The organism is uncultured Kocuria sp., from assembly GCF_947500125.1.
Classification (GTDB): Bacteria; Actinomycetota; Actinomycetes; order Actinomycetales; family Micrococcaceae; genus Kocuria.
Genome location: NZ_CANMRA010000003.1, coordinates 115,343 through 170,270, shown reverse-complemented (window position 1 = coordinate 170,270; position 54,928 = coordinate 115,343). Strand labels below are relative to the sequence as shown.

At 73.7% G+C, this 54,928-nt stretch carries 55 protein-coding genes and 1 pseudogene (2 of these 56 cut by a window edge); 27 read left to right on the top strand and 29 right to left on the bottom strand.

Annotated features, from left to right (window positions below):
* Positions 1-623, bottom strand: partial view of an ABC transporter permease gene (locus Q0817_RS03295; protein WP_298584322.1) — the 5' portion only. The gene continues 139 nt to the left of window position 1, outside the view; 623 of the gene's 762 nt are visible here — the first part of the coding sequence; the start codon lies at positions 621-623; the stop codon falls past the left edge of the window.
* 69 nt (positions 624-692) lie between these two features.
* Positions 693-1,622 carry an ABC transporter ATP-binding protein gene (locus Q0817_RS03290; protein WP_298584317.1) on the bottom strand — a complete coding sequence of 310 codons (930 nt, stop codon included), beginning with the start codon at positions 1,620-1,622 and terminating at the stop codon, positions 693-695.
* A gap of 127 nt (positions 1,623-1,749) precedes the next feature.
* Between Q0817_RS03290 and ychF the strand changes: the two genes are divergently transcribed.
* Entirely contained in the window at positions 1,750-2,835 is a 1,086-nt protein-coding gene (gene ychF, locus Q0817_RS03285) for a redox-regulated ATPase YchF (protein ID WP_298584309.1), read from the top strand.
* 345 nt (positions 2,836-3,180) lie between these two features.
* On the opposite strand, the gene Q0817_RS03280 is transcribed toward ychF, so the two are convergent.
* From Q0817_RS03280 to Q0817_RS03265, 4 genes are all read right to left on the bottom strand, one after another.
* Entirely contained in the window at positions 3,181-3,849 is a 669-nt protein-coding gene (locus Q0817_RS03280; RefSeq protein ID WP_298584289.1) for an Ltp family lipoprotein, read from the bottom strand.
* Between the two features lie 267 nt (positions 3,850-4,116).
* Positions 4,117-4,557, bottom strand: coding sequence for an alternative ribosome rescue aminoacyl-tRNA hydrolase ArfB (gene arfB, locus Q0817_RS03275; protein WP_298584283.1), 441 nt, complete (start codon positions 4,555-4,557; stop codon positions 4,117-4,119).
* Between the two features lie 140 nt (positions 4,558-4,697).
* Positions 4,698-5,126 (bottom strand): hypothetical protein, encoded by a 429-nt coding sequence (locus Q0817_RS03270; protein WP_298584275.1) that lies wholly within the window; start codon positions 5,124-5,126, stop codon positions 4,698-4,700.
* A gap of 194 nt (positions 5,127-5,320) precedes the next feature.
* Positions 5,321-5,614, bottom strand: a complete 294-nt coding sequence (locus Q0817_RS03265; RefSeq protein WP_298584265.1) for a hypothetical protein — start codon at positions 5,612-5,614, stop codon at positions 5,321-5,323.
* Between the two features lie 81 nt (positions 5,615-5,695).
* On the opposite strand from Q0817_RS03265, the gene Q0817_RS03260 reads away from it, so the two are divergent.
* Complete coding sequence (locus Q0817_RS03260) at positions 5,696-6,091, top strand: MmcQ/YjbR family DNA-binding protein (RefSeq protein ID WP_298584257.1); 396 nt, start codon at positions 5,696-5,698, stop codon at positions 6,089-6,091.
* A 30-nt stretch (positions 6,092-6,121) separates the two neighbouring features.
* On the opposite strand, the gene Q0817_RS03255 is transcribed toward Q0817_RS03260, so the two are convergent.
* The gene (locus Q0817_RS03255; RefSeq protein ID WP_298584248.1) at positions 6,122-6,565 is read right to left on the bottom strand and encodes a lipopolysaccharide assembly LapA domain-containing protein; all 444 of its coding nucleotides are present in this window, start codon (positions 6,563-6,565) and stop codon (positions 6,122-6,124) included.
* A gap of 103 nt (positions 6,566-6,668) precedes the next feature.
* Positions 6,669-7,337, bottom strand: coding sequence for an alpha/beta family hydrolase (locus tag Q0817_RS03250; RefSeq protein ID WP_298584240.1), 669 nt, complete (start codon positions 7,335-7,337; stop codon positions 6,669-6,671).
* Between the two features lie 168 nt (positions 7,338-7,505).
* Here Q0817_RS03250 and Q0817_RS03245 point away from each other — a divergent pair, with 168 nt between their 5' ends.
* Positions 7,506-8,111 (top strand): mismatch-specific DNA-glycosylase, encoded by a 606-nt coding sequence (locus tag Q0817_RS03245; RefSeq protein ID WP_298584232.1) that lies wholly within the window; start codon positions 7,506-7,508, stop codon positions 8,109-8,111.
* Between the two features lie 81 nt (positions 8,112-8,192).
* Here Q0817_RS03245 and zupT read toward each other — a convergent pair whose 3' ends face one another.
* Positions 8,193-8,978 (bottom strand): zinc transporter ZupT, encoded by a 786-nt coding sequence (gene zupT, locus Q0817_RS03240; RefSeq protein ID WP_298584214.1) that lies wholly within the window; start codon positions 8,976-8,978, stop codon positions 8,193-8,195.
* A 90-nt stretch (positions 8,979-9,068) separates the two neighbouring features.
* Between zupT and Q0817_RS03235 the strand changes: the two genes are divergently transcribed.
* Positions 9,069-9,956: an aminoglycoside phosphotransferase family protein gene (locus tag Q0817_RS03235; RefSeq protein WP_298584204.1), complete on the top strand. Its 888-nt coding sequence runs from the start codon at positions 9,069-9,071 to the stop codon at positions 9,954-9,956.
* 61 nt (positions 9,957-10,017) lie between these two features.
* On the opposite strand, the gene Q0817_RS03230 is transcribed toward Q0817_RS03235, so the two are convergent.
* Positions 10,018-10,770 carry a YoaK family protein gene (locus Q0817_RS03230; RefSeq protein ID WP_298584195.1) on the bottom strand — a complete coding sequence of 251 codons (753 nt, stop codon included), beginning with the start codon at positions 10,768-10,770 and terminating at the stop codon, positions 10,018-10,020.
* A 100-nt stretch (positions 10,771-10,870) separates the two neighbouring features.
* Here Q0817_RS03230 and Q0817_RS03225 point away from each other — a divergent pair, with 100 nt between their 5' ends.
* Positions 10,871-13,666, top strand: a complete 2,796-nt coding sequence (locus tag Q0817_RS03225; RefSeq protein WP_298584186.1) for a cation-translocating P-type ATPase — start codon at positions 10,871-10,873, stop codon at positions 13,664-13,666.
* A gap of 28 nt (positions 13,667-13,694) precedes the next feature.
* On the opposite strand, the gene Q0817_RS03220 is transcribed toward Q0817_RS03225, so the two are convergent.
* Positions 13,695-15,278, bottom strand: coding sequence for a cation:proton antiporter (locus tag Q0817_RS03220; protein ID WP_298584155.1), 1,584 nt, complete (start codon positions 15,276-15,278; stop codon positions 13,695-13,697).
* 163 nt (positions 15,279-15,441) lie between these two features.
* On the opposite strand from Q0817_RS03220, the gene Q0817_RS03215 reads away from it, so the two are divergent.
* The 6 genes from Q0817_RS03215 (at position 15,442) to Q0817_RS03190 (ending at position 22,690) form a co-directional block, all read left to right on the top strand.
* Positions 15,442-16,833, top strand: a complete 1,392-nt coding sequence (locus Q0817_RS03215) for an MFS transporter (protein ID WP_298584116.1) — start codon at positions 15,442-15,444, stop codon at positions 16,831-16,833.
* Positions 16,830-17,936 carry a winged helix DNA-binding domain-containing protein gene (locus Q0817_RS03210; RefSeq protein WP_298584087.1) on the top strand — a complete coding sequence of 369 codons (1,107 nt, stop codon included), beginning with the start codon at positions 16,830-16,832 and terminating at the stop codon, positions 17,934-17,936. The genes Q0817_RS03215 and Q0817_RS03210 overlap by 4 nt, the downstream gene beginning before the upstream one ends.
* A 75-nt stretch (positions 17,937-18,011) precedes the next feature.
* On the top strand, positions 18,012-18,710 hold the full coding sequence (locus Q0817_RS03205; protein ID WP_298584076.1) for a maleylpyruvate isomerase family mycothiol-dependent enzyme: 699 nt from the start codon (positions 18,012-18,014) through the stop codon (positions 18,708-18,710).
* The gene (locus Q0817_RS03200) at positions 18,707-19,129 is read left to right on the top strand and encodes a glutaredoxin domain-containing protein (protein ID WP_298584069.1); all 423 of its coding nucleotides are present in this window, start codon (positions 18,707-18,709) and stop codon (positions 19,127-19,129) included. Before Q0817_RS03205 ends, Q0817_RS03200 begins: the two co-directional genes overlap by 4 nt.
* A 248-nt stretch (positions 19,130-19,377) precedes the next feature.
* On the top strand, positions 19,378-21,291 hold the full coding sequence (typA, locus tag Q0817_RS03195; protein ID WP_298584059.1) for a translational GTPase TypA: 1,914 nt from the start codon (positions 19,378-19,380) through the stop codon (positions 21,289-21,291).
* Positions 21,292-21,328: 37 nt separating this feature from the next.
* Positions 21,329-22,690 (top strand): PIG-L family deacetylase, encoded by a 1,362-nt coding sequence (locus tag Q0817_RS03190; protein WP_298584030.1) that lies wholly within the window; start codon positions 21,329-21,331, stop codon positions 22,688-22,690.
* Positions 22,691-22,813: 123 nt separating this feature from the next.
* Here Q0817_RS03190 and Q0817_RS03185 read toward each other — a convergent pair whose 3' ends face one another.
* Positions 22,814-23,104 carry a hypothetical protein gene (locus Q0817_RS03185; RefSeq protein ID WP_298584010.1) on the bottom strand — a complete coding sequence of 97 codons (291 nt, stop codon included), beginning with the start codon at positions 23,102-23,104 and terminating at the stop codon, positions 22,814-22,816.
* Positions 23,105-23,174: 70 nt separating this feature from the next.
* On the opposite strand from Q0817_RS03185, the gene fdxA reads away from it, so the two are divergent.
* The 4 genes from fdxA to Q0817_RS03165 all read left to right on the top strand — a co-directional run bounded on the left by fdxA (position 23,175) and on the right by Q0817_RS03165 (position 26,584).
* Complete coding sequence (fdxA, locus tag Q0817_RS03180) at positions 23,175-23,507, top strand: ferredoxin (RefSeq protein ID WP_058872613.1); 333 nt, start codon at positions 23,175-23,177, stop codon at positions 23,505-23,507.
* Entirely contained in the window at positions 23,504-24,649 is a 1,146-nt protein-coding gene (dapC, locus tag Q0817_RS03175) for a succinyldiaminopimelate transaminase (protein WP_298583997.1), read from the top strand. Before fdxA ends, dapC begins: the two co-directional genes overlap by 4 nt.
* Positions 24,650-24,814: 165 nt before the next feature.
* Positions 24,815-26,113: a citrate synthase gene (locus tag Q0817_RS03170; RefSeq protein WP_298583979.1), complete on the top strand. Its 1,299-nt coding sequence runs from the start codon at positions 24,815-24,817 to the stop codon at positions 26,111-26,113.
* A gap of 105 nt (positions 26,114-26,218) precedes the next feature.
* Positions 26,219-26,584, top strand: a complete 366-nt coding sequence (locus Q0817_RS03165; RefSeq protein WP_298583963.1) for a hypothetical protein — start codon at positions 26,219-26,221, stop codon at positions 26,582-26,584.
* Positions 26,585-26,600: 16 nt separating this feature from the next.
* On the opposite strand, the gene galE is transcribed toward Q0817_RS03165, so the two are convergent.
* From galE to dapD, 3 genes are all read right to left on the bottom strand, one after another.
* Complete coding sequence (gene galE / locus Q0817_RS03160; RefSeq protein ID WP_298583956.1) at positions 26,601-27,623, bottom strand: UDP-glucose 4-epimerase GalE; 1,023 nt, start codon at positions 27,621-27,623, stop codon at positions 26,601-26,603.
* Positions 27,624-27,658: 35 nt separating this feature from the next.
* On the bottom strand, positions 27,659-28,582 hold the full coding sequence (locus tag Q0817_RS03155; protein WP_298583951.1) for a hypothetical protein: 924 nt from the start codon (positions 28,580-28,582) through the stop codon (positions 27,659-27,661).
* Positions 28,583-28,748: 166 nt separating this feature from the next.
* Positions 28,749-29,714 (bottom strand): 2,3,4,5-tetrahydropyridine-2,6-dicarboxylate N-succinyltransferase, encoded by a 966-nt coding sequence (dapD, locus tag Q0817_RS03150; protein WP_298583945.1) that lies wholly within the window; start codon positions 29,712-29,714, stop codon positions 28,749-28,751.
* 51 nt (positions 29,715-29,765) lie between these two features.
* On the opposite strand from dapD, the gene dapE reads away from it, so the two are divergent.
* Positions 29,766-30,875 carry a succinyl-diaminopimelate desuccinylase gene (dapE, locus tag Q0817_RS03145; protein ID WP_298583938.1) on the top strand — a complete coding sequence of 370 codons (1,110 nt, stop codon included), beginning with the start codon at positions 29,766-29,768 and terminating at the stop codon, positions 30,873-30,875.
* Between the two features lie 6 nt (positions 30,876-30,881).
* On the opposite strand, the gene Q0817_RS03140 is transcribed toward dapE, so the two are convergent.
* The 4 genes from Q0817_RS03140 to Q0817_RS03125 all read right to left on the bottom strand — a co-directional run bounded on the left by Q0817_RS03140 (position 30,882) and on the right by Q0817_RS03125 (position 34,208).
* Complete coding sequence (locus Q0817_RS03140) at positions 30,882-31,754, bottom strand: amino acid ABC transporter permease (RefSeq protein WP_298583932.1); 873 nt, start codon at positions 31,752-31,754, stop codon at positions 30,882-30,884.
* Positions 31,754-32,440, bottom strand: coding sequence for an amino acid ABC transporter permease (locus tag Q0817_RS03135; protein ID WP_298583917.1), 687 nt, complete (start codon positions 32,438-32,440; stop codon positions 31,754-31,756). Before Q0817_RS03135 ends, Q0817_RS03140 begins: the two co-directional genes overlap by 1 nt.
* A gap of 130 nt (positions 32,441-32,570) precedes the next feature.
* Positions 32,571-33,425: a glutamate ABC transporter substrate-binding protein gene (locus Q0817_RS03130; protein ID WP_298583899.1), complete on the bottom strand. Its 855-nt coding sequence runs from the start codon at positions 33,423-33,425 to the stop codon at positions 32,571-32,573.
* A gap of 54 nt (positions 33,426-33,479) precedes the next feature.
* The gene (locus Q0817_RS03125) at positions 33,480-34,208 is read right to left on the bottom strand and encodes an amino acid ABC transporter ATP-binding protein (RefSeq protein ID WP_298584488.1); all 729 of its coding nucleotides are present in this window, start codon (positions 34,206-34,208) and stop codon (positions 33,480-33,482) included.
* A gap of 208 nt (positions 34,209-34,416) precedes the next feature.
* Between Q0817_RS03125 and Q0817_RS03120 the strand changes: the two genes are divergently transcribed.
* The 3 genes from Q0817_RS03120 to Q0817_RS03110 all read left to right on the top strand — a co-directional run bounded on the left by Q0817_RS03120 (position 34,417) and on the right by Q0817_RS03110 (position 36,186).
* The gene (locus Q0817_RS03120) at positions 34,417-34,725 is read left to right on the top strand and encodes a DivIVA domain-containing protein (RefSeq protein WP_298583896.1); all 309 of its coding nucleotides are present in this window, start codon (positions 34,417-34,419) and stop codon (positions 34,723-34,725) included.
* Entirely contained in the window at positions 34,722-35,906 is a 1,185-nt protein-coding gene (locus Q0817_RS03115) for a hypothetical protein (RefSeq protein WP_298583890.1), read from the top strand. The genes Q0817_RS03120 and Q0817_RS03115 overlap by 4 nt, the downstream gene beginning before the upstream one ends.
* A gap of 112 nt (positions 35,907-36,018) precedes the next feature.
* On the top strand, positions 36,019-36,186 hold the full coding sequence (locus tag Q0817_RS03110; protein ID WP_075872508.1) for a DUF3117 domain-containing protein: 168 nt from the start codon (positions 36,019-36,021) through the stop codon (positions 36,184-36,186).
* A gap of 8 nt (positions 36,187-36,194) precedes the next feature.
* Here the strand turns inward: Q0817_RS03110 and Q0817_RS03105 are convergent.
* A pseudogene (locus Q0817_RS03105) lies at positions 36,195-36,821 on the bottom strand (class I SAM-dependent methyltransferase); the annotation flags it as partial.
* A 200-nt stretch (positions 36,822-37,021) separates the two neighbouring features.
* Between Q0817_RS03105 and Q0817_RS03100 the strand changes: the two are divergent.
* Entirely contained in the window at positions 37,022-37,693 is a 672-nt protein-coding gene (locus Q0817_RS03100) for a hypothetical protein (RefSeq protein WP_298583878.1), read from the top strand.
* Positions 37,694-37,730: 37 nt separating this feature from the next.
* Entirely contained in the window at positions 37,731-38,084 is a 354-nt protein-coding gene (locus Q0817_RS03095; protein WP_298583871.1) for a Sec-independent protein translocase TatB, read from the top strand.
* 42 nt (positions 38,085-38,126) lie between these two features.
* Here Q0817_RS03095 and Q0817_RS03090 read toward each other — a convergent pair whose 3' ends face one another.
* Genes Q0817_RS03090 through Q0817_RS03080 form a run of 3 tightly spaced genes read right to left on the bottom strand, consistent with a single transcriptional unit; the run spans position 38,127 to position 41,230 of the window.
* Positions 38,127-39,314 (bottom strand): Mrp/NBP35 family ATP-binding protein, encoded by a 1,188-nt coding sequence (locus tag Q0817_RS03090; RefSeq protein ID WP_298583867.1) that lies wholly within the window; start codon positions 39,312-39,314, stop codon positions 38,127-38,129.
* A complete protein-coding gene (locus tag Q0817_RS03085; protein ID WP_298583861.1) occupies positions 39,307-39,936 on the bottom strand; it encodes a DUF1003 domain-containing protein in 630 nt (209 codons plus the stop codon). Before Q0817_RS03085 ends, Q0817_RS03090 begins: the two co-directional genes overlap by 8 nt.
* Positions 39,929-41,230 (bottom strand): magnesium transporter MgtE N-terminal domain-containing protein, encoded by a 1,302-nt coding sequence (locus Q0817_RS03080; RefSeq protein WP_298583855.1) that lies wholly within the window; start codon positions 41,228-41,230, stop codon positions 39,929-39,931. The genes Q0817_RS03085 and Q0817_RS03080 overlap by 8 nt, the downstream gene beginning before the upstream one ends.
* A 109-nt stretch (positions 41,231-41,339) precedes the next feature.
* On the opposite strand from Q0817_RS03080, the gene Q0817_RS03075 reads away from it, so the two are divergent.
* Positions 41,340-42,254: a general stress protein gene (locus Q0817_RS03075; protein ID WP_298583841.1), complete on the top strand. Its 915-nt coding sequence runs from the start codon at positions 41,340-41,342 to the stop codon at positions 42,252-42,254.
* A gap of 18 nt (positions 42,255-42,272) precedes the next feature.
* Here the strand turns inward: Q0817_RS03075 and Q0817_RS03070 are convergent, their stop codons facing one another.
* Complete coding sequence (locus tag Q0817_RS03070; protein WP_298583836.1) at positions 42,273-43,847, bottom strand: aminopeptidase P family protein; 1,575 nt, start codon at positions 43,845-43,847, stop codon at positions 42,273-42,275.
* 81 nt (positions 43,848-43,928) lie between these two features.
* Between Q0817_RS03070 and Q0817_RS03065 the strand changes: the two genes are divergently transcribed.
* From Q0817_RS03065 to Q0817_RS03055, 3 genes are all read left to right on the top strand, one after another.
* The gene (locus tag Q0817_RS03065) at positions 43,929-44,780 is read left to right on the top strand and encodes a PHP domain-containing protein (protein ID WP_298583829.1); all 852 of its coding nucleotides are present in this window, start codon (positions 43,929-43,931) and stop codon (positions 44,778-44,780) included.
* Between the two features lie 303 nt (positions 44,781-45,083).
* Entirely contained in the window at positions 45,084-46,775 is a 1,692-nt protein-coding gene (locus Q0817_RS03060) for a sodium:solute symporter family protein (RefSeq protein WP_298583823.1), read from the top strand.
* A gap of 26 nt (positions 46,776-46,801) precedes the next feature.
* On the top strand, positions 46,802-46,933 hold the full coding sequence (locus tag Q0817_RS03055) for a putative transporter small subunit (RefSeq protein WP_298583816.1): 132 nt from the start codon (positions 46,802-46,804) through the stop codon (positions 46,931-46,933).
* 81 nt (positions 46,934-47,014) lie between these two features.
* On the opposite strand, the gene Q0817_RS03050 is transcribed toward Q0817_RS03055, so the two are convergent.
* The 5 genes from Q0817_RS03050 to Q0817_RS03030 all read right to left on the bottom strand — a co-directional run bounded on the left by Q0817_RS03050 (position 47,015) and on the right by Q0817_RS03030 (position 52,210).
* On the bottom strand, positions 47,015-47,872 hold the full coding sequence (locus Q0817_RS03050) for a site-specific DNA-methyltransferase (RefSeq protein WP_298583809.1): 858 nt from the start codon (positions 47,870-47,872) through the stop codon (positions 47,015-47,017).
* Positions 47,869-49,503 (bottom strand): DEAD/DEAH box helicase, encoded by a 1,635-nt coding sequence (locus Q0817_RS03045; protein WP_298584486.1) that lies wholly within the window; start codon positions 49,501-49,503, stop codon positions 47,869-47,871. The genes Q0817_RS03050 and Q0817_RS03045 overlap by 4 nt, the downstream gene beginning before the upstream one ends.
* Positions 49,504-49,927: 424 nt before the next feature.
* Entirely contained in the window at positions 49,928-50,164 is a 237-nt protein-coding gene (locus tag Q0817_RS03040) for a DUF3107 domain-containing protein (RefSeq protein ID WP_298583801.1), read from the bottom strand.
* 52 nt (positions 50,165-50,216) lie between these two features.
* Positions 50,217-50,834 carry a TetR/AcrR family transcriptional regulator gene (locus Q0817_RS03035; protein WP_298583795.1) on the bottom strand — a complete coding sequence of 206 codons (618 nt, stop codon included), beginning with the start codon at positions 50,832-50,834 and terminating at the stop codon, positions 50,217-50,219.
* Between the two features lie 50 nt (positions 50,835-50,884).
* Positions 50,885-52,210, bottom strand: a complete 1,326-nt coding sequence (locus Q0817_RS03030; protein ID WP_298583789.1) for a glutamyl-tRNA reductase — start codon at positions 52,208-52,210, stop codon at positions 50,885-50,887.
* A gap of 148 nt (positions 52,211-52,358) precedes the next feature.
* Here Q0817_RS03030 and hemE point away from each other — a divergent pair, with 148 nt between their 5' ends.
* Both hemE and hemG read left to right on the top strand, forming a co-directional pair.
* Positions 52,359-53,564: a uroporphyrinogen decarboxylase gene (gene hemE, locus Q0817_RS03025; protein ID WP_298583782.1), complete on the top strand. Its 1,206-nt coding sequence runs from the start codon at positions 52,359-52,361 to the stop codon at positions 53,562-53,564.
* Positions 53,561-54,928, top strand: the 5' portion of a protein-coding gene (gene hemG, locus Q0817_RS03020) for a protoporphyrinogen oxidase (protein WP_298583774.1). It continues 168 nt past the right edge of the window; only the first 1,368 of its 1,536 coding nucleotides appear in the window; the start codon lies at positions 53,561-53,563; its stop codon lies beyond the right edge, outside the window. The genes hemE and hemG overlap by 4 nt, the downstream gene beginning before the upstream one ends.

The window sequence follows — 54,928 nt, the reverse complement described above, 5'->3', positions numbered from 1 at the left end:
TCCACGAGCGGGTACCGGGCCAGCCCGGCCAAACCGTAGAGCGGGGTGAACCGCGCGATGTCGAGCATCACGCCCGTGAGCGGGACGAAGAGGTTGCCGAAGAAGCTGAGTACCACGAGCATCCCGGAGGCCGCCCCCACCGCCGACTCGGAGCGGAACAGCAGCCCGGCGGCCAGGCCGTAGAGGGCGAACATCGAGGAGCCGGCCACGACGATCACCGCGGTGGCGGGCCAGCGCCAGCCGCCCAGCTCGGCGCCGGTCAGGGCGCCCACGGCGTAGACCACGAGGACGGGCAGCACGGCCATGGCGAGGGCCACGGCCACCTTGGCCAGCACGTACCCGTGCCGCGGCGCCGGGGTCAGCCCGATCTGGCGGCCCCAGCCGCGGGCCTGCTCCACGGCGGCGGAGCCGGCGATCGAGGTGGTCGCGGTGACCGCCCCGTAGACCGCCATGGAGATCATGTTGTACCCGCCGGCGTTGCCGTGGCCCACCGGCAGGTCGGAGAAGTCCCCCAGCGCCGTGAACATCACGTACAGCACGGCCGGCAGGACCACGACGAAGAAGGTGTTCTCGACCATGCGCACGGTGCGGCGCAGGTCGTGGGCGGCGTAGGCGAGGCTCATGGTGCTGGTCCTCCGGGGACGGGGGAGTGGGGACGGGTGCGTAGGGGCGGGGAGTCGGGACGGGGCCGGTCAGTCGGCGGTGAGGCCCAGGAAGGCCTCCTCGAGTCCGGCGTGGGTGATCTCGAGCTCGCTCGCGCCCGTGGTCGTCAGCAGGTGGCGGGCGATGGCGTCCGTGTCGGGACCCGTGAGCCGTGTGCGGCCGCCGGCGGGCTCCAGCGGGGTCGCCCCCGGCACGACGACGGGCCCGGGCCCCTCCCAGCGGAAGCTGACCACCCGGTGGCCGGCCAGGGCCTGGACCTCGGCGGTGGAGGCGTCCGCGACCACCCGCCCGCCCTTGAGCACCACCGTGCGGGCGGCGAACTCCTCGGCCTCGTCGAGGTAGTGGGTCGCGAACACGACCGTCCGGCCGCGCTCCGCCTCGGCGTGCATCGCGGCCCAGAACTCCCGCCGGGCGCTGACGTCCATGCCCGCGGTCGGCTCGTCGAGGACCAGCAGGTCCGGCTCGGGCAGCAGGGCCAGTGCGAAGCGCAGCCGCTGCTGCTCGCCGCCCGAGCACTTGGAGACTTTCCGCCGTGCGAACCCGGAGGCCCCGGCCCGGCCCAGGGCCTCGTCCACGGGCAGCGGGTCCCGGTGCAGGGTCGCGACCATCGCGACCGTCTCGCGCACGGACAGGTCGTCGAGCAGCCCCCCGGTCTGCAGGACCGCGCCGATCCGCCCGGCCCGCACGCTCTCGCGCGGGGCGGCGCCCAGGGTGCGCACGGTGCCGTCGTCGGGCTCGGTGAAGCCCAGGACCATGTCGAGGAGGGTGGTCTTCCCGGCGCCGTTGGGGCCGAGGAGCGCGACGACCTCGCCGCGCTCGATGCGCACGCTCACGCCGTCCACGGCCCGGACGCGGCGCTCGCCGTGCCCGAAGCCCTTCCGGACCCCGTTGACGTCGACGGCGGGCGAGTTGGCGGCGCTCGCCTGCGGCGCGGTGCTGGATGCCGGAGAGGAACTCATGCTCCGACTCTGCTCCACCGCGCGCCGTTCCGGAAGCTCCGGAGGCGCCGACACGCCCATGACCTCGGTCACGGGTCCCGGCGCCGGCGAGGTGCGCCGGTCCGCCCGGCCGGTAGGATGGTCTCCCGTGGCTCTTACTATCGGAATCGTCGGACTGCCCAACGTCGGCAAGTCCACCCTGTTCAACGCGCTGACCCGCAACACCGTCCTGGCGGCGAACTACCCGTTCGCGACCATCGAGCCGAACATCGGCGTGGTCAACCTGCCGGACCCGCGGCTGGACCGGCTCGCGGAGATCCACGGCTCGGAGCGGATCCTGCCCGCGACCGTGTCCTTCGTGGACATCGCCGGCATCGTCAAGGGCGCGTCCGAGGGGGAGGGGCTGGGCAACCAGTTCCTCGCCAACATCCGCGAGGCCCACGCGATCGCCCAGGTGGTCCGCGCGTTCGACGACCCGGACGTCATCCACGTCGACGGCGAGATCAACCCCGCCTCGGACATGGAGACCATCAACACCGAGCTGATCCTCGCCGACCTGCAGACCCTCGAGAACGCGATCCCGCGCCTCGAGAAGCAGGTCAAGATCAAGAAGGCCGATCCCGCCAAGCTCGCCGCCATGCAGCAGGCGCAGACGATCCTCGAGCGCGGGGACACCATCTTCGGGGCGGCCGAGAAGGAGAAGCTCGAGGTCGACCAGCTGCGCGACCTCAGCCTGCTCACCGCCAAGCCCTTCATCTACGTCTTCAACGCCGACGACGGCGTGCTTGGCGACGAGGCGAAGCAGCAGGAGCTGCGCGAGCTCGTGGCGCCCGCCGACGCCGTGTTCCTCGACGCGAAGCTCGAGTCCGAGCTCGTGGAGCTCGACGAGGACGAGGCGAAGGAGATGCTGGAGATGTCCGGGCAGGACGAGGCCGGGCTCGACAAGCTCGCCCGCACCGGGTTCCACACCCTCGGGCTGCAGACCTATCTCACCGCCGGGCCCAAGGAGTCGCGCGCCTGGACCATCCCCGTGGGCGCCACCGCCCCGCAGGCCGCCGGCGTGATCCACACCGACTTCGAGCGCGGGTTCATCAAGGCCGAGATCGTCTCCTTCGAGGACCTCGACGCCGCCGGGTCCATGGCCGACGCCAAGGCCGCCGGCAAGGTCCGGATCGAGGGCAAGGACTACGTCATGCGCGACGGCGACGTGGTGGAGTTCCGCTTCAACGTGTAGTGACGGACGAATCGCCTAGCCGGAGTGGGATTGTTTGCTGTCTGTCCGCAGATGGTCCGCAGGAGATCGGCTCGCGGCGTCCATGAGTCCCTGGGCAGCGTCCCGCAACTGACTATTCGCGGGCAGCCGAGTTGGATTCAGATCACGTCGTGGCTGAAATGGACGGCCATGAGGTCGAAGTGAATCTCTTACAAATGCGATAGAACACGTCGAAGACAGAGCGGCCCCGGTTCCCTGTTATGGGAGCCGGGGCCGTTGCTTATAGTGCGCATAAGTATTGAATCGGGTCTGGGCCGCGCGTGGTTCTCTCGCCCGGAACAAGAATTATGCTTCGCTCATGGGCGTTCAGAGTCCGACCTGGTCCGCACCGTACGCCGCCTGCTCTGCGGTGTAGCCCTCGAACATCAGCTGCTCAATGAGACCCGAGCGAGAGAAGCCCGACACGTCCAGATAGCTCTGGGCGGACTTCGCGGCCTGCTCGTTGTAGTCGATATCAAGGCTGTCGACCGCCATCGTTGCGTCCGCGTTCGAGTAGCCCTCGAACTCCAGCTGCTCGATGAGCCCGGTCCGAGAGAATCCAGAGAAGTCGATGTAGCTCTCGGCCGAGCGGACCGCGTTCTGCTGAGCGACTGTCATCGAGGACTCATCAGCGTTCTGCCCGGCATCCGGTGCTTCAGTATCGCCGGCCTCCGGCTCGGCTCCAGTCGTCTCGGGCTGGCTCATGCTCGGATCGTCTTCGGTAGCTGGCGCGTCCTCAGTCTCCTCGGGACCCGGGGCTGAGGACGTTTCGGCAGGTGTGGGCACGGAATCATCCGCTCCACCGCTCAACAGGGCGCTGCACCCGGCGAACAAGATGATGACGAGTACGAACAAGCCCAGGCAGCCGATGGCCCACTTCTTCTTGCCCTTCTTCTTCGGCGGCTCCTGGCCGTGTTCGGGGGGTGAGTATGGCCCCGGCTGTTGGTTGTACCGGGGGCCCTCGGGTCCTGGGCCGTTGGTAGGGTTGTGCGACATGTCTGTCCTTTTGACGGGGGCTTTCAGGTCCTATTTACACTAGGGAAACCATGTTGATGTGTCCCAGTGAGACTCGCACGTGTGTCCGTACTGTGATCACTTGCCCTTGTGGAACATCGGCCTCCGGCGCACACCGTTGAATCCGCCTGCCGAGAACGGGTCAGTTCTCATCCGCCGTTGATGCCGGTCCCGACCCACTCCGACCTGGCCGCCCTCCGGCGGGTGGGGTGGGCGGAGTAGATCGCCAATTGCAGGCCCACGGACAGGTCATTCGGCCCCGGGGCGCCTGCGGTTCTGCTTGGTCTCGGACCGCCGGCGTTTTCCTTCGAGTCGACGACGGCGCGAACCTCTCGTGGGCCGGGTCGGCCGCCGGACGGGATCTGGCACCAGGGCATCGCGCAGGAGCGTGGCCAGCCGCTGTCTCGCCGCCGTGCGGTTGCGTCGCTGGGAGCGGTGCTCGGCGGCGCTGACGGTCAGCACCGTGCCCGAGAGCCTGCCGGCGAGCTGATCAAGAGCGCGGTCGCGCTGCACGTCGCTCAGGGCCGTCGTGGTGGCCAGGTCGAGAGAGAGCTGCACCCGGGAGTCGGTGGTGTTGACGCCCTGTCCGCCCGGGCCGGAGGCGTGGGAGAACTGCTCGATCAGCTCTCCCGCCGGCACCCGGAGGCCGCGGGGCGCGCCGGGGCCCGGGGGTACGTGCAGATCGTCCACACGACGATTGTCCCGCACCGGCGACGCGACACATTTCACTCGGTCTCGGTGGAGGATCTCTGGCTGCTCGGGCGAGGTCTGCGGCTGGGCGCGCCAATCAGCCGCAAAGGCGGTTCGAGGTGCAGTCCGGCACGTCCTGACTACTGCCCGAGGGGCTCACCGGTGATGCTGTCGACGGTGCCGTTCTCGATGCCCTCGCACTGCGACTCCCCGGCCGGCGTGGTGGGCTCGTAGTGGATGCAGAAGGCGTCGTAGTAGGGCATCCCGTCCTGCCAGGCCGCGTAGGCCTCGTCGTAGGTGAAGTCCTGGTCCGGCAGCGCCCCGGGCATGGGCGGCGGGGTGGACCCGGGAGTCGTCGACGGGGTCGTCGATGCCGGCTGCGTCGCCTCCGCCGTGCCGGGAGCCGCGGTCGTCGGGGAGGGCGAGGCGCTGGGAGGCGCGTCGGGCTCGTCGGTCCCGCCGCTGTCGGGGGTGGTGCACCCGGTGACGAAGGCCAGGGACAGGGCGACCAGTCCCAGGCGCCCGAAGGCGGACTTCGGGTGGACGTTCTGCGGGGGGTTCAGTGACATGGCCGTCTCTCCGGTGGGGGCGGGGGATCCGTTCATCACTTTAGGGAACGCGGAGTGATCCGCCCGGGTACGACCCGCACGCAGTGCCGCAGTTCATTCCTCCGGGCACGGAGAAGACCTCGGGCCGCGACGTCGAGGCGTTCTCGACGTCGCGGCCCGAGGTCTGCGTCGTGCCGGCGGACCGGACCGGGCCCTTAACTCGGGGTCTCGGCGGCGTCCTCCGGCGGGGCCTCCGCCTCGAGGTAGTCCTCGAGGTCCACGAGCACGGCGGGGCCGGACTGAGCCGCCTGCAGCGCGACGGCGAGGCTCGCCACGTCGTCGTCGTCCAGGGGCCGGTCGGGCAGGTCGACGGCGTAGCGGGCCTCGCCGTCGACGAGCACGGGCGTGATGTGGGCGGGGCCGCTCGTGAGGTCGACGACGGTCGCGGGGGCGATCGCCTCGCCGTCCTCGGGAACCGGGCGGTCGTCGGGAGGTGCGGGGGAGCTCATGGGAACCGTCCTGTCGTTCGGGATGCTGTCAGGCTACTGCCTGATCCGCTCCGCGCAATGGACCGGCCTACGATGGACGTCATGGTGCACCCGCTCAGGTTCGACCGCGACGACCCGGTGCTGGCCCGCGTGCGGGCGATCTGCCTCGCGCTGCCCGGCGCGCAGGAGCGGATTTCCCACGGCCGCCCGTGGTTCTGCACGAGGACGGGCTTCGCGGTGTACGGCGGGACGCTGCGGGGGGACACGTCGACCGCCTTCGACACGGCGCTGCTGGTCAGGGCCGATCCGCAGGAGCGTCCCGCGCTGCTGGCGGGGACACGGTTCTTCGAGCCGGCGTACCTGTGGCCCTCGGGCTGGGTGGGGATGGACCTGTCCCCGGCGGGGACCGACTGGACCGAGGTCTCCGAGCTCGTCGAGACGTCCTACCGCCTCACGGCGCCGCGTCGCCTGGTGCAGGAGCTCGACGCCCGCCGCTGACGGGCCGGACCGCGCGGGCGGCCCGAGGCCTCAGCGCAGGGCGCGCTTGATGTCGGCGCGCTCCTTCTCGAGCTTGCGCACCCGGTGGCCCAGCTTGAAGAGCCGGACGGAGCCGACGAGGCCCATGATGAGAGCGCCGGCGACCGCCGCGAGCAGCATGGCGACGCCGAGGGGGAGGCTGAACTGCCAGCCCAGGTAGTTGAACTGCGCCGCGACGTTGTTCTGCAGGATGAAGATCAGCAGCAGGATCAGGATCAGCAGCCCGAGGATCAGGGCCGTCCACATGGCCCCCGAGACGCCCTGCTTCTGGTGCTCGTCCAGCGCGGGGTCGGTGCCGGCCTGCTGCCGGACGGCCGGTTCCCGGCCGGTCGCCGGGCGCTGCTCGGCGGACGCGTCCGGCGCGGGGCGCCCCGGCTCGTTCCCGGGGGAGGGCGCGGGCCGCTGCGGGTCCGGTGATTCTGGGGTGCGGGCCATGACGGTTCTCTCCCTGGTCGCGGATGGATCGTGGACGGATCGCGGTGACGCTGTGCTCCTCACCGTAGTCCTGGTCGGCGTGCCGCTGAAGTCCCGCCGGTGCTCAGCGGGTCGGCAGCTCCCGCCGGAGGAAGCGGCGCACCGTGGCGGGGAGCAGCGCGAGCGTCTCCTCCTGGCCCACGGGCCCGGACCGGCCGACCTTCAGGGCGTGATCCGCGCCCTGCACCGGGACGACCTCGACCGCCGGCGCGCCGCCCGCGGCGGCCGCGACCTCGTCCGCCGTGCCGAAGGCGTCCCGCGTCCCCTGCAGAACGAGCACGGGGACCGAGGGGCGCAGCAGCTCCTCGGCCCGCGAGCGCTCCGGCCGGCCCGGCGGGTGCAGGGGAAAGGCCAGGCAGACGACGGCGGACGCGCCCACCGCGGCGGCCGTCCGGCACGCCACGCGCGCCCCCGCGCTGCGGCCGCCGACGACCACGGGCGCTCCGGCGGCGAGCCCGGTCACGGCCGGCGCGGCGGCCAGCCACCCGGCGTCGAGGGCCGCCGGGCGCGGAGCGATCTTCCGGCCGGCGAGGACCCACGGCTGCTCGTGGCGCACGACCGTGACGCCGTGGCGGGGGAGCTCGTCGGCGAGGGCGGTGAGGTCGGGGGCGCCGGCGCCCCCGCCGGCGCCGTGCCCGAGCCACAGCAGCGCCGTGGGGGTCTCGGCGGGGGAGACCAGCAGGCGTCCCGGTCCGGTCTCGGTGGGCACGGTGAGCTCGGTCGGTCGGGGCATGGCCTCCACGGTAGCCGGGCGGTCGTCGGGCCGGCGTCGCGGGGCCTCCCGTCCCCGGGCCGGCCCGCGGGGCGCTCCCCGAGGGGCGCTCCCCGAGGGGCGCTCCCCGAGGGGCGCCGGTGCGGACCCCTGGTGCCCGCCGGACGGTGCGCGGCCTAGCATGTGGCCATGGCATCCCCGAACGCGTCCGGCGCCCGGCCGACCCGGGCGGATCTCGAGGCCGCCCGGGACACGACCCTGCCCGACCTGCTCGGCCCTGATCTGCGCCTGCTGATCTGCGGCATCAACCCGAGCCTGTGGGCCGCCGCCACCCAGGCGCACTTCGCCCGGCCCGGCAACCGGTTCTGGCCGGCCCTGTACGACGCCGGGCTCACCGGCCGGCTCGTCGACTGCTCGACCGGGATGAGCGCGGAGGACCGGGAGCACGTGCTGGGCCGGGGCCTCGGCATCACGAACCTGGTGCGCCGGGCCACCGCGCGGGCCGACGAGCTGGACCCCGCCGAGTTTGTGGCCGGCCGGGAGCGGCTGGCGGAGCTCGTCGCCGAGCTGCGCCCCGCCGTCGTCGCGGTCGCCGGGGTCACCGCCTACCGGCACGCCTTCGCGGACCCGGGAGCCCGGCTCGGGCGGCAGGACCGGGAGCTGGCGGGGGCGCAGCTGTGGGCGCTGCCGAGCCCGAGCGGGCTCAACGCCCACGCGTCCCGGGCGAGCCTGGCCGCCGCGTTCGCCGAGGCGGGCCGGGCGGCGGGCCTCCCGGCCGCCGGGCCGCTCCCGTGACCCGGCCCCGGCACCGCGGGCGCTTCCGGGCGCTTTCGAGCGACTCGGGTGCCTTCGAGGGTCTCGAGGGTCTCGGGCGAGTCAGACGAACAGGAGCAGGCTCACGGCCATGACCGCCATCCCGGCCACCAGCCCGTAGACCGACAGGTGGTGCTCGCCGTACTCCTGGGCGGTGGGCAGCAGCTTGTCCAGGGAGATGAAGACCATGATCCCGGCCACGCCCGCGAACACGACGCCGAAGACGACGTCGTCGAGGAACGGTCTCAGGACGAGGTACCCGAGCACCCCGCCGACCGGCTCCGCCAGGCCCGAGAGGAACGCCCAGCGGAAGGCCCTCCGGCGGTTGCCGGTGGCGTGGTAGATCGGCACCGCCACCGAGATCCCCTCGGGGATGTTGTGCAGCGCGATGGCCACGACCACCGGGATCGCCACCGACGGCTCCTGCATGGCCACCACGAAGGTCGCGAAGCCCTCGGGCAAGTTGTGGATCGCGATCGCCACCGCGGTCATCGTGCCCATCCGCATGAGCCGGCGCTGCCGTCCGGCGTCGTCGTGCGGGTACTCGTGCGGGTTGGCCCGGGCGGGCACGAGCCGGTCGATCACCGCGATCAGGGCGATGCCCCCGAAGAACCCTCCCGCCGTGGCCCACGCCCCGGAACGCTCCCCGAGCTCCGCGACGAGGGCGACCTGGGCCTTGACGAAGATCTCGATCATGGACACGTAGATCATCACCCCGGCGGAGAAGCCGAGACTCACCGCCAGGAACTTTGCGTCGGTGCGCTTGGTGACCAGGGACAGGAAGGCCCCCACCCCCGTGGCCAGGCCCGCGAACAGCGTCAGGCCGAAGGCGAACAGCAGTTCGTTCACGGGCGGGTCGACTCCGTTCCTGACCGGGGTGGGGCGCTCGCAGTCTAGCGAACAGCACGGGGTCGCCCGGTCGTGCGCCAGAATGGTCCGATGACGACGTCCTCCGGGAGCACCGCGGGAGCGGGCGGCCGCCCGCCGGCCGTCCCCTCCGGGCTCGCCGACCGGTACACGGCCGCGTGGGGGCTGGTCCCCGACGGGAGGGCGCGGGACGACGACGGGGCCCTGGCCCTGCCGGTGCGCACCCCCGCCGGGGAGCCGGCCGTGCTGCGGCTCTCCCCGCCGCGGCCCGGCGCCGAGCACGAGCACCTGGCCCTGCGCGTGTGGGCCGGGCACGGGGCCGTGCGGCTGCTCCGGGCGGAGCCGGCGGACCGGGCGCTGCTGCTCGAGCGCACCGCCGACCGGGACCTGCACGAGCTGCCGGTGCTCGAGGCCTGCCGGGTGCTCGGCGAGCTGACCCGTGTCCTCGCCCGGCCGCCACGGCCCCCGTTCCCGCGCCTGTCGGAGACGGCCCGGCGGTGGCAGGCGGAGCTGGCGGAGGCCACCGACCTGGACGCCCGGTTCCCGCGCCGCTTCCGGCTGCAGGCCGTCACGAGCCTCGAGCGGCTGCGGCGCGACGAGCTGGACGTGGCGCTCGTGCACCGGAACCTGCACCACGGGGCCGTCCGCGCGTCGGCGCGAGCCCCGTGGCTGGCCGCCGGGGCCGACGCGGTGGTCGGCACCCCGGAGTTCGCCCTGGTCCCCGCCCTGTGGCACCGAGCGGAGGAGGCCGGTCACGGCGGGGCCCTGGCCGCGGCCCTGGCGGACCGGATGGAGGCCCTCGCCCTGGCGGCCGGCGCCGACGAGGAGCGCCTCCGGGCGTGGACGCTCGTCCGGTGCGCGGTGGCGGCCCGGGACGAGGCGCTCCGACCCACCGGCGCCCCGCACCGCGAGGTCAGCCGGCTGGTGCAGCTGTGCAAGGCCGTGCAGCGGGGCGCCTGAGGCACCGTTCTCGCGCCCGGGCCCAGGGTCCGGGTCCAGGGTCCGGGCCCAGGGCCCGGGCTCAGGAGGAGGGGGAGCGGCGGAAGCCCAGGTCCGCGGCGAGCGGGCGCCACGCCGCCACGAGCAGGGCGAGCGCGGTGGGCACGAGGACGGGGAAGCCCACGGCCAGGTAGCCCAGGGCGCCGAGCACCCCGCCGGCGAAGAAGAGTCCCACGAGCGCGGCCAGCAGCCTGAGCTTCCCGGCGTCGCCGGTCACCGGGTCCGCGTCCTCGAGCCGGTTGCGGTAGAGGAACTTGCCGAGCTCGATGCCGATGTCCGTGACCATGCCCGTCACGTGGGTCGTGCGGATCGTGGCGCCCGAGATCTTGGTGATCACGGCGTTCTGCAGGCCCATGGTGAAGGCGAGGACGGGGACGAACAGCAGGTCCCGGTGCGACCAGGTCAGGCTCTCGGCCAGCAGGCCGAAGGCGAGCATGAGCAGGCCCTCGAGCAGCAGGACGTTGGCGTAGCGGCTGTGCAGACCGCGGCGACGTGCCCAGTTGAACATCAGCGCGCAGCACGCGGCCCCGCACGTGAACGCGACCACGGCCAGCACGCCGAGCGCCACGAGCCGCAGATCGCCCAGCACGAGGTGGTCGGCCACCATCGCGGTGAGCCCCGTCATGTGGGAGGTGTACACGGCCACGGCCACGAAGCCCACGGAGTTGAGCACCCCGGCGACCAGGGCCAGCAGGTAGGCGAGGTGCCGGTTGAGGGCGGGCGTGCGGCGGGGTCCCGCGACGTTGAGCAGATAGCGGTCGATCCGGGCCCTCATGCCGCGAGCCTAGCCCGGGGACCGCGCCGGGCGGCGTCGTGGCGGCGTCGTGGCGGCGTCACAGGGGCGGCATCGCGGCCGGCGGGACGACAATGGGGGCGTGGCCACCGAGAGCGTGCACCAGGACCCGTCCCTCCGCGAGGCGGGCGAGCTCGTCGCCGAGCTGGACGTGGAGCCCGCGCTCGGGCTGGGCGCGGAGCAGGCCCGGGCCCGGCTGGCCCGGTACGGGGTCAACGAGCTCCGCTCCGCCCCGCGGGTGCCGCGGTGGCGCAAGATCCTCGCCCAGTTCCAGGACCCGCTGATCTACCTGCTCCTGACCGCGATCGCCGTCTCCACGGCCGCCTGGGTCGCGGAGGGCGCCCGCGGGGTGCCGGTGGACGCGGTGGTCATCGCCGTGATCGTGGTCGCCAACGCCGTGCTGGGCCGCGTCCAGGAGGGACGCGCCGAGGACGCGGTCGCGGCGCTGGCCGTGCTCACGGCCGCGAACTCCACCGTGGTGCGCGAGGGGCGCCTGACCACGGTTCCCTCGGCCCAGCTCGTGCCCGGGGACGTCCTGTCCCTGGCGGAGGGGGACGCCGTGGGCGCGGACGCCCGGCTGCTCTCGGCCACGTCCCTGCGCGTGCAGGAGGCGTCCCTGACCGGGGAGTCGGAGGCCGAGCTCAAGGACCCGGCCGTCCTGCCCGCCCCGGCCCCGCTCGGGGACCGGCGCAACATGGTCTACAAGGGCACGGCCGTGGCCTCGGGGGTGGGCCGCGCCGTGGTCGTGGCCACGGGCATGGACACCCAGGTGGGCGCCATCGCCCAGATGCTGGAGCGCACGAGGACCGACCCCTCACCGCTGCAGCGCGAGATCACGGCCGTCTCCCGGTCGCTGGGCCTCATCGTGGTCGGCGTCGCCGTGGTGGTCATGGCCACGGTCGTGCTGGTCAACGGGGTGCGCGGCGTGCAGGACCTCGTCACGGTCCTGCTGCTGGGCGTCTCCCTCGCCGTCGCGGCCGTCCCGGAGGGCCTGCCCGCGATCCTGTCCCTGGTGCTGGCCATCGGGGTGCGGGCGATGGCCCGCCGCCAGGCCGTGGTCAAGGACCTGCACTCCGTCGAGACCCTCGGCGCGGCCTCGGTGATCTGCTCCGACAAGACCGGCACGCTCACCCGCAACGAGATGACCCTCCGGCGGCTCGTGACCCCGTCCGGGACGGTGGAACTCTCCGGCACCGGGTACTCCCCGGAGGGCGAGGCCAGGGTCGTGACGGCGGGCGCACCCGCCGCGCAGGTCCTGCAGGAGGCGCGCGGCGTGCTGGTGGGCGGGGCGCGCGCCAACAACGCCCAGCTCAACGAGGCCGCCGGCGTGTGGACCGTGCAGGGCGATCCCACCGAGGCGGCGTTCCTCACCGCCGTGCGCAAGCTCTACGGGGCCGCCGACCGGGCGGACGACTTCTCCCGGACCCAGGAGGTGCCGTTCACCTCCGAGCGCAGGATGATGTCCACCCTCGAGCTCGAGACGGACACCGGGCACCGCTACCTCTTCACCAAGGGCGCCCCGGACGTCCTCATGGAGCGCTGCACCGGGGTGCGCGTCGGGGACGCCGTCGAGCCGTTCGGCGCGGCGCACCGGCGGGCCGCCACCACGGCCGTCGAGGAGCTGTCCGCGCAGGCGTTCCGCACCCTGGCCGTCGCGGGCCGGCGGATCCACGACCACGAGACGGCGGGGCTGGGCGAGGCGGCGGAGCAGGACCTCGTCTGGCTCGGCGTGGTGGGCGTCCTCGACCCGCCGCGGGAGGAGGCCGCGGTGGCCGTCGCGCAGGCCCGGAGGGCCGGGGTGCGCACCATCATGATCACGGGCGACCACCCGGTGACGGCCGCCCGGATCGCGGCGGACCTCGGGATCGTGCCGCCGGGCTCGCCCGCGTTCACCGGGGCGCAGCTGGACGAGTTCACCGAGGAGGAGTTCCTCGACGCCGTGAGGGAGGTCTCCGTCTTCGCGCGGGTCGCCCCGGGCCACAAGCTGCGGATCGTGGACGCCCTGCAGGCCCTGGGCCACGTGGTGGCCATGACCGGGGACGGCGTCAACGACGCCCCGGCCCTCAAGGCCGCGGACATCGGCGTGGCCATGGGCATCACGGGCACGGAGGTCACCAAGCAGGCCGGGCGGATGATCCTCGGCGACGACGACTTCGCCACCATCGTGGTGGCGATCCGGCAGGGCCGGGTCATCTTCGAGAACATCAAGAAGTTCCTGCGCTACCTCCTGTCCTCGAACATGGGGGAGGTGGCCACCGTGTTCTTCGGGGTGCTCTTCGCCGGCGCCCTCGGTCTGACGGACGCCGCGGACAGCGCGATCGCCGTGCCCCTGCTGGCCACCCAGATCCTGTGGATCAACCTCGTCACCGACTCCGGCCCGGCCCTCGCGATGGGCGTGGACCCCGAGATCGACGACGTCATGGCCCGCCCGCCGCGCCGGCCCGACGAGCGGATCCTCGACGCCGCGATGTGGGGGCGGATCGTGCTGCTCGGGCTGGTCATGGGGGCCTCGACCCTGTTCACCGTCGACGTCTTCCTCCCGGGCGGCCTGGTCCCCGGCCAGGACTCCCTCGACGTGGCCCGCACCGCCGGGTTCACCACGCTCGTGCTCGCCCAGCTGTTCAACGCCCTGAACTCCCGCTCCGAGCTCGCGAGCGCCTTCCACCGGCTGTTCGTCAACCCCTGGCTGTGGGGCGCCCTGGGCCTCGCCGCGGCCCTGCAGGTGCTCGTGGTGCACGTCCCCCTGCTCCAGGTGGCCTTCGGCACCGCACCCCTGGACCTCGCCCACTGGGCCGTCGCGGTGGGCGCCGCGTCCCTCGTGCTGTGGGTCGAGGAGCTGCGCAAGCTGCTCCGCCGCGCGCTGGCCCGCCGGGGCTGAGACGCACCGGGCGTCGCTGCGGCTGCGGTCAGTCGGTCCGGGGGCCGAGGGCCTCGACGGTCTCCGCGGCCAGGGCGATGCCGGCGCCGCTGTAGAGGTTGAAGACCGTCCGGACCCCGTGCCCGCGCAGCTCCTGCACCTCGTCGTCGTACTGCGCCACGGCGGCCACGGCCCCCGCGAACCCGGAGTCCGTGAGCTGGCGCAGGGCCACCAGGTTGGAGCCGTGGAAGGGCATCGCCAGCACCGCGATCCGCACGTGGCCGGTCGCGATCACCCGCTCCCAGAACTCCTGGTCGGTCGCATCCTCGTTCTGCACGTCGAGACCCTCCCCGCGCAGGCGCTCGGCGCGGTCGGTGGAGTTCTCGATGCCCACCACGGAGAACCCGTACTCCTCGGTGAACTCCCGGTAGGCGGCCTGCCCCACCCGTCCCATGCCCAGCACCAGGACGCCGGCGTGGCCGATGTCGATGGGCCGGTCCTCCGGGTGCAGCCGGTGCTCCGGGTGCTCGGGGAGCCGCCGGGCCAGAGTGCTGATCAGGGGCGAACCGCGCCGGTTGACCAGCGCGGAGACCACGAAGCTCGCAGCGACCGCGACCGAGAGCACCACGAGCCAGCGCTCCGCGAGCATTCCGGCGGACACCCCGATGGCCCCCACGATCAGGGCGAACTCGGAGTGGTTGGCCAGCGCCAGCCCTCCGCGCAGGGAGGTCCGTCGGCGCAGCCCGAACAGCCACAGCAGCAGCACGAACAGCATCGCCTGCACCGGCACGAGCGCCAGCAGCAGCAGCCCGAGGAGCACCGTCATGGTGTCCGGCATGCCGTTGAACCCGATCGAGACGAAGAACGCCACGAGCAGCAGGTCCTTGAGGGTGAACAGGGTCCGGGACAGCTCCCCGGCGTTGGCGTGCGAGGCCAGGAGCATGCCGACCAGCAACGCCCCCAGGTCCCCCTTCAGACCCACGGCGGAGAAGGCGATGTAGCCGGGGACGAGGGCCATGAGGATCCCGAACAGGGCCTGCATCTCCCCGTGCCCGATGCCGTCCCAGATCCGGCGGAACAGCCACGCCGCCGGCAGCAGCAGCACCAGGGCGAGAGCCCACGGGCTCGGCGGGTGCTCGCTCGTGGCGGTGATGAACGCGACCGCCGCGATGTCCTGCATGATCAGGATGCCGATCGCCACCCGGCCGTACAGCGACGACGTCTCGCTGCGCTCCTCCAGGACCTTGAACACCAGCACGGTGCTGGAGAAGGACAGCGCGAAGCCCACCAGGGCGAGCGTGGGCAGGTCCGCCTCGGGCAGGGCCAGGCCGGCCAGCATGAACAGTCCCAGGAAGCCGGCGCCCAGCAGCGTGCTCAGCACCATGTGCAGCCCGGCGGTGCCCCACACCTCCCGGCGGAGGAGGGAGCGGGCGTCCAGCTTGAGCCCGATCCCGAACAGCATCAGGGTGACGCCGATGTCGGCGAGCTCCTCCACGATCTCCAGCCGCTCCACGCCCAGGCCGTTGAGCACGAACCCCGCGCCCAGGAAGCCGACCAGGGGCGGCAGCCGGAGCGCGACGGCGAGGGCGCCGGCGGTGAAGGCGACGACCAGGTACACGGCGACCGTTGTCACAGGAGGCTCCCTCGCCGGCCGGTGGGTGGGACCCCTCCAGTCTAGGGGCGGAGCGGATCCCGGGCGGGGCCGGGACGACATCCCCCCGGACGGCCCGGCCCCGCCCGCTCCGCCGAGCGCCTACAGTGGTCGCAGCACCGCGCAGCGAGGGAAGGACCGGAGCATGCACGAGAGCCAGCGGCCCGGCGGCACCGCGTCCGCGCTGACGCGGTCCCAGCGCCTGGACCGGCTGCCGTTCACCACGGAGCACCGGAAGCTGCTCGTCGGCTCCGGCGTCGGCTGGGCCCTGGACGCCATGGACGTGGGCCTCATCTCCTTCGTGATGGCCGCGCTCGCCCAGGAGTGGGGTCTGGGCTCCGGTGAGCTGTCCCTGCTCGCCTCGATCGGCTTCGTGGGCATGGCCGTGGGCGCCAGCCTCGGCGGGCTCCTGGCCGACCGGCTCGGCCGCCGCCAGGTCTTCGCCCTGACCCTGCTGGTCTACGGCCTGGCCACCGGTGCGTCCGCGCTCGTCGGCTCCCTCGCCGCGCTCGTGGCCCTGCGCTTCGTGGTGGGCCTCGGCCTCGGCGCCGAGCTGCCCGTCGCCTCCACCCTCGTCTCCGAGTACGCGCCCCGGCGGATCCGCGGCCGCGTGGTGGTGATCCTCGAGTCCTTCTGGGCCGTCGGCTGGATCCTCGCCGCGCTCGTGGGCTACTTCGTGGTGCCCTCCTCCCCGGACGGCTGGCGCTGGGCGCTGGTCGTGGGCCTCGTCCCGGCCCTCTACGCCGTGGTCGTGCGCCGGGCCCTCCCGGAGTCCGTGCGCTTCCTGGAGCACCGGGGCCGGGCGGACGAGGCCGAGGCCGCGGTGCGCGCGTTCGAGCGCGCCCGGCCCCTGGGCCGCTCCCGCGCCGAGACCGCGGAGCAGACCCGGGCCGCCGAGCGGTCCGGCCCGGTCCCCGTGGACGAGGCGACCGGGATCTGGGGCCCGGTGCTGCGGCGGCGCACGGCGGCGCTGTGGACCGTCTGGTTCTGCATCAACTTCGCCTACTACGGGGCGTTCACCTGGCTGCCCACGCTCCTGCTCCAGCAGGGCCTCACGCTGACGACCTCCTTCGGCTACGTCCTGGTCATCACGCTCGCCCAGCTGCCCGGCTACGCCGCGGCCGCCTGGCTCATCGAGGTCTGGGGCCGCCGGATCACGCTCGCCGTGTTCCTCGGGGGCTCCGCGATGAGCGCCGTGCTGTTCGGCATCGTGTCGATGGGCAGCATCGTGCTCCCGTGGCAGGTCATCGGCTCCGGCATGGCCCTGTCCTTCTTCAACCTCGGCGCGTGGGGCGCGCTCTACGCGATCGGCCCGGAGCTCTACCCCACCGCGCTGCGCGGGACGGGGACCGGTGCGGCGGCCGCCTTCGGCCGGATCGCCTCGATCCTGGCCCCGCTGTCCGTTCCGGTGCTGCTCGCGCTCGGCGGGGAGCGCTACGACGTCGTCACCGTCTTCGCCGTCTTCGGCGCGGCCTTCCTCGTGGCCGCGCTCGCCACGTTCGCCCTGCCCGAGCAGCGGGGACGGGCCCTGCAGTGACCGCCCCGACTGTCCTGACCGACCGCGAGATCGGTCTCGCGCGGCTGACGGCCCACGGGCTCGTGCGGCCGGAGGACGTGGCGCCGGAGCACGTCGTGCGCGCCCTCGGGGCCGTCCAGGCGCAGGACCTGCCCGGCGCCCTGGTCTCGGTGGGCCTGCGGCGGGCCGGCGGTCCCGGCGGTCTGCGGCAGGCCTTCGACGACGGCCGGATCGTGCGCACGTGGCCCATGCGCGGGACCCTGCACCTGGTGCCCGCCGAGGACCTGCGGGCGTGGCTGGCGGTCCTGGGCCCCCGCACCGTCGCCTCCACGGCCGCCCGGCGCCTCGCCCTGGGCATCGACGAGCGGCTCGACGCGGCCCGGGAGGCCGCGCTCGCCGCGCTGCGCCGCGGCCCGCAGCCCCGCGAGCGCCTGCACGCCGCGTGGGAGGAGGCCGGGCTGCTGGGCGAGCCGGGCCGGGCCTACCACCTGATGCTCGCCCTGCACCTGGACGCGACCCTGTGCCTGGGCCCGCTGACCGCGGACGCCCGGGACCAGCTCGTGGTCCCCGTCGCGGACTGGATCCCGGCGGCGGGGGAGGGGACGGCCGGGCCCGGGCCGGGCGCCGGCGGTGTCCCGCCCGTCGTCGCGCGCTGGGTGCGCCGGTACCTGCGCGGACACGGCCCGGCCTCCGTGGCGGACGCCGCCCGGTGGGCGGCCCTGCCGCGGTCCGCCGTGCGCGAGGCCCTGACGGGGCTGGACGGTGTCGTGGCCGTGCACGACCGCGGCGGACGCGAGCTGTGGTGTGCCCCCGAGGTGCTCGAGGGCCCCGGGCCGGGCGACCGGCGGGCCGCCGGGGTCTTCCTGCTGCCGCCCTTCGACGAGTTCGTCCTGGGCTACGGGGACCGGTCCCACGTGCTGGCCCCGGACCGCGCGACCCGGATCGTCCCCGGCGGCAACGGGGTCTTCAAGCCCACCGTCGTGGCGGGCGGGCGGATCGTGGGGACCTGGGGGCGCGCGCGCCGCGCCGGGGGGCCCGCGCTCGTGCTCGACCCGTTCGAGGAGCTCTCGCCCGCCCGCCGCCGGGCCGCCGAGCGGGCCTTCGCGCGACTGCCGACGCTCTGAGCCGAGACGAACCCGGTATGGGTCCGGGGGGCCGGGAAGTGGTCCGGCTCACCCGGCGCTCGATAGGCTGGGCCCATGATCAATCCCGCCCGCCTGCACTCGGACCTCTCCCGCCTCGGCCGCGAGACCGAGATGTTCCTGGCCACCACCGCGTCCCTGTCCGACGACGAGCTGGCCGCTCCCTCGCTGTGCGACGGGTGGCGCCGCGCCGACGTCGTCGCCCACCTCGCCTCCAACGGGCGCGCGCTCGTCAAGCTCATCGACTGGGCCGTCACCGGTCAGGAGCAGGCCCCCTACGCGTCGGCGGAGGCCCGCAACCAGGAGATCGCCGAGCTGGCGGCCCTGCCCCGGGAGGAGCTGGTCGAGAAGGCGCGCGAGTCCGCGTCCTACTTCGCCGAGCAGTCCCAGCGGCTGGCCGGGGAGCTCGCGGTCGAGGAGGTGCACCTGCACGGCAAGCAGATCCCCGCGACCTCCATCGTGGCGCTGCGCATCGCCGAGGTCGTCGTCCACCACCACGACCTGGACACCGCCTGGACCATCGAGGAGGCCGATCCCGACTCGCTGCTCAACGCCCTCGAGGCGGCCGTGCGCACCATGCGCGCCAAGGGCGCCCCCGGCATGACCCTGGTGACCGAGGAGCGCGACGAGTGGGTGATCGGCGACGGCGCGCTGCGCGTCGAGTCCGACCGGGAGGGCCTGCTCGGGTGGCTGGCCCGCGGCGACGACGAGAACGTCGAGGCCGACGGCCCGCTGCCGGCGCTGCCCTCCTGGTGAGCGGACGCTCCGTGCGCAGCTGGTGGCTCGCGGCGCTGGTCCTGCTCGTGACCGGCGCCGCCGTGGTCGTCCGGCTCGGGCGCGGAGAGCTCGGCGAGGCGGGGATCGCCGTGCTCGCCGGTGCCGCGGGCGTGGCCGTGTGCTCCCCGCTGGTGTTCCCGCGCCGGGGCGCCGACCCGGACGCCGTGACCGTCTACTACCGCCCCGGCTGCGGGTACTGCCTGCGCCTGCGCGCGTCCCTGGGCTCCCGCGCCCGGCGCGCGCGCTGGGTCGACATCTGGGCGGACCCGGACGCCGCCGCGTACGTCCGCTCCGTCAACGGGGGCGACGCCACCGTGCCGACCGTCGTCCTCGACGGCGTCCCGCACACCAATCCGTCCCCCGCGACGGTCCGGGCGGCGCTGGAGCGCCGGGCCTGAGCGCGCGTGCCCGGGCCCGGGCCCCGGGCACGCCCACGGGCCCCGAGCAGCGCTGGGGACGGGGGAGTCGGCGGGGTCACAGGCGCCCGGGGTGCCGCCCGGTCGGTCCCGCGGGGTAGAATGGTCGACGGCCCGCTGTGCGGGCGCTCCCGCCCGGGTCCCTCCGGGTGCGCGGCGGCGCCCCGGCCGCACCCATCGGGAGGGCTGCACCTCCCCCCGCATCTCCACCCGAAGAGAGACCCACGCGTATGCCTGTCACCTCCACCACCGCCCAGCGCGCCGACCTCCGCAACGTGGCCATCGTGGCCCACGTCGACCACGGCAAGACCACCATCGTGGACGCGATGCTCCAGCAGACGCACGCGTTCTCGTCCCACGGTGAGGTCGAGGAGCGCGTGATGGACTCCGGTGACCTGGAGCGCGAGAAGGGGATCACGATCCTCGCCAAGAACACCACGGTGTTCTACGACGGTCCCTCCGCGGAGGGGGAGACCATCACCATCAACGTCATCGACACCCCCGGCCACGCCGACTTCGGCGGCGAGGTCGAGCGCGGCCTGTCCATGGTCGACGGCGTCGTGCTGCTCGTGGACGCCTCCGAGGGCCCGCTGCCGCAGACCCGCTTCGTGCTGCGCAAGGCCCTCGAGGCCAAGCTGCCCGTGATCCTCGTGGTCAACAAGGTCGACCGCCCCGACGCCCGGATCGAGGAGGTCGTGCACGAGTCCATGGACCTCCTGCTGGGCCTGGCCTCGGACATCTCCGAGGACGAGCCGGACCTGGACCTGGACGCCGTCCTGGACGTGCCCGTGGTCTACGCCGCGGGCCGTGACGGCCGGGCCTCCCTGACGCAGCCCGAGAACGGCGGCCTGCCGGACAACGAGGACCTCGAGCCGCTGTTCGCGACGATCATCAAGCACGTCCCCGCGCCCTCCTACGACCCCGAGGGCGTGCTCCAGGCGCACGTGACCAACCTGGACGCCTCCCCGTTCCTGGGCCGTCTCGCCCTGCTGCGCATCTTCAACGGCACCCTCAAGAAGGGGCAGACCGTGGCCTGGGCGCGCGCGAACGGCGAGCTCAAGAACGTGCGGATCTCGGAGCTGCTGGCCACCAAGGGCCTGGACCGGGTCCCGGCCGACTCCGCCGGCCCCGGCGAGATCGTGGCCGTGGCCGGGATCGAGGAGATCACCATCGGCGAGACCCTCACCGACCCGGAGAACCCGCAGCCCCTGCCCCTGATCACCGTGGACGACCCCGCGATCTCCATGACCATCGGCATCAACACCTCCCCGCTGGCCGGCCGCGCCAAGGGCACCAAGGTCACCGCCCGCCAGGTCAAGGACCGCCTCGACAAGGAGCTCGTCGGCAACGTCTCGCTCAAGGTGCTCCCCACCCAGCGTCCCGACGCCTGGGAGGTGCAGGGCCGCGGCGAGCTGGCCCTGGCGATCCTCGTGGAGCAGATGCGCCGCGAGGGCTTCGAGCTGACCGCGGGCAAGCCCCAGGTCGTGACGAAGACCGTCGACGGCAAGGTGCACGAGCCCTACGAGCACATGACCATCGACGTGCCGGACGAGTTCCTCGGCGCCGTGACCCAGCTGATGGCCGGGCGCAAGGGTCGCATGGAGGCCATGGCCAACCACGGCACCGGCTGGGTGCGGATGGAGTTCAAGGTCCCCGCCCGCGGTCTGATCGGCTTCCGCACCAAGTTCCTCACCGAGACCCGCGGCGCGGGCATCGCGTCCTCCTACGCCGACGGCTACGAGCCGTGGGCCGGGGACATCGAGTACCGCACCAACGGCTCGATGATCGCCGACCGCGCCGGCGTGGTCACCCCGTTCGCCATGATCAACCTGCAGGAGCGCGGCTCCTTCTTCGTGGAGCCCACCTCCGAGGTCTACGAGGGCATGATCGTCGGCGAGAACTCCCGCGCCGACGACATGGACGTGAACATCACGAAGGAGAAGAAGCTCACCAACATGCGTGCGGCCTCCTCCGACACCTTCGAGAACCTCACGCCCCCGCGCAAGCTGACGCTCGAGGAGTCCCTCGAGTTCGCCCGCGAGGACGAGTGCGTGGAGGTCACCCCGGACGCGATCCGCATCCGCAAGGTGATCCTCGACGCCAACGAGCGGATGAAGGCCAACCGGGCCCGGGCCCGCGCCTGACCCCGGACCGCAGCAGCACAGCGCAGCAGGCCCGGCCGTGACCCAGCAGCCCGTCCCGTACTACCCCGAGCAGGGCGTCCTCGTGCGCGAGGACGCCCTGCCGGGGCTGCTGCCCCCGGGCCTGCGCCCGGAGGACGCCCGGCTGCTGTTCGTGCACGCCCACCCCGACGACGAGTCCATCGCCACCGGAGCCACCATGGGCCGGTACGCGGAGCTCGGCGCGCAAGTCGTGCTGCTCACCATGACCCGCGGCGAGCGCGGCGAGGTCATCCCCGAGCCGCTGCACGCGCTCGAGGTCGGCCGCCCGGAGTGCACCGACGACGGCACGGCCCTGGGCCGCTACCGCGTCGGCGAGCTCCACGACGCCGCGGCCCGCCTGGGCGTGGCCGAACGGTTCTTCGCGGGGGAGCCCCCCGCCCTGGACCCGGCCGTGGGCTTCGCGGGCGGCACGGGGCACTACCACGACTCCGGCATGTCCTGGGGCCCCGACGGGCGTGCCGCCCCCGCCGGGGACTCCTCCCCGCACAGCCTCACCGCGGCCACGACCGCCGAGGCCGCCGCGCACGTCGCCGCGGCGGTCCGGGCCGTGCGCCCGCACGTGCTCGTGACCTACGACGACGACGGCGGCTACGGCCACCCCGACCACGTCCGCACCTCCGCCGTCGCGCTGCGCGGCGCCGAGCTCGCCGCCCGCCCGGGCGTGGACGCCGACGGAGCGCTCGTCGAGCCCTGGCGGACCCCCCTCGTGTGGGCCGTCGAGGGCGAGGCCCGGCCCGAGGACCCGCGGCCGCAGGCCGCGGTGCACGGCTCGGCCGAGCGCAAGCGGGCCGCCATGGGCGCCCACGCCACCCAGCTGGTGCTGGCCGAGGACGGTTCGCGCTTCGCCCTCTCCAACGGCGTGTGGCAGCCCTTCAGCGCGCTCGAGACCTACCGGCTGCTCGCGGGGGACCCCGACGCGGCCGCCCCGGAAGAGGAGGAGGAGTCCGGGCACTCCCGGGCCTCCGTGCTCTCGACCCTCGTGACGTCCGTCGCGGCCGGTGCCGCGGCGGCGTCCGTGGCCACCGTCCTGCACGGCGCCGTCTGGTACTCCGCCGCCGGGTGGTGGCTGCCCTGGGGCCTGCTCTTCGCGACCGCCCTGCTGCTCAGCGTCTCCCTGTGGGTCGGCACCGCCACCCGCCGCGTGTGGGCCGCCGCCGTGCCGGGGCTCATCGGCTATCTCGTCTCCTGGCTCTTCGCCTACGGCGGGGACGGCTCCGTGATCGTCGTGACGAACCCCGGCACCCCCGTGGGGGTCCTGGGCCTCGCGTGGTTCGTGCTGGTCTTCGCGGTGACCCTCCTGTCCGTGCTCGTCACGGCCGGCTGGCTGCGCGCCCGGCGGCGGAGGACCGGCGCCGCCTGAGACCCGGTCCTGCCGTGCGCCGTCCTGCCGTGCTCGGTCCCGCCGGTGGCCGACCGGCCGTGCCCGGTCCCGCGGGTGGCCGACCGGCCGTGCCCGGTCCCGCCCTGGTCGGTCCGGTGGCGCTCAGTCTCCCCGCGGCCGGCGCCGCGGCGGTGCCGGGGGGACCACCCGTGCGGCCCGCAGGTCGCCGGCGCCGATCAGCACGTCCCCGCGGCGGGTGCGCACCGTGACGGACTCCTCGTCCGCCGCCAGCAGCTCGCCCAGGGCGTCGGTGAGCGGCAGCCCGGAGGCGTCGTCGGCGGGCAGGGCGTAGCGCACGCTCACCCGCGTACCAGGAGGCAGGCCGGCGAGCACGCCCAGCGCCGAAGATGACGTCCCGGACGGCGATGTTGAGCCGGATGTCGGATGCTCCATGCCTGTCATCCTAGCCAGGACGCGGTGGCTAGACTGGTCGGAGCAACCCAGGAGAAAGGTTCGAACCGCCGTGACCTACGTCATCGCCCAGCCCTGTGTCGACGTGAAGGACAAGGCCTGCGTCGAGGAGTGCCCCGTCGACTGCATCTACGAGGGGGAGCGCTCGCTCTACATCCACCCCGACGAGTGCGTGGACTGCGGTGCGTGCGAGCCGGTGTGCCCCGTCGAGGCCATCTACTACGAGGACGACACCCCCGACGAGTGGGCCGACTACTACAAGGCGAACGTCGAGTTCTTCGACGACCTCGGCTCGCCCGGCGGCGCCGCGAAGCTCGGCAACACGCACACCGACCACCCCATGATCGCGGCCCTGCCGCCGCAGAACCAGGACGTCGCCCTGTGACGCAGGTGGACCGGTCCTTCGGCCTCGCCCTGCCCGACTACCCGTGGGACACCATGGCGCCGTACCGGGCCGTCGCCGCGGAGCACCCCGACGGGGTCGTGGACCTGTCCATCGGCACGCCCGTGGACCCCACGCCGCTGGTCGTCCAGGACGCGCTGGCCGCGGCCGCCGACGCCCACGGCTATCCGACCACCCACGGCACCCCCGCCCTGCGCGAGGCCGTCGTCGCGTGGTACGCGCGACGGCGCGGCGTGCCCGGCCTGGACCCCGCCGCGGTCATGCCCACGGTCGGCTCCAAGGAGCTGGTCGCCTGGCTGCCGCTCCTGCTGGGCCTGCGCGCCGGCGACGTCCTCGTGCGTCCCACGGTGGCCTATCCCACCTACGACATCGGGGCCGAGCTCGCGGGCGCCGAGGCGGTGGCGGCGGACAACCTCGACGAGCTCGACGACGACCTGCGCTCCCGCGTGCGCATGGTGTGGCTGAACTCGCCCGCCAACCCCACCGGCATCGTCCGGGACGCTGCGTCGCTGCGCCGTGTGGTCGACCAGGCGCGCGCCCTCGGGGCCGTGGTCGCCTCCGACGAGTGCTACGCCGAGCTCGGTTGGGGCGCCTGGGACGTCCAGCAGGGGGGCACCCCGGTGCCGTCGGTGCTCGACCCCCGGGTCAGCGGAGGGGACGACTCGCTGCTGCTCTCCGCGTACTCGATGTCGAAGCAGTCGAACGCGGCCGGCTACCGGGCCGCGTTCCTCGCCGGGGACGCCCGGCTCATGGCGAGCCTGGTCAACTCCCGCAAGCACGCCGGGATGATCGTGCCCGCCCCGATCCAGGAGGCCATGCGGGTCGCCCTGGGGGACGACGCCCACGTCACCGCGCAGAAGGCGCTCTACCGGTCCCGCCGGGAGCGGCTCGTGCCCGCCGCCGAGGCCTTCGGGCTGCGGGTCGAGCACTCGGAGGCCGGTCTCTACCTGTGGTGCACGGCCGGGGAGGACACCTGGACCACGGTGCAGCGCTTCGCCGAGCGGGGCGTCGTCGTGGGTCCCGGGGTCTTCTACGGGGCGGCCGGGGAGGGCTATGTGCGTCTCGCCCTCACCGCCACCGACGAGCGCATCGACGCCGCCGTGGAGCGGCTCGGCCGCGCCTGACACGCTCCCGCGCGGCGCCGGGATTGGTCCCTGCGCGGACGGAGCAGGTAGGTTGGAGCCTGACGATCGCTGTGTCCGGCAGACACGGCCGTGCTGCGCCACCGGCGGCGCCCGGCACGGCGACCACGGGCACCGGACACCGACATCCACTCGCGGAGGACGAACATGACTGAGTCTGCACAGAAGACCGGGACGGCCCGGCTCGACTACGGGAACGGCAGCCCGCTCGAGCTGCCCATCCAGGACGCCACCGAGGGGAACCGCGGGTACGCGATCTCGAACATGCTCAAGGAGACCGGCAACGTCGCCTTCGACCCTGGGTTCATGAACACCGCGAACGCGCGCTCCGCCATCACCTACATCGACGGCAACAACGGCATCCTCCGGTACCGGGGCTACCCCATCGAGGAGCTCGCCCAGCACTCGAGCTTCATCGAGACCGCCTACCTCCTCATCTACGGCGAGCTGCCGACGCCGACCGAGCTCGACGAGTTCGACACCCGGGTCCGCCGGCACACCATGGTCCACGAGGACCTCAAGAGCTTCTTCAACGGCTTCCCGCGCAATGCCCACCCCATGCCCGTGCTCTCCTCGGCCGTCTCGGCGCTGTCCACGTTCTACGCGGACTCCCTCGACCCGTTCGACCAGGAGCAGGTGGAGATCTCCACCATCCGGCTGCTCGCGAAGGTGCCCACGCTGGCGGCCTACGCGTTCAAGAAGTCCAAGGGCGAGCCGATGCTCTACCCGCAGAACGACCTCAACTACACGGAGAACTTCCTCCGCATGTGCTTCGGGGTGCCGGCCGAGGACTACGAGATCGACCCGGCGATGGCGAAGGCCCTGGACGTGCTGCTGATGCTGCACGCCGACCACGAGCAGAACTGCTCCACCTCCACCGTGCGGCTCGTGGGCTCCTCCCACGCCAACATGTTCGCCTCGGTCTCCGCGGGGATCAACGCCCTGTACGGCCCGCTGCACGGCGGCGCCAACGAGGCCGTGCTCGCCATGCTCAACCGGATCCAGACCGAGGGCGTCAAGCCCGAGGACTTCATGGAGCAGGTCAAGAACAAGGAGTCCGGCGCCCGGCTCATGGGCTTCGGCCACCGGGTCTACAAGAACTACGACCCCCGGGCGCGCATCGTGAAGGACTACGCCCACGAGATCCTCGAGAAGCTCGGCGGCAATGACCAGCAGCTCGAGATCGCCATGCGGCTCGAGGAGAAGGCCCTCGCCGACGACTACTTCGTGGAGCGCAAGCTCTACCCCAACGTCGACTTCTACACGGGTCTCATCTACAAGGCGATGGGCTTCCCCGAGAAGATGTTCACCGTGCTCTTCGCGATCGGCCGGCTCCCCGGCTGGATCGCCCAGTGGCGGGAGATGATCGAGGACCCCGAGACGAAGATCGGCCGCCCGCGCCAGCTCTACGTGGGCCAGGGCGAGCGGCACTACCCGCAGCGCTGAGCGGACCCGCTCCCGGCACCGACCGACGCCGGGCCCGCCCCGTCCGGGGCGCGGGCCCGGCGTCGGTCGTTCCGTGCCCGCGCCCTCCCCGGTAGCGTGGTGGGCATGAACGAGCAGCGGCACACCCCGGACCGGATCACCGAGCTCGGCCCGGACGACGTCTTCGTCTTCGGCTCCAACGCCCGCGGCTCCCACGGCGCGGGGGCGGCCCGCGCGGCCGTCGAGCGCTTCGGTGCGGTCATGGGCCAGGGGCACGGTCTGCAGGGACGCTCGTACGCGATCGACAGCATGAGCGGGTTCGCCGAGCTCGAGCGGGAGGCGGCGGCCTTCGTGGCCTTCGCCCGCGAGCACCCAGAGCTGACGTTCTGGCTCACGCGGGTGGGCACGGGCATCGCCGGACACGACGAGCGGCGGGTGGCCGCCCTCTTCGCCGACGCGCCGGCCAACGTGGTCCGGCCGCGGGGCTGGTGAGCCCCGGCGCCGGCGCTCAGGCGCCCGCGGCGTAGCCCTCGGGGTTGCTCCGCTGCCAGTTCCAGTGGTCCCGGCACATGGTGTCGAGGTCCCGGTCCGCGGACCAGCCCAGTTCGGCCAGGGCCGTCGACGGATCGGCGTAGGACACCGCGGCGTCGCCGGGCCGGCGGGCCACCACCTCGTAGGGGATGCTCCGCCCGGAGGCCCGTTCGAAGGCGGCGTGCACCTCGAGCACCGAGTAGCCCTTGCCCGTGCCCAGGTTCCACGTGTGCACCCCGCCGTGCCGGGCGACGTGGTCGAGGGCCCTGAGGTGCCCGTCGGCGAGGTCGACCACGTGGATGTAGTCGCGCACGCCCGTCCCGTCGGCGGTCGGGTAGTCGGCGCCGAAGACCCGCAGCTTCTCGCGCCGGCCCACGGCCACCTGGGCGATGAACGGCAGCAGGTTGTTCGGCACGCCCGTGGGGTCCTCGCCGATCCGGCCGGACTCGTGGGCGCCGACCGGGTTGAAGTAGCGCAGCAGGGCCACGTTCCAGGCCGGGTCCGCCGCGGCGAGGTCCACGAGCATGTCCTCGATGTGCTCCTTGGTCCGCCCGTACGGGTTCTGGGCGTCCATGGGCTGCTTCTCGGTCAGCGGCATCTCCTCGGGAGCGCCGTAGACCGTGGCCGACGAGGAGAACACGATGGACCGGCAGCCGTGGGTCTCCATGGCGTCCAGCAGGTTGAGGGTGCCGGCCACGTTGGTGCGGTAGTACCACAGGGGCTTCTCCGCCGACTCGCCGACGGCCTTGAGGCCCGCGAAGTGGATCACGGCCTCGGGGCGGTGCTCCGCGAACAGCGCGTCGAGTCCCGCGGGGTCGAGGAGGTCCGCCTCGGCGAACGCCTCGGCGGAGCGTCCCGCGAGGTCCTCGACGCGCTCCAGCGACGTCCGCGAGGAGTTCGCGAGGTTGTCCATCACGACGACGTCGTGGCCCGCCTCCAGCAGGGCGAGGACGGTGTGCGAGCCGATGTAGCCGGTTCCCCCGGTCACGAGAATCTTCATGCTCCCAGCGTATCGGCCGGGCCGCGGCGGGCCCGTCAGCGGCTCGCGAGGACCAGCACGACGTCGCCGGCCGGGGGAGCGCCCTCGGGGTGCGCCTCCTCGGCGGCCACCCAGCCCGGGGCGGGCGCGAAGCGGGTGGTGCGCTGGTCGGCCCGGACCCAGCTGCGCCCGCCGAAGGACACCTCCGCGACGCCCAGCGTCTCCGCCTGCGCGACCGCCCAGTGCGCCACCGCCCACCCCGTGGGTTCCCCGGGCGCGGTCACGACCACCCGGTCCCCGTCCGCGCGCGGGGCGGGCGCCGCGGTCCCGAACGCGTCGCCGAGGGCGTCGGCGGCCCGGCGCGCGTCCCCCGGGCCCTCGGGGCCGCCGAGCACGCAGTTGAGCGAGCCCTCGGTGGCTCCCGTCAGGCTGCCGGCGAACGCGCGGGCGAGGCCCTCGTGCCGGGCGTACGCCTCCGGGTGCGCGGAGCGCTGGACCGCCTGCGCGGCGTCGGTGACGGACATCGACGTGTAGTCGAGCTCGGCGAGGCCGTCGTAGAAGGCGGCCGTGGCGTAGGCCGGGTCCATGATCTGCGCGGGCGTTCCCCAGCCCTGGGACGGGCGCTGCTGGAAGAGCCCCACGGAGTCCCGGTCCCCGTAGTCGATGTTGACCAGCTGCGACTCCTGCATCGCGGTGGCCAGGGCCACGACGGCCGCGTACGGATCGGCGCCGCGCGCCACGGCCTCCGCGGTGACCAGGGCGGCGTTGGCCGACTGCTCCGCGGACAGGGTGTGCCGCTGCCGCTGCCCGTCCCCGTCCGTGCTCGAGACCACGCACCGGGGCTCGCCGGCCGAGGGCCGGCCGGCGCGCAGCTCGACGGCCACGAGGATCCCCGCGGCGAGCAGGGCGCCGACGAGCAGGAGGACGAACAGCGGCAGCCGGAGCGAGCCGCTGCGGCGGCCGGGGACGGGGGAGGACACGGGCGCTCCTGGGCGGGCGGAGGGACGGGCGGGGAGACGGGAGCGGTGAGGGGGCCGGGTGAACGGGCGGGTGAGCGGGGCCGGGACGGCCGACGCCGCGCAAGGACGGGTCGTGCCCGTCCTCGCGCGGCGTCGGCGTCCGGCGGCGGGCCGGGGCCCGCGGCGCTCAGTTGGCGTGCAGCGCCGCGTTGAGCTCCACGGTCCCGCCGGCCCGCGGCAGCACCTCGACCGTGCCGGTGAGGGAGTTGCGGCGGAACAGCAGGTTGGACACGCCCGAGAGCTCCGAGGCCTTGGCCGTGGACCGCTCGCCGTCGGAGTGCACGCTCACGCGGGTGCCGGCGGTGACGTAGAGCCCGGCCTCGACCACGCAGTCGTCGCCGAGGGAGATGCCGACACCGGAGTTGGCGCCGAGCAGCACGCGCTCGCCCACGGTGATCCGCTCCTTGCCGCCGCCGGAGAGGGTGCCCATGATGGAGGCGCCGCCGCCGAGGTCCGTGGCGTCGCCCACGACCACACCGGCGCTGATCCGGCCCTCGACCATGGACTGGCCGAGGGTGCCGGCGTTGAAGTTGACGAAGCCCTCGTGCATCACCGTGGTGCCCTCGGCGAGGTGGGCGCCGAGCCGGATCCGGTTGGCGTCGCCGATCCGCACGCCCGTGGGGACCACGTAGTCCACCATCCGCGGGAACTTGTCCACGCTGTGCACGGTCACGTGCCCGCCCGAGGCCTTCATCCGCAGCAGCGCGAGGGTCAGCTCCTCGGCGAGCACGGGCCCCCGGTCCGTCCAGGCGACGTTGGCGAGCAGGCCGAACACGCCGTCGAGGTTCAGGGTGTTGGGGCGCGCGAGGCGGTGGGAGAGCAGGTGCAGGCGCAGGTACGCGTCCGCGGCGTCGGCGGGCGCGGCGTCGAGGTCGATCACCGTCTCGACGATCTCGCTGCGGACGTTGCGGTCGGGGTCGGCGGTGGCCGCGAGCCGCAGGTCCGCGTCGAGGGAGGTGTCGACCGCGTCGGAGAGGGACGGGGCGGGGTACCAGACGTCGAGGACGGTGCCCTCCTTGGGGCCCGAGGCCACGACGGTGGCCAGGCCGAGTCCGGAGGCGGGACGAGAGGTGGAAGCAGTCATGGCCTCCATCCTACGGGGGACGCCGGCCCCGGTCCGACCGGCGGCGACGGCCGCCCCGTTATGCTGGCAGCCATGATCGCACCGGAGCTCGACCTCGCCGCGGACCCCGCCGACCTCACGGCGGCCCTCATCGACATCGTCTCCGTCTCGGGCTCGGAGGGCCCCCTGGCCGACGCGGTGGAGGCCGCGCTGCGGCGGCTCCCGCACCTCACGGTGCACCGGGACGGGGACGCCGTGGTGGCGCGCACCGACCTGGGCCGCGCCGAGCGGGTCGTGCTCGCCGGCCACCTCGACACCGTGCCCCTGCCGACCGTGCCCGGCGCCCGGGGGACCGTCCCCTCCACGTGGACGGGGACGGGCCGCTCCCGGGTGCTCCACGGCCGGGGCGCGACCGACATGAAGGGCGGGGTGGCCGTCCAGCTCGCCCTGGCCGCGGCCCTCACGGCGCCGAACCGCGACGTCAGCTACGTGTTCTACGACCACGAGGAGGTCGAGGCGGCCGCCAGCGGGCTGGGCCGGCTCCAGCGTCACGCCCCCGGGCTGCTCGAGGCCGACTTCGCGGTGCTCCTCGAGCCCACCGACGGGACCGTGGAGGGCGGGTGCAACGGCACCATGCGCTTCCGCATCACCACCCGGGGCCGTGCGGCCCACTCGGGGCGGTCCTGGATCGGGGAGAACGCCATCCACAAGCAGGCCGACGTCCTCGCGCGGCTGGCGGCCTACGAGCCGCGGACCGTGGCGGTGGAGGGGCTCGAGTACCGGGAGGGGCTCAACGCGATCCGGATCGGCGGGGGCGTGGCCGGCAACGTGGTCCCGGACACCGCCCACGTGGAGATCAACTACCGCTTCGCCCCGGACAAGAGCCCCGAGGACGCCGTGGCGCACGTGCAGGAGGTCTTCGCCGGCTACGAGCTCGAGCTCACGGACCTCTCCCCGGCGGCGCGTCCCGGCCTGGACCGTCCCGCGGCCGCCGAGTTCGTGGCCGCGGTGGGCCAGGAGCCCCAGCCCAAGTACGGCTGGACCGACGTGGCCCGTTTCTCGCAGATGGGCGTGCCCGCCGTGAACTTCGGCCCGGGCGACGCCCTGCTGGCCCACACGGACGACGAGCACGTGAGCGCCGAGGCGGTCCGGGAGTGCTACCGGGCTCTCGAGGCGTGGCTCACGGCCTGAGCGGCCTCAGACCGTGGCCTCCTCGGCGGCCAGGGGCCCCTCGGCCGCCCTGGTCGCACCGCCCGTGCGGAAGCTGAGGAACCGGGAGAGCCAGGCGGCCAGCACGGTCAGCAGGTAGTTGATGAGGACGAAGACCAGCGCCACCACGAACAGGGTCTGCAGGATGTTGCCGTCGCCGGCGCCCAGCCGCCGGCCGCTCGCCAGCAGCTCCGGGTAGGTGATGATGTAGCCCAGGGCGGTGTCCTTGAGGATGACCACGAACTGGCTGACCATCGAGGGCAGCATCGCCGTCAGGGCCTGCGGGAGCTCGATCATCCGCAGGGACCGGGACGGCGTGAGCCCGATGACCAGTGCGGCCTCCCGCTGTCCCTTGGGCAGCTGGTGGACTCCGGAGCGGATGAGCTCGGCGATCACGGCGCCGTTGTAGAACATCAGCCCGAGGACCACGGCCCAGAACGGGACGTTCGACGGCTCGACCAGGCCGGCGCGCCCGATGCCCAGGTAGAAGAAGATCATCATCACCAGCACGGGCACGGCCCGGAAGAACTCGACCACCACGGTGCAGACGAAGCGCACCGGGGCGAGCTGGGAGAGCCGGCCCAGGCCGAAGACGAGACCGAAGGCGATCGAGAGCACCACGGCCAGCAGCGCGGCCCGCAGGGTGTCCCACAGGCCCGGGAGCAGGAAGTTCTCCCACGTGCGCGCGGTGAGCAGGGGCGTCCACTTCGAGGCGTCGAGCTGGCCCTGCTCGGCGAGCTCGCTCAGCACGATCCAGGCGAGGGCGGCCGCGAGCAGCACGCCCACCACGTTGAGCGCCGCGCTGACCCGCCGGCTGCGGGGTCCTTGGACGTCGAAGAGGACGTTCTGGGTCTTGGCCATCAGCGCTTCACCGCCAGTTTCCGGGAGGCCCAGGTGGTGAGCAGGCCCACCGGGACCACGATGAGGACGAAGCCGAGGGCCACCACGAGGAAGATCGCGATGATCACGTCCGGGCGGAACTCGATCATGGTCTTCATGAGCGAGGAGATCTCGGTGACCGACGCCGCCGCGGCCACGGTCGTGTTCTTCGTCAGGGCGATCAGGGTGTTGCCGAGCGGCGTGATGGCTCCCCGCAGCGCCTGCGGAAAGATGATCAGCCGCGCCGCGGGCAGGAAGGACAGCCCGATGGCCCGGGCGGCCTCCGCCTGCCCGGCCGGCACGGTGTTGACGCCCGAGCGGATGGCCTCGCAGACGAACGCCGCGTGGTAGAGGCTCAGGCCGAGGACCGCCCAGTTGAAGAAGTTCTGGTCGAAGTCCGAGGAGAGGCTGATCCCCAGCTGGCTCCACACGCCCAGGACCAGGAAGACGAGGATGATCGTCAGCGGGGTGTTGCGGAACAGGTTCACGTAGCCGGTGCCCAGCAGCCGCAGCGACGCGATGGGGGAGATGCGCATCAGGGCGATGAGCGCGCCGAGGGCCGCCGAGCCGAGCGCGGCGAAGAAGGTCAGCCGGAGGTTGACCCAGAAGGCGGCCAGGACGTCGTACTGGTCGAAGAGGCTGACGAAGTCGGTCAGGTAGTCGCTCACGGGAACTCCCGGAGCTCGGGCTGGTGCTGGGTCACGCGAGGGCCCTTCGTCGTGGATCGGTCGTGCGCTCTGCTGCCGGGGCGGGCCCCGTGGCCGGCCGGGAGCCGGCCACGGGGTCACACGGGCCTCGTCACTCGCCGCAGGGCTCGGGCTCCGGCGGGTTGAGCTCCTCGTTGTACGAGTAGTTGGCGCCCTCCGTGTTGGCGGTGACCGCGTCCTCCCAGGCCCCCTCCTCGATCATCTTGGTGATGGCCTCGTTGACGGCCTCGCACTGGTCGGATCCCTGGGGGAGGCCCACACCGTAGCGCTCCTCGGAGAAGGTGTTGCCGACCACCTTGAACTTGCCCTGGTTGGCGTCGGTCGAGGCGAGGCCCGCGAGGATGATGTCGTCGGTGGTCACGGCGTCCACCTGGCCGGACTCCAGGAAGGTCACGCACTCGGCGTAGCCGCCCTGCTCCACGAGGTTCACGCCGGGAACCTCCTCCTGCACGTTCACCGCGGAGGTCGAGCCCGTCACCGAGCACAGGTTCTTGCCCTCGAGGTCGGCGGGGCCCTGGATGCTGTCGTCGTCGGCGCGGACCAGCAGATCCTGGCCGGCCACGAAGTAGGGGCCGGCGAAGTCGACGGTCTGGTCGCGCTCGTCGGTGATCGAGTAGGTCGCGAAGATCATGTCCACCTGGTCGTTGGCGAGCATGTTCTCGCGGTTGGCGGAGGGGGACTCGACCCACTCGATCTGGTCCTCGGAGTAGCCGAGCTCGCCCGCGACGTACTTCGCCACGTCGACGTCGAAGCCGGTGTACTCGCTGCCGTCGCGGAAGCCGAGTCCCGGCTGGTCGTACTTGATGCCGATCCGCACGGACTCGCCCGAGCCGCCGCCCTCGCCTTCCGTGCCGGACCCGCCGTCGTCCCCACCTCCGCACGCGGTGAGGGTCAGGGCCGCGGCCGCGGCCATCGCGGCCAGTCCGAGGGGCTTGCTGCTGCGCATGGTGTGCTCCTTGCTGTGGAGGTGGTGGCGTCGGGTCGGAGGGGCGGTGGACGGTCAGTGGCCGAGGATCTTGCCGAGGAAGTCCTGGGCGCGCTCGGAGCGGGGATTGGTGAAGAACTCCTCGGGGGTGTTCTCCTCGACGATCATGCCGTCGGCCATGAACACGACGCGGTCGGCGGCCTTGCGGGCGAAGCCCATCTCGTGGGTGACCACGATCATCGTCATGCCCTGCTTCGCGAGGGCGACCATGGTGTCGAGGACCTCGTTGATCATCTCGGGGTCGAGCGCGGAGGTGGGCTCGTCGAAGAGCATGACCTTCGGCTCCATGGCCAGGGCGCGGGCGATGGCGACGCGCTGCTGCTGGCCGCCGGAGAGCTGGGCGGGCAGCTTCTCCGCCTGGTTGTCGACTCCCACGCGGGTCAGCAGCTCCATGGCCTCCTTCTTCGCCTCGGCCCCCGACTTCCCGCGGACCTTGACCGGGCCCAGGGTGACGTTCTGCAGGACCGACTTGTGGGCGAAGAGGTTGAAGGACTGGAACACCATGCCGACGTCGGCGCGCAGCTTCGCGAGGGCCTTGCCCTCCTCGGGCAGCCGCTTGCCGTCGATGAGGATCTCGCCGTCGTCGATGCTCTCGAGCCGGTTGATGGCCCGGCACAGGGTCGACTTGCCGGAGCCCGAGGGACCGATCACGACCACCACCTCGCCGCGCTTCACCTCCAGGTTGATGTCCCGGAGCACGTGCAGGTCCCCGAAGTGCTTGTTGACGTGCGACATGCGGACCAGGGCCTCGGCCGTCCCCGCGGCGGCGGAGGCCGGTGCGGCGGCCGGCGGAGTGGTGTGTGACATACCGGAAAGATATCCCAGATTCGTTCGGTGTGATGTCGAACACGTTGCAATCGCGTAAATTGCGTACCGATCCGTAGAAATGTTGCGGCGCCCGCCCCGCCCGCCCGTGCCCACCGGCCCGCCGGCCGGCGCATAGCCTGGGGGCATGACCGAACTCCTCGTGGTGCTGACCGGGCTGGTGCTGCTGCTCACCGTGGTGGGCGTCGTCCTCCTCGGCCGTGACCGGCTCGCCGACCGCGTCGCGCCCGCCCGGGACGGGATCGACGCCGGGGCCGCCCCCGCCGCGCCGCTCGTGCTGCCTGAGCACCCGACCGCGGAGGACGTCGATCGGATCGCGTTCTCCGTCCGGCGCCGCGGCTACGACCCCGCGGAGGTCCACGCCGTGCTCGCCCACCTCGCGGACCGGCTGCCGCCGCCGGAGGACCCGCCGTCCCGCCCGGTGCCGGGGGCGTGAGCCTCCGTCCGGCCGCGGCCCCCTGGTGGGCGCAGGCCCTGCTGGTCTGGGCGGCCTCCCGGCTGTGGGGCTGGGCGGTGTTCACCACGGTGGGCCGGCAGCAGGGCCCCGGGCCGTGGGGGGACGGCGCCCTGGGGTACCTCGCGTTCACCGGCACCTGGGACTCGGACTGGTACGAGCGCATCGCGCGGGAGGGCTATCCCGAGTCCCTGCCCCGGGACGGGAGCGGGCAGGTCCAGGAGAACGCCTGGGCCTTCTACCCGGTCTTCCCGCTGCTCGTCCGGACCGTCTCGGCGGTCACCGGCACGGGCTGGGACGTGACGGCCTCGGCCGTGTCCCTGGCGGCGAGCCTCGGGGCGGTCCTGCTCGTCCACCGGCTGTTCCTCCGGCTCGCCCCACCGTCCACCGCCCTGTGGGGACTCGCGTTCGTCGCGTTCAACCCGGTGGCCCCGGTGCTGCAGGTCCCCTACGCCGAGTCGCTGCACCTGATGCTGCTCGCGGGCGCGCTGCTGCTGGTGACGCGGGGCCGTCACCTCGCCGCCGCCCCCGTGGTGCTCGTCATGTGCCTGACGCGTCCGGCGGGCGTCCCCTTCGCCGCGGCCCTCGGGATCACGTGGCTCGTGCGCTCCGTGCGCCGGCACCGGGCGGGGGAGCTGCGCCGCGCCGTCGACGCCGTCGACGGGCTCTTCGCCCTCGCCGTCTTCGCGTGCGGAGCGGCCCTCGCCTGGCCGGCGATCGCGTGGGCCGTCACGGGCGAGCCGACCGCGTACACCGACACGGAGACCGTGTGGCGGGGCGGGGGCCTGCAGCCGGTCGTGCCGTGGTTCGACGCCGCCGCCGGGCTGTTCGGACCCGTGCTCGGGCTCGCGGCGCCCGTCCTGCTGGTCGCGGGCGGAACGGTGCTGCTGCGCGCCCGCGTGGTGCGGGAGCGGCTGGACCTGCTCACGCGCGTGTGGGTGGCGAGCTACGCCGTCTACCTGCTCCTGTTCCTCCACCCCCAGAGCAGCACCTTCCGGCTGCTGCTGCCGCTGTTCCCGCTCGCCCTGCCGCTGGCCGCGGTCTCGGACTCGCGGGCCTACCGGGTGGCCTGCGTGGTCTCCGGCGCGGTGCTCCAGCTCGTCTGGGTCGGCTGGCTGTGGCACTGGAAGCAGCTGCCCGGCGGCGGGGACTACCCGCCCTGACCCCGTGCCGGCCGCGGCGACGCGGACCCCAGGGCGGACGGGGCGGTCCGGGTCCACGGCGGCGGCTCGGATAGGATGGGAGCCACACCAATCGAGGAAGAGGAGTTCCCACATGGCGGCCATGAAGCCGAGAACCGGTGACGGACCGATGGAGGTCACCAAGGAGGGGCGCAGCCTCATCATGCGGGTGCCGCTCGAGGGCGGTGGCCGGCTGGTGGTCGAGCTGAAGCCCGGCGAGGCCGCGGAGCTCAAGGAGTGCCTGGCCGGCGTCACGGAGTGACCCCCGGCGCGGACGGCCAGCAGCAGCCCCGAGCCGGTGGTCAGCAGGGCGGTGCTGAAGCGCTCATCCTCCCGGAACAGCCGGTGCACGGCCCGCATCGTCCGGGTGTTCTCCTCCCGGTTGGCCGGCTGCGCCACCTTGTCCTGGGACAGGGCGTCGTTGACCACGAGCATCCCGCCCGGTCGCAGCAGCCGGACCGCCTCCTCCGCGTAGTCCAGGGTCCCCTCGGCGTCGCCGTCGAGGAACACGAGGTCGTAGGCGCCGGCGCTCAGCCGGGGCATCACGAGGGACGCGCGGCCGGGGATGGTGCGGGTCCGGCTCGTGGGGACCCCGGCCTCCCGGAACGTGTCGCGGGCCGCGCGCAGCGCCCGGATGTCGGTGTCGATCGTCGTCAGCACGGACGTCCCGGGCAGCCCGCGCAGCAGGGCGAGCCCGGACACCCCGGCCCCCGTGCCCACCTCGACCACCGTGGCGGGCCGCGCCGCCGCCGCGAGCACGGTCAGGGCGGCGGCCGTTCCCGGGGTGACCGGGGGGATGCGCAGGGCGAGGGAGCGTTCCCGGGCGCGGTAGGCGAGCTCGTCCTCGGCGGCGAACGCCTCGGCGTACGACCAGCTCGTCGTCTTGTCCGCGCCCATGGTCCGCCCTTCGTCGCTGTAGTGGATGCGCGCCATCCTACCGGCTGAGCCCCTCCGCCCGGCCACCGTCCAGTCGGCATCCAGCTTGCCCGAGGATCATGGAGCCGTACACGGACTCGTCCGCGGCACCGACCGCGGCGCCGGGCGGACCCCGGGTCCGCCCGGACCGCGCTTCCCCGACCGCCTCACGAGGAGGACCGATGCCCCGCCCGGACCGCACCGCGCCGGTGCGCCGCAGCAGCGCGGTTCCCGTGGCGGCGGCCACCGTGAGTGCGGTGCTCACCCTGGTTCTGGGCACCGGCTACGCCGTCGGGCGCACGGTCGTGGCGGAGTCCCCGGACGGCGGCGGGGACCGGGTCCCGGTCTCGGCGTGGCGCGGCACCCACGGGGTGCTGCACGCGGACGAGGTGTCCGCGGACGGGCTGCGTGCGGAGGGGTGGACGCTGCCCACGCTGGCCTCGGACGGCTACCGGGTGGTCTCGATGACCCGGGGCAGCCTGTCCGGGCACCCGGTCGTGGCGGTCAGGCTGCACCGCGGCGAGGACGAGGTCGTCGTGGTCGAGCAGCGCGGGCGGGTCGACCGGGAGAACCCCATGGACGGGCTCACCGGGCTGCCCGTGAGCGCGGAGGGCCTCGAGCCCGTGGCCGTGGAGGGCGTGCCGCTGTGGGTGGACGCCGGGCCGCCGTGGCGGGCGGTGGTCGTGGGGGACGCGGTCGTCTACACGGTCACCGGGGACTCCGGCCCCTCCGAGATGGCCCGCACCGTCCACCTCGTCGTGGCCGACGAGCGGGGGCGTGTCGTGGAGCCCTCCGCGGGGGATCCCGGCGTCGTCGAGACGGTGGCGGCGGGTCTGCGCGAGATCTTCGGCTGAACGGGACCCGGCCCTCCGGCTGGTAAAATCAGCTCCTGTGCTCGGCATCAACGGCGGCGAAGCGATCATCCTGGTGCTCCTGGCCCTGTTCATCATCGGGCCGGAGCGGCTGCCGGAGTACGCGGAGAAGCTCAAGGACCTGGTCAAGGCCGCCAAGAGGTACGCGACCGGTGCCACCGAGGAGCTCAAGGAGACCCTCGGACCGGAGATCGCCGACGTCGACTGGCGCAGGCTCGACCCCCGCCAGTACGACCCCCGCACCATCGTGCGCCAGGCCCTGCTGGAGGACGACGAGCCGGCGGAGCCCGCCGCGCCGCGACCCCGCCCCGGGCCGGTGCTGACCCGGCTGGCCCCCGGCGAACGGGCCCCCTTCGACACCGAGGCCACCTGAGCCGACCCCGGCGGTCCGCTCGCGCGGACCACGGTGGTCGGCTCAGCGCGGCCCCAGGCCCAGCGGGCGCCCGGCGAGCCCGCGCGGGCGGGCGCCCAGCGCGTCGGCGACCGAGCGGAGCGCGACCGCGGCGGGCGAGCCCGGCGCCGACCACACCACCGGGCGGCCCGCGTCCCCGCCCTCGCGCAGGGCCATGTCGAGGGGCACCGCGCCGAGCAGCGGCACGTCGTAGTCCAGCCGGCGGGTCAGGGAGTCCGAGATCCGGGCGCCTCCACCGGCGCCGAAGAGTTCGAGCACGCTGCCGTCCGGCATCGGCATCCCCGCCATGTTCTCGATCACCCCGGCCACCTTCTGACCGGTCTGCACCGCGAGGGCCCCGGAGCGCTCGGCGACCTCGACGGCCGCCTGCTGCGGCGTGGAGACCACGAGCACCTCCGCCGAGGGCAGCAGCTGCGCCACGGAGATCGCGATGTCGCCCGTGCCCGGCGGGAGGTCCAGGAACAGGTGGTCCAGGTCCCCGAAGTGCACGTCCGTGAGGAACTGCTCGACGGCGCGGTGGAGCATCGGCCCGCGCCAGGCCACGGGCTGGTCCGGGTCCACGAACATCCCGATCGAGATGACCTTGAGCACCCCGGCCCGCCCGGAGTCCTCCCGGGCCGCCTCGGGGACCTCCACGACGGGGGGCAGGATCATGTCCCCGACCTGCGTGGGCGCCCGGTCGATGCCGAGCAGCCCGGGGACGGAGAAGCCGTGCACGTCCGCGTCCACGATGCCCACCGACCGGCCCCGCGCGGCGAGCGCCGCGGCGAGGTTGACGGTGACCGTCGACTTGCCGACCCCGCCCTTGCCGCTGGTCACGGCGTGCACCCGCGTCAGGGAGGACGGGTCGTTGAAGGGGACGGTCCGGGTGTGGCCCACCCGTTCCTTGAGGGCGGTGCGCTGCTCGGGGGTCATCACCCCGATCTGCACGTCCACGGAGCGCACCCCGTCCACGGTCGCCACGGCGTCCCGGACGTCCTGCTCGATGGTGGAGCGGAGGGGGCAGCCGCTGATCGTGAGCAGCACGTGCACGGCGGCGTGGCCGGCGTCGTCGAGCGCGGCGGAGCGGATCATCCCCAGCTCCGTCACGGGCCGGCGCAGCTCGGGGTCGAGCACCCGGTCGAGGGCGGCGCGCAGCGCGGGGTCGAGGGCCTCGGGGGCCAGGGCGTCGTCGGGTCTGGGTTCAGGCACGGGGGATCCCTCGGGTCTCGGGGGCGGCGGGGCGGTCGGGGTTCCTGCTCCTGCGGCGGGTGGTCCTCCTCGGCGGGGCCCCCGGCTCCTCGGTCTCGGGGGCGTCGTCCTGCGACTCCAGGATCTCCTCGAGCACCGAGCGCAGCTCCGAGCGCACGAAGTCGCGGGTGGCGACGTCGCGCAGCGCGATCCGCAGGGAGGCGATCTCCCGGGTCAGGTACTCGGTGTCGGCGAGGTTCTGCTGCGCCCGGCGGCGGTCCTCCTCCTGGGTCACCCGGTCCCGGTCGTCCTGCCGGTTCTGGGCCAGCAGCAGCAGGGGCGCCGCGTAGGAGGCCTGCAGCGAGAGCATCAGCGTGAGCAGCGTGAAGTTGAGGTCCTTCGAGTCGAACTGCAGCTCACGGGGGGCGATGGTGTTCCAGCCCAGCCACAGGGCCACGAACACGGTCATCCACAGCAGGAACTGGGGGGTGCCCATGAAACGGGCGAACCCCTCGGTCATCCGCCCGAAGGCGTCGGGGTTCGGCCGGAACCGGTCCAGCAGCCCGGGCCGGTGCTCGCGCGGCTGGTCGAGGGCGTTGACGCGGGTGCTGACGCGGGGGCGCCGGGGCTCGCGCTCACTCATACCGCTTGCCCACCTTCCGGATCGGGGTGCCGTCGTCGGCGGTGCGCCAGTCGTCGGGCAGCAGGGCGTCGAGGACGTCGTCGATCGTGATCGCCCCGACCACCCGGTCGTGGTCGTTGACCACCGGGATGATGGTGAGGTCGTAGGTCGCGAGCTCGCGGGCGACGTCCTGGAGGGACGCGAGGTCGGAGACCGGCTCGAGCGAGCGGTCGATGAGGTTGCCCACGGCCTCGGGCGGGGGGTAGCGCAGGAGCTTCTGGGTGTGCACCATGCCCAGGTACTTGCCGGTGGGCGTCTCCAGCGGCGGGCGGGAGACGATCACGGCCGCCGCGACGGCGGGGCTGAGCTCCTCCTGGCGGATGTGCGCGAGCGCCTCGGCCACCGTGGCCTCCGGCGGCAGGATGATCGGCACCGGGGTCATGAGCGAGCCGGCCGTGCCCTCCTCGTACTCCAGCAGGCGCCGGACGTCCTCGGCGTCCTCGGGCTGCATGAGCGCGAGCAGCGCCTCGGCCTGGGCGTCGGGCAGCTCGTTGAGCAGGTCGGCGGCGTCGTCGGGCTCCATCTCCTCGAGCACCGTGGCCGCGCGGTCCGGCTCCATGTTGGTGAGGATGTAGACCTGGTCCTCCTCCGGGAGCTCCTCGAGGACGTCGGCGAGCCGGTCGTCCTGGAGCTCGTGCGCGATCTCGAGCATCCGCTTGGCCGACATGTCGTGGAGCTCGTCGGCGAGGTCGGCGGGCTGCTGCTCCTCGTGGGAGGCCACCCACTGGGTGGCCGGCTGGTGGCCCGCGGCGGAGGGGTCGCCCGCGTCCTCCCAGTCGATGATCAGCGTCTCGTTGCGCCGGCGCATCAGGCCTCCGCCCGTGCCGGTGCGGCGGACGAAGAGCTGGGTGATCAGCCAGTCGCCGGTGTTGCGCTTGCGCTCCATCGCCATGTCCTCGACCGTGGCCGAGCCGGAGCCGTCGCGCAGCACCACGGTGCGGTCGAAGACCTCGCCGACGGCCAGGGTCTCCGCTCCGCGCTGCTCGAAGCGGCGCAGGTTCACGAGACCGGTGCTGATGATCTTCTCCGCGTCGATGCTGGTCACGCGGGTCATGGGCACGAACACGCGCTTCTTGCCGAGGACCTCCACCACGAGGCCGACCACGAGGGGGCGCCGCGAGGAGCGTCCGTACCGGGAGCTGCCGCGCATGAGCACGACGACGTCGCGCAGCCGGCCCAGACGGTCCCCCAGGGGGTCGAACACGTCGAGGCCGATGAGGCGCGCGATGAAGATCTTGTCGATGTGGCTGCTCACCGTACAAGACTACCCACCGGGTCCACGGGGCCGGTCCCGGGCCCGGGCGCCGGGCCCGGGACCCGGTGCGGGGCGCGGAGGAGCGGGCGGATGGGGGAGAATGGGGGGCATGAGCTCGCCACGGTCCCTGCCCCCCGCCAGCGCCACCGTCCGCGGTCTGCCGCGCGGGGAGGTGATCGGACGCTACGGCACCTACGTCGATGCGCAGAAGGCGGTGGACCACCTCGCGGACGAGCAGTTCGAGGTGGACCGGATCGCGATCGTCGGCAACGACCTGAAGTCCGTGGAGCAGGTGACCGGCCGGCTCAGCTACCCGAAGGTCGCGGGCCAGGGCGCGCTCAACGGCATGGTCTTCGGGGCCTTCCTCGGGATGATCCTGTCCCTGCTGGGCGGGGAGCAGTGGCTGTCCACCCTGCTGGTGTCGGTGCTGATGGGTGGGGCCTTCTGGATGCTGCTCGCCACCATCACCTACGCGATGCAGCGCGGGAAGCGGGACTTCACCTCCACCAACCAGATCGTCGCCACCTCCTACGACGTCGTGGCCGCCCCCGAGGTGGCCCAGCGCGCCCAGCAGGTGCTGCAGGGGCTGCGGGGGCTGCAGAGCCTGCCGCGGGCGGCGACCGGGCCGCGGCCCGGCCCGCAGCAGGGCCCGCAGCACGGCTCGCCGCAGTCCCAGCCCCCGGGCCGGCCCTCGGCCGGGGCCCCGTGGCAGCGGCCCTCCTACGGCGCCCCTGCCGGTGCCCCGGGGGAGCGGACGCCCGGCCCGGAGGCCCCGCCGGAGGGCCAGGGCGAGCGGACCGCCGCGCCCGGGCCCTCCGCGACGTTCCAGGACCTGCCCGACGGCCGCCCCCAGTACGGCATCCGGCTCCCCGCCGGCCGGCCGGCCGGGGACGGCGCCGGCCAGGAGACCGGCGGGCAGGGCCCCGCGGGACCGGGCTCCGCGGGACCGGGCTCCGCGGGACCGGGCTCCGCCGGGCAGGACCCCGCCGCCGGCGGGAGCACGTCCGCCGACGCCTCCCGCTGACGACCGCCGGCGGGAGGCTCAGCTCGGGTCGACGCCCTCCCGGGCGTGCCACAGCCCGGTCATCCACGCCTCGACCTCGTCCGGGGTGCGGGGCAGCCCGGAGGAGAGGTTGACGTTGCCGTCCTCGGTGATCAGGACGTCGTCCTCGATACGCACCCCGATCCCGCGGTACTCCTCCGGCACCGCGAGGTCCTCCTCCTTGAAGTAGAGGCCGGGTTCGATGGTGAACACCATGCCGGGCTCGATGACCCCGTCCACGTAGAGCTCCCGCTTGGCCTGCGCGCAGTCGTGGACGTCGAGGCCGAGGTGGTGGCTCGTGCCGTGCGGCATCCACCGGCGGTGGTGCTGGCCCTCCGCGGAGAGCGAGACCTCGGCGGGCACGGGCAGCAGCCCCCAGCTCTCCAGCCGCCGGGCCAGGACCTCCATGGCCGCGGCGTGCACGTCCCGGAACCGGTTGCCGGGCACCGCGGCGTCGAACGCGGCGTCGGCGGCCTCGAGGACCGCCTGGTAGATCCGCCGCTGGACCTCGGTGTAGCGCCCGTTCACGGGCAGGGTGCGGGTGATGTCCGCGGTGTAGAGGGAGTCGGCCTCCACCCCCGCGTCCACGAGGATCAGCTCCCCGGGGATGACCCGCCCGGTGTTGCGGATCCAGTGCAGGACCGTGGCGTTGTTGCCGCACGCGGCGATGGTGTCGTAGCCGAGGTCGTTGCCGTCCGTGCGGGCACGGGCGAAGAAGGCGCCCTCGACCATGCGCTCGCCGCGGTGGCGGTGGCCCGCGGCCGCGGGCAGCACGTGCACGATGTCGGTGAAACCGGCGATGGTCGCGTCCACGGCCTCGCGCAGCTGCCCGATCTCGTGGGCGTCCTTGACGAGCCGCAGCTCCGAGAGCGTCTCGGCGAGCTCGCCGTCGAGGGCGTCCGAGGACTCGAGGTCCACACCGGTGTTGATCCGGGAGGTGTCGACGAGGGCGTCGACGTTGAGGTCCACCTCGCGCACGAGCCGGATCCGCAGGCCGCCCAGCGCGGTGGGCCCGGCGTTCTTGGTCACCGCGTCCTCGAGGCCCCCGAGGTCGCGGGTGCGCAGCCCGTAGGCGGTCCCCAGCTCCTCGAGCGTGGGTCGGGGACCGACCCAGAACTCGCCGTTCTTGGCGTCGGCGTAGAACTCCTTCGAGTCCCGGCCGGCCATGGGGTGGAAGTACAGGGTGGCCTCGTGGTGGCCGCCGTCGTCGCCGGCGCCCTCCTCGACGGGCTCGAGGACCAGCACGGCGTCGGGCTCGTGGTCCACGCCCAGACCCGTGAGGTGCGCGAACGCGGAGTGCGGCCGGAACCGGTAGTCGGTGTCGTTGGAGCGGACCTTGAGCGGCCCGGCGGGGAGCACGAGCCGCTCGCCGGGGAACCGCTCGGAGATCCGCCGCCGCCGCTCGGCGGCGAAGTCCGCGACCGGGGCCCGCTCCACCTCGGCGGCCTCCGGCTCGGCCCACTGGGACGCCATGAACTGCTGGAAGGCGGCGGAGTCGGGGCGCTGGGACCGGTTCTCGACCCGGTCCGAGAGCGGCTGCGTGGCGTCCTGGGGTGTCGTGCTGTGCTCTGTCATGATTCCTTTCCTCGCGTCGTCCGTCTCATCGTGCCACGGGAGGCGGCGGGCCGTCCGGCCGGGGCCGGTATCGTGGAGCGGGTGAAGATCGACCTGCACACCCACTCGTCCGACTCCGACGGCACGGAGAGCCCGGCGGACGTCGCCCGCGCGGCGCACGCGGCGGGACTGGACGTGTTGGCCCTCACGGACCACGACACCACGTCCGGCTGGCGGGCGGCCGGGGACGCCGCCGTGGCGCTGGGCGTCGCCTTCGTCCCGGGCATGGAGATCTCCTGCACCACCGGCGACGGGATCTCGGTGCACCTGCTGAGCTACCTGCACGACCCGGAGGAGCCGGGGCTGCTCGCCGAGATCGAGTCCTCCCGCTGCTCCCGCCGCACCCGGGCCGAGCGCATGGTCGAGCTGCTGTCCGAGGACTACCCGATCGACTGGGACGTGGTCCTGGACCACGTGCACGAGGGCGCGACCGTGGGTCGCCCGCACATCGCCGACGCCCTGGTCACCGCGGGGATCGTGGAGAACCGCACCGCGGCCTTCGCCTCGGTGCTGCACAGCCGCTCCCGCTACTACGTCCCCCACTACGCACCGGACCCGGTGCACGCGGTGCGCCTCGTGCGGGCCGCCGGCGGCGTGCCCGTGTTCGCCCACCCGCTCGCAGCGGCCCGCGGCCGGGTGGTCGGCCCGGAGGTCTTCGAGGCCATGATCGACGCCGGACTCGGCGGGCTCGAGGTCGCGCACCGGGACAACCCCGACGACGCCCGGGCCCGCCTGGTCCTGATGGCCTCCGAGCACGACCTGGTGGTCACGGGCTCGAGCGACTACCACGGCGCCGGCAAGCCCAACCGGCTGGGCGAGAACCTGACGTCCGTCCAGTCGCTCGTGCGGATCGAGGAGCAGGCCACCTCCGGCGTGTCCGTGCGCTACCCCTGAGCGTTCCGCGGCCACGGGTCCTACCACCGCCCGTGGGCCGCACCGGGCCGCCGCGCCCCTGCCGGGGCGTGAGATCGCCCACACGCCACCCGGGGCCCGCAGGGGCGTCCCGCCCCGCCATGACGGGCTCGCACGGCCGGTCGCGGGGCCGCCGGCGCCCCGAGCCGGCCCTCGGCGGTGTGTTACGTTCGGCCCGGCCGCTCCCGGACGTGCGTCGATGCTGCAACGCCCCTGCGCGGCACCCTCCCGATCAGCCGGCGGCCGGTGCTTCGCGGTGCCCTCCGCCCCGACGAAAGGACCTGAATGCCGCCCGCCGCCATCGAACCGCCCTTCGGCCTCCTCCTCACCATCGGTCTCCTCGTGCTCTTCTACGGGGGGACCTTTCTCATGTCCGTGCGCATCGGGCACAAGAAGGAGAACGCGGACAGCTACATGACGGCCGGGCACGGGGTCGGCTTCGGCGTCTCCGCGGCATCCATGACCGCGACCTGGATCTGGGCGTCCTCGATGTACGCCTCGGTCACCTCCGGCTACACCTACGGCATCTCCGGTCCCATCCACTACGGGCTCTGGGGCGCGCTGATGATCCTGTTCATCTACCCGTTCGGCCGGAGGATCCGCAAGGTCGCCCCGCACGCCCACACCCTGGCCGAGGTGATGTACGCCCGGCACGGCCGCTCCAGCCAGCTCATGCTGGCCGGCTCCAACGTGGTCGGCAGCGTCATCAGCCTCATGTCCAACTTCATCGCCGGCGGCGCGCTCATCGCGATGCTCTCCCCGTTCAGCTTCGTGCAGGGCGTCGTCGTCATCGCCGTCGGCGTGCTGCTGTACACCCTCTGGTCCGGTTTCCGGGCCTCGGTGCTGACCGACTTCGCGCAGGTCGTGGCCATGCTCGGCGCGGTCGTGGTCATCGTCCCGGCGCTCTTCCTCCTCCTGGGCGGGCCGTCGCTGTTCACCGAGGGAGCCCAGAACCTCACGCCCGAACAGGGCACCTTCTTCTCCGGCGACGCGTTCCTCAACCAGGGCGCCCCGTACATCGCGGCCGTGCTGGCCTACGCGATCGGCAACCAGACCATCGCCCAGCGGCTCTTCGCCGTGCGGGAGGACCTCATCAGGCCGACGTTCATCACGGCGACGATCGGCTACGGCGCGACCATCATCGGCATCGGCATGATCGGTGTGCTCGCTCTCTACGCCGGGCTCGAGCCCGTGGGGGGAGACACCAACAACCTGCTCCCGCAGATCGCCGCCGGCTACCTGCCGGGCGTCCTGCTCGCCGTGTTCTTCGTCATGGTCATCGGCTCGCTCTCCTCGACCGCCGACTCCGACCTCTCCGCGCTCTCCTCGATCACCATGGCGGACATCTACGGCCAGGGCGTGCGCAGCCGGGGCCGGAGGGCCGATCCGCGGACGATGCTGCTCGTCGGCCGGCTGACCATGCTGGCCGCCACCGCGGTGGCCGTCGTGTTCGCGAGCCTGCAGCTGAACATCCTGGACCTGCTCGTGTTCGTGGGGGCGCTCTGGGGCGCGCTGGTCTTCCCCGTCATCGCGAGCTTCTACTGGGGCAGGGTCACCAACCGGGCGTTCACCGTCTCGGTGCTGGCCGCCCTCGCCGTGTTCCTGCCCGTGCGCTTCGGAGCCGTCCCCGCCACGGGGCCGCTGCCGCTGCTCGTGGAGGTCCTGGCCGTCCTCGGCGTGGGCGTGGTGCTGGGTCTGATGGTCTTCGGCTTCCTGGGCACCCGCCCCGCCGTGGTCGTCGGGGCGCTGGCTGCGCTCGCCTCGGCCCCGTTCGTGCTGGGCTTCCTGCGCGACTACGAGGCCCTCACGGGCTCCCTCGTCGCCTACGCGGTGAGCACGGTGGTGTGCTGGGCGATGTCCGTGCGCCACCGCGACGACTTCGACTTCGCCTCGATCCGGCGGCGCACCGGCGACTTCACCGACGACGCCGACGCCCCTGCCGAGAGGCCTCTCACCGCGGCCCGCGGCGCCCGCTGAATCCCGACGACCCCGGAAGGACCCCCATGTCCCCGCTCGCTCTCACCGTCTACGTCCTCGTCTGGCCCCTCCTCGTGGCCGGCACCCTGGCCGTGATCTGCACCGCCTTCGGCAAGGAGGCCGCCGAGGCCCGGCGCGAGGGGCACGACCTCATCTGAGCCCGTGCCCCTCGCACGACGACGTCGGGCCCGGACCGCGGCCGCGGTCCGGGCCCGACAGCCGTCACCGGGACCCCGCGCTCAGTCCCACACGGTCGCCCCCGGCAGGCGCGTGCGCATGACCTCGATCGCCTCCGGGTTGCGGTCCACGCACACGAACCGCCGGTCCAGCTGCCCGGCGGCCGCACCGAGCGTCCCGGAGCCGGCGAAGAAGTCCAGCACCCAGTCCCCGCGGGCGGAGCTCGCGGCGACCATCCGCCGCACCAGGCCCACGGGCTTCTGCGTGGGGTAGCCGGTCTTCTCCCGGCCGGTGGGGGAGACGATCGTGTGCCACCACACGTCCGTCGGCAGCTTGCCCAGCCGCACCTTCTCCGGGGTCACCAGGCCGGGGGCCATGTACGGCTCCCGGTCCACCTCGGCGCTGTCGAACAGGTACCGCCGGGGGTCCTTGACGTACACCAGGACGTTGTCGTGCTTGGCGGGCCAGCGACGCCGGGAACGACCGCCGTAGTCGTAGGCCCAGATGATCTCGTTGAGGAAGCACTCCCGCCCGAAGATCGCGTCCAACATGACCTTCGCGTAGTGCACCTCCCGGTAGTCCAGGTGCAGGTACAGCGTCCCGTCGTCGGCGAGCACCCGCCACGCCTGCCGCAGGCGGGGCTCCAGGAACCCCCAGTAGTCGGCGAACGCGTCGTCGTAGCTGCGCAGGGCCCCCAGCACGGTCGTGTAGGAGCGGCCGGCGAAGCCGGTGCGATCGCCCTCGCCGGCGGCGGCCGGGGTCACGCTGGACTCCCGGCGGCGCTGGGTGCGGCCCGTGTTGAAGGGCGGATCCACGTAGATCATGCGGAAGGCCCCGTCGGGCAGCCGCCGCAGGAGATCCAGGTTCTCCGCGGCGACCACCGCGTCGGGGCCCTCGGCGTCGAAGGCGAAAAGGCTCACTCGCCGGCGGTGCCGCTCTGCTCCTGCCGGGCTCCGCTGCCCTGGCCGCCGCCGCGGCGGCGCCGACGACGCCGGGTGGTGCCGTCCGGGGTCCGCTCCACCGAGGTCTCGCGGGCCTTCTCCCGGGTGGTCTCCCGGGCCGTCTCCCGCGGGCCCGTCGCGTCCTCGCGCGGGGCGGCGGACGCCGCGGCCTCGCCGCGGCGGCCACGGCCCTCGCCGCGACCGGCGCCACGGCCTGCGCCGCGGCCCTCACCGCGGCGGGAGTCGCCGCGGTCGCGGGAACGCCCGTCCCGGCCGTCGCCGCGCGGACCGCTCTTGCGTCCGCCGGGCTCGCCGAGGTCCTCGAGCACCTCGGCGCCGAGCCCCTCGTGGGTGCGCTTGGACCGGGGGAGCCGGCCCTTGGTGCCCTTCGGGATGCTCAGCTCCTCGTACAGGTGCTCGGAGGACGAGTAGGTCTCGCGGGGCTCGGGGATGCCGAGCTCCAGGGCCTTGTCGATCAGCCGCCAGCGCGGGATGTCGTCCCAGTCCACGAACGTCACCGCCGTGCCCTTGTTCCCGGCGCGGCCGGTGCGGCCGGTGCGGTGCAGGTAGGTCTTCTCGTCCTCGGGGCACTGGAAGTTGATGACGTGGGTGACGTCCTCGACGTCGATGCCGCGCGCGGCGACGTCCGTGGCCACGAGCACGTCGACCTTGTTGTTGCGGAACGCGCGCAGCGCCTGCTCGCGCGCGCCCTGGCCCAGGTCGCCGTGCAGCGGGGCGGCGGCGAAGCCGCGGGTGATCAGCTCGTCCGCGAGCTTGGCCGCGGCCCGCTTGGTCTTGGTGAACACGATCGTGCGCCCCCGGCCCTCCGCCTGCAGGATCCGGGCCACGACCTCGTCCTTGTCGAGGTGGTGCGCCCGGTAGACCACCTGGCGGATGTCCTTCTTGGTGGCGCCCTCGTCCGGCGCGGCGGCCCGGATGTGCATGGGCTTGGTCATGTAGCGGCGGGCCATGGCCACCACGGGCCCGGGCATCGTCGCGGAGAAGAGCATGGTCTGGCGGACCTCGGGCACGGCCGAGAGCAGCTTCTCGACGTCGGGCAGGAACCCGAGGTCGAGCATCTCGTCGGCCTCGTCGAGCACCACGGCCCGCACCGCGGAGAGGTCGAGGTGGCGCTGCCGGTTGAGGTCGATGAGGCGGCCGGGGGTGCCGACCACGACCTCGACGCCCGCCTGCAGCTCCTCGATCTGGGGTTCGTAGGCGCGGCCGCCGTAGATGGTCGCCACCCGGGCGTTCCGGGTCCGCGCGGCGGTCGCCAGGTCGTGGCCGACCTGGACGGCGAGCTCGCGCGTGGGCACCACGATGAGCGCCTGCGGGGCGCCCGGCTTCTTCAGCTGGTCCCATCCCGCGTCGCCGCGGCCCACGACACGCTGGACCACGGGGATGCCGAAGCCGAGGGTCTTGCCCGTGCCGGTCTTGGCCTGGCCGATGATGTCCTGGCCGGAGAGCGCCACCGGCAGGGTCATGGCCTGGATGGGGAAGGGGTGGACGATGCCCTCGGCGGCGAGGGAGTCCACGATGTCCTGGCGCACCCCGAACTCGGCGAAGTCCTGGGGCAGCGGCTCGGGGTGCTCGGTGGTCTCGACGACCACCTCGGGGGTGCCGTCGAGGGCGGCGTCGTCGCCGGACGCGGCGGCGTCCGGTGCGGTGTCGGTGATGTAGTCGGTCACGGTCGGGTTCCTTCGTTCGGGCACGCCCGGTGAAGGGAGGGGACCGGGGTCCGGCCTCCGGGCCGCCGTGCTGGCGGCCGCCGGGGGCGTGCGTTGGGTGGAAGCCGATCGTGAGCGTGCGCCGCCTCGACCGGGCGGGCCACGCGGGAGCGTGGCGCCCGGATCCGGTCCTGCGCGAGGCCGCCGTGCGGGGCCTGTTCGCGGGGAGCGGGGGCGAGTAGGTGTCTGTCGTTCGTGGGATCGCGGGTACGACCGGTCATCCAGTGCGCTTAACAGTGTAGCCCGACGACCGCGCACGTTCCGTGCGGTCGCCGGGCCGGGTCCGCCGTGGCCGGCGGACGGGGTCTCAGTCGTCCTTCGTGAAGGGCATGAAGCCCACGGGCCGCTTCTGCTCGGCGCCGACGGCGGCGTAGCCGATGACACCCCCGGGGACGACCGTCACGTTGCCCTTGGTGTCCGTGAGGGTCAGCGGGGATCCGGAGGAGACGGCCGCGGTGATCAGCTCCACGGCCTCCGGCGCCTCGAGGGAGGACTCGACGACGATCTCCCGGGCGACGTGCTGAACACCGATCTTGATTTCCATGGTTCCTCCTGGGCAGGGCTGCGGGCTTCGTCCCGGTCAGTCTAGGAGGGCGCTACTCCCAGTCCTCGTCGATGATCGAGATTCCGCCCCAAGCTAAACGGAAGATCTGCCGCTGGGCCTCCGCCCGCCCGCCGGTGCCCGGATTGCGGATCCAGTGCACCGCCGCGGTCTGCGCCATGCCGGTGAGGGAGCGGGAGACGAGCACCGCGTGCGCGTGGCTCAGCCCCGCGTTGGGCCCGAGGACCCCGGCGATCGAGTCCGCCACGGCCAGGTGGAAGTTCTCGAAGCGCTCCGCGACCTCCGGGTCCGCCAGCAGGTCCGACTCGAAGATCAGCCGGTGGGCCTCCGGATTGGCCTCCACGAAGCCGAAGTAGACGTCCAGCATGGACTCCACCCGTTCGCGGTTGACGTCGTTGCCCTGCAGCGCCGAGACGAGCCCGAGCGAGAGCTCCTCGAGGTAGTGGTCCACGAGGGCGAGGTAGAGCTCGCGCTTGCCGGGGAAGTGCTGGTACAGGACGGGCTTGCTCACCTGGGCGGCGTCGGCGATGTCGTCCATGGACGACCCGTGGTAGCCGTTCGAGGAGAACACGGTCAGCGCCGTCTCGAGCAGCTGCCGCCGGCGGGCCTCGCGCGGAAGGCGCGCGGGGCGCCCTCTCCTGGTCTCAGTCATGAACCGTTCCTCCTCAACCGACCGGCGGCGCCGGCCGAACGAATCCCGCCCTACCCCGCGGCCTGGGGGCGGCGGGTGACCTCCGGCGGCGCCGCGGCGGCCGGGGGCGCGGTCCGCTCCGCGGCGGGCGCGGGGACCTCGATCCCGTACAGCGCCGCGAGGCCGGTGATGTACTCGTCCTGCCGGCCCTGCGCGGCGAGCTCGCGCGCGCGGACGGTGGGGGTGTGCAGGAGGGAGCGCACCATGCGGCGCATCGCGAGCTCGATCTGCTCCTGCGCGGCCGTGCACCCGTGGTGGGAGGTGACCTTCTCGAGCTCGGCGTCGAGGACGGCCATGGTGTGCTTGCGCAGGGCGACGATCGCGGCGTCCATGTCGCGTGCGTCCTGGCTCGCGGCGAACTCCTGGGCGGCCCGCTCCACGATCCCGCTCGCGGCCTCGACGGACTCCCTGGTCTCCTCCGGGGCGGCCACGCGCACCGACTCGAGGGAGATGAGCTCGACCCCGGGCAGGTCCGCCACGGCCGGGTCGAAGTCCCGGGTGAGGGCGAGGTCGACCACGGTGCGGGGCCCTGCGGGGAACGCGGCGGCGCCCATGGGGGCGGAGCCGCCGCTGCAGCCGATGACGACGTCGGCGCGCTCCAGGGCCGCGGCCAGCTCCTCGGTCCCCACCGGCGTGCCGCCGCGGTTCTGCGTGAACTGCTCGGCCCGCCCCGACGCCGAGTACACCTCGATGTCGGCGCACCCACGGTCGCGGAGCGCGGCCATCGTCGCCCCCGCGTAGGCGCCCGTGCCGAACACGAGGGCCCGGCGCGACGGCCAGGTGCCGGTCGTGACGTCGTCGGCGAGGTCCAGGGCCACGGAGACGATGGAGCGGCCCCGCTCGCCGAGGGCGGTCTGCGTCCCCACCTTGCGGGCGGTGCGCGCGGCGGCCTCGAACAGCCGCAGCAGCGTGCCGGAGACCGTCCCGGCCTGCTGGGCGTCGTTGAGGGCGCGCCGGACCTGCCCGGTGATCTCGCGCTCGCCCACCACGGCGGACTCCAGGCCGGAGACCACGGTGAAGAGGTGGCGCGCGGCGCCGGAGTCGGTGAAGGCCCGCAGGGAGTCGGCCACGAACTCGGGGTCGAGCCCGGCGCGGGAGCCGATCTGCTCGGCGAGGTCGGCCAGCACCCGCTCCAGCGTCGCACCGGAGGAGGTGCCCGGCACGTCCTCGAGCTCGCCGTAGATCTCGAGCCGGTTGCACGTCGAGAGCGTCACCGCGCCACGGAGGGGGCCGCCGCGGACCATCTCCTCGGACAGCCCGAGCGCACCGGTGCTGAGACGCGCAACGGTGTTCAGATCGACGTTCTGGTGGGAGGCGACGAGTGCGAAGAGGACCACAGTGCATTCATACTAGACGGTCACCGCGGATCCGCGCCTCGGTGACGTCCGAGAGAACGCTCACGCCCGCCCCCGCCCGGCCGCCCCGGCCCCCGGTGACGCTGCGTCGGTAAACGACGTCGGTGTTCCTTGGCACAATGGGAGCACTATGCCTACCACCCCTGAGACGGCGAGCACGCCGGACACGTCGACCGCAGCCGTTCCCGGGCACCCCACGGGCGGCACCCACCCCTCGACGGCGTTCCGGCGCCTGACCGGATCCCTCGGGGCGCTGCCGCAGGGCCATCCGCTGCGCTCCGCCGGCACGCTGGACGCCCCGCTGCTGCAGGCCCTCACGGGCCGCGCGCCCGACCGCCGCCCGGTGTGGTTCATGCGGCAGGCGGGCCGGTCCCTGCCGGAGTACCGGTCCCTGCGCCAGGGCACCGCGATGCTCGACGCCTGCCTGGACCCGGAGATGGCCGCGGAGATCACGCTGCAGCCGGTGCGCCGGCACGACGTCGACGCCGCCATCTTCTTCTCCGACATCGTCGTGCCCATGCGCGTGGCCGGGGTGGACGTCGAGATCGTGCCGGGCCGCGGGCCCGTGCTGGAGCGCCCGGTGCGCACGGCCGCCGACGTCGCCGCCCTCCCCGAGCTCTCCGAGGGCTCCCTCGACCCGATCCGGGAGGCCGTCGCCCGCACCGTCGCGGAGCTCGGCGCGACCCCGCTCATCGGCTTCGCCGGGGCCCCGTTCACCGTGGCCGCCTACATGGTCGAGGGCGGGCCCTCCCGGGACCACCTGTTGCCGCGCACGATGATGCACGCCGATCCTGCCGCCTGGCGGGCGCTCGCCGAGTGGGCGGCCCGGACGTCCGGGGCGTTCCTGCGCGCCCAGGTCGAGGCCGGCGCCTCGGCCGTGCAGCTCTTCGACTCCTGGGCGGGCTCCCTGTCCCTGGCCGACTACTCCGCGCACGTCCTGGAGCACTCGGCGGCCGCGCTGCGCGCCGTCGAGGACCTCGCCGTGCCGCGCATCCACTTCGGGACGGGCACGGGCGAGCTCCTCGCCGCGATGCGGGACGCCGGCGCGGACGCGGTGGGCGTGGACTACCGCATCCCGCTGGCGGAGGCCAGCCGGCGGCTCGGTGGGACCACCGTCCTGCAGGGCAACATCGACCCGGCCCTGCTCGGCGCGCCCTGGCCCGTGCTCGCGGAGCACGTGCGCGAGGTGCTGCGGGGCGGGGCCACGGCCCCGGGACACGTCGTCAACCTGGGCCACGGCGTGCCGCCGGGGACCGACCCGCAGGTGCTGACGGACCTCGTGTCCTTCGTCCACGGCCGGCCGCTGGAGCAGCCCCGGGGCGGTGACCGGCCGTGAGCGCGGAGCCGGACGGCCCGCCCGCCCGCCGGACCCCGCCCCGCTCCGCCCTCGTGGTGGGGGGCGGCGTCTCCGGGCTCGTGGCCGCCCGTGACCTGGCGGCTCGCGGGCTGCGCGTCACCCTGGTCGAGGCCGAAGACCACCTCGGCGGAGCCGTCGGCGCCCACCAGGTGGCGGGCCTCGTGCTGGACTCGGGCGCCGAGTCCTTCGCGACCCGCTCCCGGGCAGTCCCCGACCTGCTGGAGGAGCTCGGGCTCGGCGAGCGCGTGGTGCACCCCAACCGATCCGGCTCGTGGCTGTTCCTGCCGGAGGGCGCCGTGCCCGCGCCCGACTCCGGGATCCTCGGCATCCCCGCGGACCCCACCGCCCCCCGGCTGCGGGCGGCCCTGGGCCGGGCCGGCATGCTGCGCGCCGGCCTCGACCGCAGACTGCCGGCGTTCGTGGGCATGACCGAGCGCTCCCTCGGCGGTCTCGTCCGGGCCCGGATGGGGGAGCGGGTGGTCGACCGGCTCGTCGCGCCCTTCGCCACGGGCGTGCACTCCGCCCACCCCGACGACCTCGACGTCGACGCCGTGGCCCCCGGGCTGCGCAGGGCCCTGCGCGAGCACGGCTCCCTCGGCGCCGCGGCGGGCGCCCTGCGCCGCGCCGCGCCCGCGGGGGCGAACGTGGCCGGGCTTCGCGGCGGCATGAACGCCCTGTCCGAGACGCTCGTGCACGACCTCGAGCGGGCCGGCGTGAAGCTCGTCACCGGCTATGACGTCATCGCCCTCGACCGCGACCCCCGCCGCGAGGGCTGGATGGTCATCCAGCGCCAGCCGCGCCATGGGCACAAGACCGCCGTGGCCCGCGGCGAGCTGCTCGTGATGGCCACCGACGGCACGACCGCCGTCCGGCTCCTCGCCGGCCACGAGGCCGGGCTCCAGCGGTTCGCCCCCGAGGCCGGGCCGCAGGTGGCCCTGGCCACGCTCGTGGTCGACGAGCCGCGCCTCGACGGCGCCCCCCGGGGCACCGGCCTGCTCGTGAGCGAGGACGCCCGCGGCGTGCGCGCCAAGGCCCTCACCCACGCGAGCGCCAAGTGGGACTGGGTCCGGGAGGCCGCCGGCCCCGGCCGGCACGTGCTGCGGCTCTCCTACGGCCGCCCCCGGACCGACGCCGCCGTCCCGCCGGAGGTGGCCCTGCCCGACGACCAGCTCATCCGCCTCGCCCTCTCGGACGCCTCGACCCTGATGGGGATGCCCCTGCGGCCCGGCCAGCTCGTCGGCGCGGACATCGTGCGCTGGCGCTCCGCGCTGCCCCGCGCCGGCGTCGGGCACGCCCGGCGCGTCGCCGACTTCCGGCGGTCGCTCGCGGTGCTGCCCGACGCC

What these genes read in the sequence shown, in the direction of transcription:
- Q0817_RS03290 (WP_298584317.1), bottom strand. Translation starts at nt 1,622, where the DNA reads ATGAGTTCCTCTCCGGCATCCAGCACCGCGCCGCAGGCGAGCGCCGCC.
- Q0817_RS03280 (WP_298584289.1), bottom strand. Translation starts at nt 3,849, where the DNA reads ATGTCGCACAACCCTACCAACGGCCCAGGACCCGAGGGCCCCCGGTAC.
- Q0817_RS03270 (WP_298584275.1), bottom strand. Translation starts at nt 5,126, where the DNA reads ATGTCACTGAACCCCCCGCAGAACGTCCACCCGAAGTCCGCCTTCGGG.
- Q0817_RS03265 (WP_298584265.1), bottom strand. Translation starts at nt 5,614, where the DNA reads ATGAGCTCCCCCGCACCTCCCGACGACCGCCCGGTTCCCGAGGACGGC.
- Q0817_RS03260 (WP_298584257.1), top strand. Translation starts at nt 5,696, where the DNA reads ATGGTGCACCCGCTCAGGTTCGACCGCGACGACCCGGTGCTGGCCCGC.
- Q0817_RS03255 (WP_298584248.1), bottom strand. Translation starts at nt 6,565, where the DNA reads ATGGCCCGCACCCCAGAATCACCGGACCCGCAGCGGCCCGCGCCCTCC.
- Q0817_RS03250 (WP_298584240.1), bottom strand. Translation starts at nt 7,337, where the DNA reads ATGCCCCGACCGACCGAGCTCACCGTGCCCACCGAGACCGGACCGGGA.
- Q0817_RS03245 (WP_298584232.1), top strand. Translation starts at nt 7,506, where the DNA reads ATGGCATCCCCGAACGCGTCCGGCGCCCGGCCGACCCGGGCGGATCTC.
- Q0817_RS03235 (WP_298584204.1), top strand. Translation starts at nt 9,069, where the DNA reads ATGACGACGTCCTCCGGGAGCACCGCGGGAGCGGGCGGCCGCCCGCCG.
- Q0817_RS03230 (WP_298584195.1), bottom strand. Translation starts at nt 10,770, where the DNA reads ATGAGGGCCCGGATCGACCGCTATCTGCTCAACGTCGCGGGACCCCGC.
- Q0817_RS03215 (WP_298584116.1), top strand. Translation starts at nt 15,442, where the DNA reads ATGCACGAGAGCCAGCGGCCCGGCGGCACCGCGTCCGCGCTGACGCGG.
- Q0817_RS03205 (WP_298584076.1), top strand. Translation starts at nt 18,012, where the DNA reads ATGATCAATCCCGCCCGCCTGCACTCGGACCTCTCCCGCCTCGGCCGC.
- typA (WP_298584059.1), top strand. Translation starts at nt 19,378, where the DNA reads ATGCCTGTCACCTCCACCACCGCCCAGCGCGCCGACCTCCGCAACGTG.
- Q0817_RS03185 (WP_298584010.1), bottom strand. Translation starts at nt 23,104, where the DNA reads ATGGAGCATCCGACATCCGGCTCAACATCGCCGTCCGGGACGTCATCT.
- Q0817_RS03170 (WP_298583979.1), top strand. Translation starts at nt 24,815, where the DNA reads ATGACTGAGTCTGCACAGAAGACCGGGACGGCCCGGCTCGACTACGGG.
- Q0817_RS03165 (WP_298583963.1), top strand. Translation starts at nt 26,219, where the DNA reads ATGAACGAGCAGCGGCACACCCCGGACCGGATCACCGAGCTCGGCCCG.
- galE (WP_298583956.1), bottom strand. Translation starts at nt 27,623, where the DNA reads ATGAAGATTCTCGTGACCGGGGGAACCGGCTACATCGGCTCGCACACC.
- dapD (WP_298583945.1), bottom strand. Translation starts at nt 29,714, where the DNA reads ATGGAGGCCATGACTGCTTCCACCTCTCGTCCCGCCTCCGGACTCGGC.
- dapE (WP_298583938.1), top strand. Translation starts at nt 29,766, where the DNA reads ATGCTGGCAGCCATGATCGCACCGGAGCTCGACCTCGCCGCGGACCCC.
- Q0817_RS03140 (WP_298583932.1), bottom strand. Translation starts at nt 31,754, where the DNA reads ATGGCCAAGACCCAGAACGTCCTCTTCGACGTCCAAGGACCCCGCAGC.
- Q0817_RS03130 (WP_298583899.1), bottom strand. Translation starts at nt 33,425, where the DNA reads ATGCGCAGCAGCAAGCCCCTCGGACTGGCCGCGATGGCCGCGGCCGCG.
- Q0817_RS03120 (WP_298583896.1), top strand. Translation starts at nt 34,417, where the DNA reads ATGACCGAACTCCTCGTGGTGCTGACCGGGCTGGTGCTGCTGCTCACC.
- Q0817_RS03110 (WP_075872508.1), top strand. Translation starts at nt 36,019, where the DNA reads ATGGCGGCCATGAAGCCGAGAACCGGTGACGGACCGATGGAGGTCACC.
- Q0817_RS03100 (WP_298583878.1), top strand. Translation starts at nt 37,022, where the DNA reads ATGCCCCGCCCGGACCGCACCGCGCCGGTGCGCCGCAGCAGCGCGGTT.
- Q0817_RS03085 (WP_298583861.1), bottom strand. Translation starts at nt 39,936, where the DNA reads ATGAGTGAGCGCGAGCCCCGGCGCCCCCGCGTCAGCACCCGCGTCAAC.
- Q0817_RS03075 (WP_298583841.1), top strand. Translation starts at nt 41,340, where the DNA reads ATGAGCTCGCCACGGTCCCTGCCCCCCGCCAGCGCCACCGTCCGCGGT.
- Q0817_RS03070 (WP_298583836.1), bottom strand. Translation starts at nt 43,847, where the DNA reads ATGACAGAGCACAGCACGACACCCCAGGACGCCACGCAGCCGCTCTCG.
- Q0817_RS03060 (WP_298583823.1), top strand. Translation starts at nt 45,084, where the DNA reads ATGCCGCCCGCCGCCATCGAACCGCCCTTCGGCCTCCTCCTCACCATC.
- Q0817_RS03055 (WP_298583816.1), top strand. Translation starts at nt 46,802, where the DNA reads ATGTCCCCGCTCGCTCTCACCGTCTACGTCCTCGTCTGGCCCCTCCTC.
- Q0817_RS03040 (WP_298583801.1), bottom strand. Translation starts at nt 50,164, where the DNA reads ATGGAAATCAAGATCGGTGTTCAGCACGTCGCCCGGGAGATCGTCGTC.
- Q0817_RS03035 (WP_298583795.1), bottom strand. Translation starts at nt 50,834, where the DNA reads ATGACTGAGACCAGGAGAGGGCGCCCCGCGCGCCTTCCGCGCGAGGCC.
- hemE (WP_298583782.1), top strand. Translation starts at nt 52,359, where the DNA reads ATGCCTACCACCCCTGAGACGGCGAGCACGCCGGACACGTCGACCGCA.